The organism is Gordonia sp. DT219 (genome assembly GCF_049847065.1).
In the GTDB taxonomy this organism is placed as follows: Bacteria; Actinomycetota; Actinomycetes; order Mycobacteriales; family Mycobacteriaceae; genus Gordonia.
On sequence record NZ_JBNCNR010000009.1, the window covers coordinates 62666 to 120336 of the forward strand.

Consider the following 57671-nt stretch of genomic DNA (forward strand, 5'->3'; position numbering starts at 1 on the left):
GGCCACGACAATAATCGTCTCGACCGTCGCTATAGCCGCATCTCATATTCGTTCCCGAAGCCCGCCCGCCCCTTCGGACGGTCGCACTCCCGGGGCCCGTCCCCCGCACGCCGAGACTCACGCTGCTCTCCCCGGCCGGGGACGTATGAGTAGTCGACGGCGCCTCCGGGCGGTCGCACTCCCGAGGTGACCCGTCCCGTCCCCCGCACGCCGACATATAACGTGCGGCTATAGCGACGGCCACGACAATAATCGTCTCGACCGTCGCTATAGCCGCATCTCATATTCGTTCCCGAAGCCCGCCCGCCCCTTCGGGCGGTCCGTCGGCTGGACACGCGACTCGCTTCCGCGACCTCGCCACCGCTGCCTCATCGCGGAAGAGGGTGCCGTCGGCGAACTACAGCGCGCAGTCAGCGCAAGCGGGCGGCGACCTCGGCGGCCCAGTAAGTGAGGATGATCTTCGCGCCGGCGCGGCGAACCGACGTCAGGGATTCGAGGATCGCGGAATCGCGGTCGATCCAGCCGCGTTCGGCGGCCGCGGTGATCATCGAATACTCGCCGCTGATCTGGTAGGCGGCGACGGGGACGTCGGACATCTCCGCGACGTCGCGGACGATGTCGAGGTAGCTCATCGCGGGCTTGACCATGACGATGTCGGCGCCCTCGTCGAGGTCCAGACGCACCTCGCGCAGCGCCTCGATCCGGTTGGCCCCGTCCTGCTGATAGGTGCGGCGGTCACCCTTCAGCGACGAGCCGACGGCGTCGCGGAACGGCCCGTAGAACGCCGACGTGTACTTCGCGGCGTAGGCGAGAATGCCGGTGTCGGTGAATCCCTCGGCATCGAGGGCCGCACGGATCGCGGCGACCTGACCATCCATCATACCGCTCGGCCCGAGCAGGTGTGCACCAGAACGCGCCTGCGCCAACGACATCGACACGTAGCGCTCGAGAGTGGCGTCGTTGTCGACTCGCCCGGCGTCGTCGAGCACACCGCAATGCCCGTGGTCGGTGAACTCGTCGAGGCAGGTGTCGGCCATCAGGACCGTCTGATCCCCGAGGTCGTCGCGAAGCAACCGCAACCCGCGGTTGAGCACCCCGTCGGGGTCGTCGGCGCACGAGCCCTCGGCATCCTTGTCACCGGCAACCGGGACCCCGAAGAGCATCAGGCCGCCGACCCCCGCGCGCACGGCCTCGTCGGCGGCGCGGCGCAGGGAATCGAAGGTGTGCTGGAACACCCCGGGCATCGAGGCGATCTCGTGTGGCGAGTCGAGGCCGTCGGCGACGAACATCGGCAACACCAGATCGCTTGGCGCCAAGGTGGTCTCGGCGACGAGGCGGCGCATCGCCGCACTCGTGCGCAGCCGCCTGGGACGGATCAGCGGACCCATCGGCACACCACCTACGACCGCGACCGCCGCGACTTCTTGCGCGGCGGGGGCAGTGCCCCCTCCGCACGCAGCCGCGCGGCGTGCTCGGCGAGCGCGTCGACCAGCTCGTGGATCGACGCGTCCTCCGGCTGCACGTCGACGCGCAGCCCGAATTCCGTTGCGGTCTCGGCAGTCTTGGGGCCGATGCACGCAACGATGGTGCGCGCGTGCGGCTTTCCGGCGATACCGACGAGGTTGCGCACGGTGGAGCTCGAGGTGAAACAGACCGCGTCGAAGCCGCCGGTCTTGATCATCTCGCGGGTCTCGGCAGGCGGCGGGGCCGCGCGCACCGTGCGGTAGGCGGTCACGTCGTCGATCTCCCAGCCCCGCTCACGCAACCCCTCCGACAGGGTCTCGGTGGCGATGTCGGCGCGCGGCAACAGGATTCGGTCGACCGGATCGAATACGTCGTCGTACGGCGGGAACTCGTCGAGCAGACCGAGCGAGGACTGCTCGCCCGACGGCACGAGTTCGGGGTTGATCCCGAATTCGCGTACCCGCTCGGCGGTGCCCTCCCCGACGCAGGCGATCTTCACCCCGGAGAAGGCGCGCGCGTCGAGTCCGAATTCGGCGAACTTCTCCCAGACCGCGCGCACCGCGTTGGTCGAGGTGAACACCACCCACTGGTAGCGGCCGTCGACGAGTCCCTTGACCGCCCGCTCCATCTGGGCCGGGCTGCGCGGCGGCTCGACGGCGATGGTCGGCACCTCCTTGGGCATCGCGCCGTGGGAGACCAGCCGCTCACTCATGTCGGCGGCCTGATCCTTGGTGCGCGGCACCAGCACGGTCCAGCCGTAGAGCGCCCGCGACTCCCACCAGGAGAGCTTGCCGCGCTGGCTGACGACCTTGCCGACGGTCAGGATGAGCGGCCCGGTCAGGGCGTTGCCCTGCTCGTTGAGCGTGGCCAGCGTCGCCTCGATGGTGCGCTGGGCGCAGGTGGTGCCGTTGATCGTGATGGCGACCGGTGTCTGCGGCGCCAGCCCCTGCTCGGTCAGCGCGCTGGCGGTCTCGGCGAGATGCCCGGAGGTCGCATGCAACACCAGCGGTCCCGGCGATGCGGCGAGCGCGGCCCAGTCGACGCCCTCGGCGCGCACGTCGGCGACGGTGTGGCTCGAACCGAGCGGCATACCCGCATAACTGGGCACCACCGAGGCGGCGGGCAGGCCCGGCAACACCTCGAAGGTGATCGATGTGCGGGCGACCGCATGCACCTCGGTGAGCACGGAGTCGGTGGTCAGCGGATCGCCGGAGACCACCCGCACCACGTCGTCGCCGCCCTTGGCGGCCGCGACGAGGGTCTTGGCGACCTCGTTCGGGTCGCCGAGCGCCGGGTGGACGACCTGCTCGGCGTCCTCTGCGGACTGCTCGCCCGCGGCGTCGGTCTGGTCGGTGGATGGATCGGCGCCGGCCGGTGTGTCTGCCGCTGCCGGTTTGTCCGACACCACCTGTTTGGCGGTCGGTCGGCGTCGCTGGTCGGCGGGCTCCTCGCGGTGTGCAGCACCGATCATCGCGACAACTGTGGCCGGCACGTCAGGATCGACGTAGGCGGTCGTCGCGGCGGTGATGACGCTGCGCGCCCGCACGGTCAGCAGCTCTGGATCCCCGGGTCCGGACCCCACGAAAAAGATCCGCCCCGGATTGGCCTTCTTGGTCGTACGGCTCATGCGTTCGCACTCTCCTGCCCTCATACGCCGAGGGCTGTGTGTTCCTTGCCGGAACTACGGAGAGCCGACGATCTCGCCCGCTCCCAGTTCCAGCAGTTCGGCCGCGAGAGCCCTGCCCAGTTGGTCGGCACGATCCACCGGACCCACCACCGAAGCGCGGATCACATCGGATCCGTCCTCGGCCGCCACCGCCGCACGCAGCGACAGTTCGACGAAGATGCGCCCGTCGTCATCGATCGACTCGACCACCTCGGCGATCGCCCCGACCGGAGCGGTACACCCGGCTTCCAGTGCCGCGAGCACCGCACGTTCGGCGTCGACCGTTGCACGGGTGGACGCGTCGTCCAACTCGGCGAGAGTTCTCACCAGTTGGGCATCGTCGGAGCGGCACTCGACGGCCAACGCTCCCTGTGCCGGTGCCGGCAACAGGACGACCGGATCGAACGCCTCGGTGACCTCATCGGCCCTTCCGATTCGAACGAGTCCGGCACGCGCTACGACGACCGCATCGAGGTCACCGCTGGCGACTTTGCCCAACCGAGAATCTAGGTTGCCCCGTAGGGGGCGGATTTCCAAACCGAGACCCAATGCTCTAAGCTGCGCCACCCGTCGCGGGGCCGACGTGCCGATCGTGGACCCCGGCGCGAGCTCGCCGAGGACCTGTCCACCCCGGCTGACCAGGGCATCCCGCGGATCCTCGCGGGTCGGGACGGCCGCGATCACCAGGCCCGGATCGGGCGCGGTCGGCAGATCCTTGTACGAGTGCACGGCGACGTCGATCTGCCCGTCATGCAGCGCGTTGCGCAGCGCCGTGGTGAACACCCCGACGCCGATCTGGACCACCGGGGCCGCCGACGCGTCGCCTGCGGTCTTGATGATGACCGGCTCGGCCCGATGCCCGGCAGCGATCAGGGCGTCGACGATGGTCTGGGTCTGGGTGCGGGCCAGCAACGAGCCGCGGGTGCCGACGCGGATGACGGCCCCGTCCTGCGGTGTACTCAACGCTCTCCCTGCTCGGGGGTGACATCGGTCCAGAATCCGAGGCCCGCCTCGGTGCTGAATCCGAGGCCCGCCTCGGTGCTGAATCCGAGGCCCGCCTCGGTGCTGAATCCGAGGCCCGCCTCGGGAGCTCCCGTCTCACCGAGCTCGGTGTCGGCCACACTGACGGCCTCCGTCGACCCGGGCTTGAGCTCGAACAGTTCGCGCAGCGCCTCGGCGTAGTGATCGCCGTTCGGAGTCGACGCGAGCTGCTTGACCCGCACGGTCGGTGCGTGCAGCAGCTTGTCGACGACCCGGTGCACGGCCTTGGCGACCTCGTCACGCTGCGGATCGTCGAGCCCGGGCAGTTTGGTCTCCAACCGCAGGATCTCGGCCTCCACCACGTCGGCGGCGCGCTGGCGCAGCGCGGCGACGGTCGGGGTGACCTCGGCCTGCCGCTGGGCGGTCAGGTAGTCGGCGAGTTCGCCGGCAACGACGGAACGAGCGGCCCGGATGTCGTTCGTGGCGGCCTCGGCCTCGGCGAGGCCACGCAATCCGGCGATGTCGACGATGTGCACACCGGGCAACCGGCCCGCGGCCGGATCGACGTTGCGGGGCAGCCCGAGGTCGCAGATGACCAGCGGTGCGTCCGCATCCCGGGCGCGCGCGGCGAGCGCCGAATGCACCTCACCGACACCGATCACCGAACCGACCGACCCGGTACACGCGACGACGACGTCGGCGTCGGCCATCACCGCAGGCAGGTCGTCGAATCCGACCCCGCGGACCTCGATGCCGTGATTGGCGATGACGTTGCCTGCCAGATGTTCGGCATTGGCGACGGTGCGGTTGACCACGGCCATCTCCGTTACGCCCTCGCGCGCGAGCTGGGCGGTGGCCAGCGCGCCCATCGCGCCGGCGCCGACGACGACCGCCGAACGGAACGGCCCACTCGGCGCGAGCTGCTGCGCGCGGTGCAATGCCACCGACACCACCGATGCGCCGGCGCGGTCGATGCCGGTCTCGCTGTGCACGCGTTTACCGACCCGCAGCGCCTGCTGGCCCAGTACGTGGAGCACGCGGCCGGTGCTGCGGTTGGCGTCGGCGTCGAGGTAGGCGTTACGGATCTGACCCAGGATCTGCTGTTCGCCGACCACGAGCGAGTCGAGTCCGGCCGCGACGGTGAACAGATGCTCGACGGCGGCCTCGGAGTAGCGGACGTAGGCGTGTTGGGTGAGGTCGCTGACGTCCATGCCGGAATGCTCGCCCATCACCTTCCCGACGGCCTCGAGGGCGGGGTGGAAGGCGTCGACGACGGCATAGATCTCGACGCGGTTGCAGGTGGAGACGAGCATCGCCTCGGTGATCGCCTGCGAACCGAGAAGTTCGTCGACGAGCTTGGGACGGTCGTGGTCGGAGACCGCGATCCGCTCGAGCACCTCAACGGGTGCGCTCCGGTGCGAGACACCGAACAACAAAACACTCACGCCGTCACCGTTTTCATATCCTTTACCGGTCCGCCACTGCGCGCAGCTGATCGTCCTCACGCGGCCCGATCAGGCTGCGCGATGCCGTGAAGGCCAACACCTGCAGTTCCAAGGCTAGATCAACCTGCCGGACGACGACGTCGGACTCGACGACCAGCCCGACCGGTGTCACGTTGAGCAATTGCCGTATCCCGACCGCGGCAAACGCCTCGGCGACGCGCTGGGCGTGCTCGTCGGCGGTGGCCACGACGCCGATGTCGACGGGCCCGACCTGCGGATCTGCGCATACGTTCGCTATGTCGTCGAGCGCGGCGACCGGTGGCGTCTCGGCCGACAGCCGGACCCCGATCATCTCGGGATCGTCGTCGAAGAGCGCGGCCACCTCGAAACCGCGTCCGACGCCGGTGTGCGCGAGCAACGCCTGGCCCAGCCGGCCGGCGCCCGCGACGGCGACGGTCGCGGTGGTGTCGGTGTGCAGCGCGATCGAAACGCGCGCGGTCAGTTTGCCGACGTCGTAGCCGACGCCGCGTACCCCGTTGGCCCCGACGTAGGAGAGATCTTTGCGCAGGATTGCCGGATTGACGCCCGCAGCGGTGGCCAGCTGCCCGCTGGACGCCACGAGAACGCCGCGTCGGGAAAAGGACCGCAAGACGTACAGATAACCCGCGAGACGGGCGACGGTGGGGTCGGGGATGTCGCCGGGGGCCGAACTGACGCTCACTGCCGCACACCCACTCTCACGCATCCCGGCGGGCGGCCGTCACCGCCCGCGTCGATGGGCTCAGGGTATACCCGGGCATTCCCGCCACCCGGCACGGGTCCGCACGGCGGCGCCGCCGGGTGTGGCCGCGCACACCGGCTCAGCGGCGGGCGAGATCGGCACGCAGGCGCGCCTCGTCGACCTCCCAATACCCGTGCTCCTCGCCGTCGAGCAGGATCACCGGCAGCCGATCGCCGAACTCGGCACGCAATTCCACATCGCCGGCCCGGGCCGCCGCGTCGACGTCGACGATCTCCCATTCGGCGCCCACGTCGGCGCAGATCCGACGCAGGTCGTCGGCGGCACGTGCGCAGGCGGCGCAGCCGTCGCGGCTGAGCAAGGTGACCGACATGGTGCTCCTCCCGGGCGCCGGCACCCCGGCGCGGACTGTGGTTCGCATCGCCGACCGGGCAGGCCGACGCGACCAGTCTGCTCCCCCCGCTACTCTGTAGGCGTCGAGCCCCAACCGCCCGGATGGGCTGTCGCGGAGGTGTGAATGTGGGTGTGACCTCTGACGGTGACACGAACCCGAATTGGGACACGAACCCGAATTGGGACACGAACCCGAATCGGGACACGAACCCAAGCCCGGACGCGAACCCGAACGGGATGCCCGAGCCCGACGTGCCCGCCGGCCCGCCGGCGCCGGCCGGACCGGCCGCCGACGACTGGGAGGCGCATGCCGATCTCGTCGACGGCGGTGCCCCCGACGACGAGGACGGTCCCGACCACGCCGACGACGACACCGATGACGTCGACGAGGAGAGCCATCGGGTGACCGCCTGGCTGACCGAACGCGCGAGCGCCGCCGGTGGCCGGTTCCGCCAGACCGCACAGGAACTGCGGCAGTCGCTCGCCGGTGAGGCGAGCGCCAAGGCTGCACTCGACTCGTTGCACGCCCGCCCGCCCGTCGAGGGCGAGCCGGAGGCCCCGCGCGATCTGACCGCCGCCGCGTTCTTCGACGTCGACAACACCTTGGTGCAGGGCGCCTCGATCGTGCACTTCGCGCGCGGCCTGGCCGCGCGAAAGTACTTCTCCTACGGCGACATCCTCGACTTCGCCTGGACGCAGGCGAAGTTCCGGATCACCGGCAAGGAGAACGCCGATGACGTCGCCGAGGGGCGCGAGAAGGCGTTGAGCTTCATCGCCGGGCGGCCCACCGCCGAACTCGCCGAACTCGGTGAGGAGATCTACGACGAATACATCGCCGACAAGATCTGGCCCGGCACAAGGGCTTTGGCTCAACGCCACCTCGACTCGGGCCAGCAGGTGTGGCTGGTGACCGCGACGCCGGTCGAACTCGCGCAGACCATCGCCACCCGCCTGGGCCTGACCGGCGCCCTCGGTACCGTCGCCGAGAGCCGCAACGGCGTGTTCACCGGGCGCCTCGTCGGCGACATCCTGCACGGCCCCGGCAAGGCGCATGCGGTGCGCGCGTTGGCGATTCGCGAGGGTCTGAACCTGAAGCGATGCACCGCCTATTCGGACTCGCACAACGATGTCCCGATGCTGTCGCTGGTCGGCACCGCGGTGGCCATCAACCCCGACGCCGACCTGCGTGACGTCGCCAAGGTTCGCGGCTGGGAGATGTATGACTTCCGGACCGCCCGCAAGGCCGCCAAATACGGTGCCGGAACCGCGTTGGCGGTCGGCGCCGCCGGTGGCGGGGCGGCTGCGGCGGCCCGGTTGTTGCGGCGCCGCTGAGGTTTCGGGCGCCGGAGCATTCCGGCCGACCCGGGCTATAGGGTCGACACCTCGCCGGCGGGATCGATGAGTACCTTGGCATGGTGTTCGGCTGAGCCCAGAGCGTCGAAAGCGGCTGCGACGCCGTCGAGTCCGATGACAGCGGTGACCAGCGGGCGAACGTCGACGTCACCGTCGGCGATCATCGCGAGCGTGTCGTGGAATTCGGCCGGGTCGTAGCCGAAGACGAATCGCAGCTCGAGTTCCTTGTTGATGGCCATGGCGGGCCGGAAGGCGTCGGATTCCATGCAGACGCCGACCACGACGATCCGCGAACGCAACGGCGCGCCGGTCGTCACGTGCTCGATCATGCCGGGCACGCCGACGCATTCGAAGACGACCGGCCCCTTTGGGGTGGCGCCGAGTTTGTCGGCGAGGTGGAACACCTTTGCCCACGGCACCAACGGGATTCGACGTAGGGTTCGCATGCCGTCGAAGGCGGCGGTGAACAGGTCGGAGACCCTCGAGAGGTAGCGGCCCTGCTCCACGACCTGCTCCCACGGTGAGTCCACGGTCGGATCGAGGACGATGTCGGCACCCACCCGCCGCGCGAGGTCGCGACGACCGGCGGAGAGATCGCTGGCGATCACCGTTCGCACGCCCGTCGCCTTGAGCATCAGGATGACGGCCAATCCGATGGGGCCGCAACCGATCACGACGGCCACGTCGCGGCGGCCGGGCGCACCGCGCCGCACGGCGTGGTAGGCGACGGCCAGCGGTTCGGTCAGCGCCGCCGCGTCGAGCGACACGCCTTGCGGCACTTCCATCGTCATGTCCTCGGAGGCGATGACGAACTCGGCGTAGGCGCCGGGCGCGTGTTCGGACAGACCGGTCAGGTGTGGGCCGGAACCGTGGCGCACCATCGGCAACGAGACCACCGCGGTGCCCGGCGCCCACTTCTTGCGGCACTTCGGTCCGTAGGCGACGACCTCCCCGACGAACTCGTGGCCCAGGATCACCGACTGCTCCGACCGCATGAACGCGTCGTAGCCGACGGCGGCGGCGACGTCGGCGGTCTCGTCCCCGTGTAACCGCGCGTGCAGATCCGAACCGCAGATCCCGGCGCGCCGGACCCGCAACAGCACCTCACCCTTGCCGGGTTCGGGAACCTTCACCTCGCGGACGCCGAGCTCGCCTTGATGACAGACGACGGCGCGCATGTCAGAAGAATTTCCGGTCCGGGTTGTGGCGTCAGGTGACATGGGGTCAATCTATACCGGCCGATTCGGCGGCCGTCAGAGTGCCGCGTCAGCCGAAGTAGACGCTGCCGCGACGGGACAGCATCCGGAACAGCGTCTGCTGAATCTCCTCACGCACATGGTCGGTGAGGTCGAAGACCACCATCGGATCGTCGGCGGACGCGGCGTCGTATCCGTCGGTCACGATGGGGCGACCGAAGTGGATGTGCCACTTCGACGGCAGCGGGACCAGCCCGAGCGGACCGAGCCACGGGAACGTCGGCGTGACCGGCAGGTACGGCAGACCCAGCACCCGTGCGAGCGGCTTGAGGTCGCTGATCATCGGGTAGATCTCCTCGGACCCGACGATCGAGACCGGGATGATCGGGGCCGCGTTGCGCAGCGCGGTCGTGACGAATCCGCCGCGGCCGAATCGCTGTAGCTTGTAGCGGTCCTTGTAGAGCTTGCCGATGCCTTTGTAGCCCTCCGGCCACACGGCGGTCAGCTCGCCCTGCCGCAGCAGCCGGTCGGCGTCGGAGGTGCACGCGAGCGTCGCCCCGACCCGGCGCGCCAACTCACTGACACCCGGAGTGTCAAAAGCCATGTCGGCGGCCAGGATTCGCAGATGCCGCCGCGACGGATGATTGTCGTGGACGGCCAGCGACGTCATGATGGCATCGACCGGGATCGATCCCGCGTGGTTGGCGACGAGCAGCGCACCACCGTCGACAGGCAGATTCTCCACACCGGTGACCTCGACCCGGAACCACTTCTCGTAGACCTGGCGGACCGCCGGGAACCACACCGATTCGGTGAAGTGCGGATCGAAGCCGAAGTCGTCGACCACATAGTCGCCGGTCATCCGCTCACGGATGAAACCTGCTGTGGCGGTGAGGGAATCGGCCACCGCATTGCGGATACCACCGAGACTGAACAGCGGCGACGGCCGCGGACGATCCGGACCGAGTCCGTCGGCCACCACGACCTCGTCGCTGATCGGCGTCACCGAGGCCGGCGGGCGGGCGAATCCGTCGGTGTTGGGATGACCGAGAGACTCCGGCGGACGCACCGGACCGGGCTGCTGGCTGGGGTGGCGCCCCTTGCCTGCGTCGAGACCGGCCTGCCTGCCGAGCGTGGGCGCCGAACTCGCGTAGAGCTGGATGACCTTGGCGGTGCGTGCATCAGGGACCGATCCACCCGCCATACTCTCACCCCGCAACCTGGCCCGGACGGCCGACAAAGAAAGGACGCCGCCGAAAGGGGGATCCCCCGCTACTCGAGAACCAACTGCTCCGACGCCGATGAACTGTTGGTAATTCATGGTACGCGGAATGCAAATCTCCTGCAGCCCGGGGTGGATGGCGCCGATCACCCTCCGCCGGACACCTACTGCCACACAAGGCATTCCCCGTCACACCGATCACGTGAGTACCCGCACACGTGCTGATGGTTCAGCGCAGTTGCAGCGCCGCCGACACGACGCGCTTCTCGATGCCCCGCCACGTCTGCGACCCGAGCACCGGGGTGACTCCGCTGCGTTCGATGTAGTCGTCGAGGGTTTCGAGGGTGGTGTATCTGGGTGCGAAGCCGAGTTCGGATCGCATCCGGGTGGTGTCGAGCACCCGGCCATAGGTCAGGTACTCCGTCTGCGAGCTCCGGAACTTGGCCGACCGCAGATCCTGGAGGACGCCGGTGATCGGCGCGAGCAGGCGGCCGGGTACCGGCAACTCGAGGTGGCCGACTCGACGTATTGCCTGGGTCAAGGTGACCACTCCGTCGCCGGCGACGTTGAAGGTGCCGGCCCTACCTGCCAGGGTGGCGTGCTCCATCGCCGCGAGGGCGTCCTCCTCGTGCAGGAATTGCAATCGCGGCGAGAACCCGATCACCGTCGGGACCACCGGCAGCGAGAGATAGGAGCTGATCCGCGTGTTGATACGGGGTCCGAGCATGGCCTGCAGCCGCAAGATGGTGACCTCGATGTCCGGGCGCCGACGCCCCATGCCGCGGACATATCCCTCGACGTCGAGCAGGTCGCGGCCGTAGCCGCGGGTCGGTTCACGCTTGGCCGGCGTCTCCTCGGAGAAGTGCGACGGGTCGGCGGCACTGGCGCCGTAGACCATGGCGCTCGAGCGCAGGATCAGCCGCTTGACCGAGGGGGTGCGCTGGGCGGCGGCACAGATCTGCATGGCCCCGACGACGTTGAACTCCTTGATCGCCGTCGAGTGCGATGCGGTGTCCATGATCGACGTGGCCGCGTGCACCACGGTGTCGACGTCATAGTTCGCGAGCGCCTTGGCGATCGCGGGGCGGCGGATGTCCAGACGCAGGAATTCCGCGCGTCCCATGCGGCGCATCAGGTCTTTGCGGGGCACCCGGGAATCGACGGCGAGCACCCGGGCGATGGTGGGGTCGGCGGCCAGTCGGGCCACCAGATATCCGCCGAGGAAAGTAGAGGCGCCGGTGACCAGAACGGTCCGCGGCATCTGGTCGGTCGCGTCGGTCATGCGCTCAGGCTAGCGTGGCGATGCCGCGAGCGCGCCGGGGCCGCAACGACAAGAACCCGCACGAAGGCGGGTTCTCGTGGGGATGCGTGGCGCAGGCCACGCGGCGTCACCGGCTCACTTACCGAGCTTGCGACGCTGCACCCGGGTGCGACGCAGCAACTTGCGGTGCTTCTTCTTCGACATGCGCTTGCGGCGCTTCTTGATCACTGAGCCCATGTGGGTGCTTCCTCACTTCACGTGCAAATGTTCGTCGAGCCCGCATTGGTTGCGGAGCGGCCGCCGTGCGTCGGGATCACCCGGAAGGATCGAGCGCGGGGAATCAGGCGCGAGCGGAGGCGAGCCGGTGCGGCTTGGCCGGTCTCTCACCCTACCGGTCGTACCCCACCGAACAGAAATCCGGGTCCACCACCATCCGGCTCCGTCGACGACGAGAATCGTCGACGGACCGCCGGGGTGCGGGCGGGGTTTCACGGCGGGGTTTTCACGGTGCGGGTTCGGCGGCGCCTGACTATCCCGCGTCGAAGTAGGACGTCTCCAGGTAATCGTGCACGGCCTTGGCATGAACCCGGAACGACCGGCCCACGCGCACCGCGGGCAGCTCGCCATTGTGGACCAGACGATAAACGGTCATCTTCGAGACCCGCATCTGCGATGCGACCTCGGCAACAGTGAGAAACTGCGACCCGGAACCCGGGTTGCCGACCGCCGCCGGCCTGTCTCCTGGAGTCTCTGCAGGTGCCATGAAATTCACATACCTCTCAGAGCACGCGTCGCGGCCGCCGGCTTCCCCTCCGGCGGACACCAGACACGCACGTGCTTGAAGAAGCTTAGCGTGGCTGATGTGAAAAAAGCGACGTGAGTTGCCAGTATTTTTCCGATTTGTCGCGCTCAACCACAACATACTGGGGTTATTCGACGATCTGCCACCAATCGTAGGGCCCCGGAATCGGACGATCAGGGTTGTGAACTCTCAACGTCAGCTCGACGTCCAGCCCGATGACTCGCCGCTGCGGCCGCCTCGGTGGCCTCATAGAACGCCCCGCGCAGGCCCGAGGTCTCGAGTTGGCGGATGGCTGCCGCGGTGGTTCCCGCGGGCGAGGTGACCGCGGCGCGCAGGTCGACGGGCGACAGGCCGGAATCACTGAGCAGCACCCCCGCACCACGGATGGTCTGGACGACCAGGGTGGTCGCCTGTGCCCGGGTCAGACCGAGCGAAACACCGGAATCGATCATCGCCTCGGCCATCAGGAACACATACGCCGGGCCCGACCCCGAGATCGCGGTCACCGCATCCATCAGCTTCTCGGGCACGACGGTGACGCGGCCGACCGATTCGAGCAGGCCGACCACCGAGCGCAGTTGCTCGTCGTCGACGTGGCGCCCGGCCGACACCGCCGACATGGCCTCGTTGACCAGCATCGGCGTGTTGGGCATGACGCGGATGACCGGCGCGCCGGCCGGCAGCAGCTTCTCGTACCGGGCGAGGGGGATGCCTGCGGCCAGCGTCACCGTCACCCGCTCGGATTCCGCGTCGTCGTCGGCGGTGGCCAGCTTGCGCAGCACCGGCTCGACGTCGTCGGGTTTGACGGCAAGGAAGACGTAGGCCGCCGAACTGACCGCGTCGGTCAGGTCGTCGGCCACGAGCACCCCGTACTCGTCGGCGATCTCGGTGGCCCGGTCGGGGACGCGTTCGACGACGACGAGGTTTCTGGCCTGTTTGCCGGATGCGATCAACCCGGCGAGGAGGGCCTCGCCGATCTTGCCGCCGCCGACGATCGCGATGCGTTCGGTCACTGCGGGTACGCCTTTCTGAGATGTTCGTGAAATATGTTGCTGCCCAACATCTTTCGGGATGTCAGGCGCAGATGGTCAGCAGAGCCGGGACGCCACCGCGGGTCCGGTCACCGCGCGGGGATCAGCGCGAGCTGACGTGACTGGGCGACGACTGCACCCGTCGAGTCCACCACGAGATGATCCTCCTCGAACATCCCGGGCCCCACCTCGATGCTGGAGGCCGCGAACCGCAGCCAGCCCGGCGCGGGTTCGCGGCGGATGTAGGTGGTCAGTTGCACCGTCGGCGCCCAGCCGAACAACGCCAGATTCATCACGACCGGCGGCGAGACGTCACACACCAGCACGGTGAAGTTCGAGTCGGGTTCGGTGTCTTTGGGCCTGCACCACCCGCGCACCACCGGGTCGCCGGTCTCCCCGCGCATCACCGGGAAGGTCTGCGGGTCGAGGGCGAGATCGAGCGCGGAACCGAGATGCATGATCTGCGACACCGGCGAGCTGTCGATGTCGATGGCGTCGTCGGGCGGCGTCGGCGACACCCCGTCGAGGATGTGGGGCGCCGAGTGCCGCGACGGCCCGGTGTCCGGACGGGCCAGCGTCACCGACGACGACACCATGGTCCGGCCGTTCTGGGTGAGGTCGACATGCAGCAGGGTCACGGTGCGGCCCCGCTTGAGTACCGTCGCGGTGACCTCGACCCGGCCGGGATCGGGTGCGGCGAGATAGTCGCTGGCGATCGCGACGGGCACGACGTCGGTGGCGTGCAGGGCCTTCTCGGCGTCGGTCGCGGCCGGAGCAAGATCATCGAGGGCACTCTTGGCGGCCCGCGCGATGATCATCTGCATGCTGCCGCCGTGGACCTTCGGGCCGATCGTGAAGGCGTCGTCGATCGTGGTGGTGTAGGTGATGGCAGGCCGGCCGGCGGTGTCCGGTACCGCACCGGTCACCGGAGCGAGATCGAGGAGTTCGGTCAGCTTCGCGTTCATGTCACCTTTCGGGCAGCCACCGCGCCCGGCTCGGTTCGCGTTTGAGGTGCTGCCGGGCAAAATCTAGCGAACGCGCCAGCATCGCCTGCCGCTCGGGTTTGGTTCGCGCCGACGAGGTGGAGACCTCGAGGACCACCGTGCCGGCGAAGTCGCTCCGAGCGATGCGATGGCAGACCTGCGCACACGGCTGCGTGCCGTCGCCCGGGATCAGGTGCTCGTCGGTGGCGGCGCCGGAGCCGTCGGCGAGATGCAGGTGGGTCAGGTTCTCGCCCATCCGCTCATAGAGCGCGACGGCGTCGGTGCCCGCGGTGGCGGTGTGCGAGAGGTCGAGGGTGTAGTGGCCGTAGCCGTTGTCGGTGGGATCGATCGACTTGCCGAACGCCGAGACCGCCCGTCCCGGTGTTCCGCCGCGCCGGGTCAGACGCCGCGCGGACCGCTCGCCGGTACCGAACACGCGGTCGGCGCGCATCGGGAACATGTTCTCCACCGCGACGGCGACGTCGGATTCGGAGAGTTCGCCGACCAGGTCGTCGAATCCCTCGACGTAGAGCCGCTGCCAGCGGAACGGCGGATGTACGACGACGGTGCCCGCCCCGAGGTTCTCGGCGGCCTCGGCGGCCCGTGCCAGTTTGCGCAGCGGGTCGCGGCCCCAGACGCGCTGGGTGATGAGCAGGCACGGCGCGTGGATCGACAACACCGGCACCTGATAGCGCTCGGACAGCCGCTCGACCTGCCCGATGTCCTGGCTGACCGGATCGCCCCACACCATCAGCTCCACCCCGTCGAAGCCGAGGTCGGCGGCGTAGGCGAAGGCGGCTTCGGTGTTCTGCGGGTAGACCGACGCAGTGGACAGGCCGATCGGGATCTCCGCGGCCACCGGCATCGGGCCGAACGAGCGGGACAGGTCCGTCACGTCGACAGCAACACCAGCGGCCCGATCGTGACGATCAGCCCGACCGCGAGCGCGAGCAACGTGGTGATCAGGTCGGAGGTACGCCGCACCAGGTGGGTGAAGGTGACGATGCCGAAGACGACCAGCACGGCGAGTACCAGCGCGAAGTACGGATTCCACTTCCACAGTTCGGTGAAGCCCCAGAAGAGGCCGACGCCGATCGCCAGCCCGGCCAGCACCTCGAGGATCACCGCGGCCCAGGCCAGCACCGGTGACCGGTCGGCCCAGGACCCGCGCCCCTTGTCCTTTGCCGGCTTGTCCGTTGCCGGCTCGTCCTCCGACTTCTTGGCCTTCGACGGCTTGCCCTTCGCCGGCTTCGCGGCCTCGGCTTGGGTCTTCTTGTCGGGCCCGGAGCGCTTGTCGCGCTTGGTTTTTGCGGTCTCCGCGATCGCGGCGGTACCGGCGGCGCCCGACTGCTCGGCGTCCCCGTCATACCGCGAGTCCTCGTCATACCGCGAAGCCTCGCCGGGCGCGTCATCGTCGAGGTCGTCGTCGTCGAGTTCTTCGTCGTCGAGCATGGGGGCCGCGACGGTCTCGGCGGGCTCGTCGTATCCGTATCGGGGGCCGTGTGTGTTCGCGTAGGTATCGAGGTCGTCCGCCGGATCGAGGACGTTCGCCGCGACGGTGTCGGCCGGTTCGTCGGTGCCGGTGCCGGTGCTACGGAAGGAGCCGCTCGGGGTGGCCAGGTCGGCGCCCTCGACGTCGTCGGGATCGAGCACGTGGACGTCGTCGCCGACCTCGTCGTAGTCGACGATGGGAATGATCCCGGTGATCGCGTCGGCGGCCACGTCGTCGGGCTGATCGACCTCGGTGGCCGCGGGCGCAGTGCGGGCTCCGGTGGCACCGGTGGTGGCGGTGAATTCGCCGCGGGCATCGTCATCGGCGGTGCGGGCTCCGCGCGCCTTCGTCGCGCCCGCGGCCACAGCTCCGGCGGCTGCCGCGCCGGCAGCTGCCTTCTTGCCGCGGCCGAACCAGCGCCGTTTCTTCTTCGGCTCGTCGCCCTCGTGCTCGACGTCGGCAAAAGATCGGTAGGCGGCAAAGTCGTCGTCGACGGCCTTTCCGGACCGGTTGCTGCCCGACGGGATGGCGGTCGTCGGGGCGGGCTCTGACGCGGTGGGCTCTGACCCCTCCGCGTCGGAGTCGTCGGCGTCGTCGACGAGGGGAATGATCCCGGTCACCGCGTCGGAGGACTCGGGTTGCGTTGTGTCCGGGCCGGACTGCTCCGACAGCCGCCGGGACACGTCGCCTGCGGTGAAGTCGCGGGTCGGCGGGGGCGTGAAGCCGGGCATTCCGCTTGCGGTCCGCGAGAGCGGTGCGGCGGTACGCGGCGCCGTGTCGGCGATGGGCGCCCGGTCTGCGCCACGCGGCGCAATCGGATTCTGCGAACGCGGGAACGGGCCCGAAGCCGGTTCGGACGCCCACCGGTCGGTCTGGGGCCCCGGGGCGGTGGTGTCGTGACTCGCGGTGTCGCGGTCGGCGGTGTCGTCACTCGCGGTGCCGCGGTCGGCGGAATCGTCAGGTCCGAAGCCTTGGCCTGCGGTGTCCCGGCCTGCGGTGTCCCGGCCTGCGGCGTCCGGGCCACTCGGCCCGTCGACCCGAGGGATCTCACCGGTCAGCTCCGACACCGAGACGGCGCCGGTGCGTCCGGCCCGCCGACGGCCGTGCCCGTCACGTCGCCGGGCGGGCGCATCGTCGGCACCGCCGGCCGCCTGACTGCGGGCCAGCAGCTCCGAGACCGAGATCGGCCGGGAGTCGGTCGCCTCGTCACGCCGTGACGAGTCGTCGGACCCGGGTTCATTCGTCCCGATGTGATCCACCATCGAAGTGCGCTCTCCGTCCTTGAAGATCCATCGCCGAGGCCGCGTGGCCCTCGGCGACTCGCGTCGCTCGCGTGTCAGTGGACGTCGCGCACACCGATCCCTGATGCGGAGATATCCGACGCATCGGCCGGCTCCGCATCGAGGCGGCGAAGGATGACCCCCTCCCGCAACGCCCACGGGCAGATCTCCAGTGTATCGACACCGAGGCTGCGCATTGCCGCCTCGGCCACCAGAGCACCGGCGACGAGCTGACCTGCGCGGTCTGCGCTGACACCCTCGAGTTCGGCACGGTCGTCGCGTGTCATGCGGGAGATGAACGCGATGAGCTGGCGCAGACCGCTGGAAGTGAGGGTGCGTTTGACGCGCGGTCCGGCGCCCGAGGGCGCCGCGCCGGTCAGCCGGGCGAGGCTGCGGAAGGTCTTCGAGGTGCCGGCCGCGACGTCGGGTGTGCCCGGGGCGAGGAGCTCTTTGGCGGCCGGCCGCATCTCGGCGTCGAGCCAGTCGCGCAGTACCCCGATCCGGCGCCGGTCGGGAGGATCGTCGGGCAGCCACTCGCGGGTGACCCGGCCGGCACCCAGCGGCAGCGACAAGGCGACGTCGGGTTCCTCGTCGACGCCGTTGGACATCTCCAGCGAGCCGCCGCCGATGTCGAGCGCCAGGATTCGCCCGGCGCTCCAGCCGTACCAGCGGCGTACGGCCAGCGACGTCAGCCGGGCCTCGTCGCGCCCGGCGAGCACCTCGACCTCCACCCCGGTCCGCGCCGCGACGCGGGCGAGCACGGCGTCGGAGTTGGTGGCATCGCGCACGGCCGACGTCGCGAATGCCATCATCTGCTCGCAGCCCGAGCTCTGCGCGATGAGGGTGAATTCGGCAATGGCATCGACGAGCCGGCCGGCCGCACGGTCGGTGAGGTTTCCGTCGTTGTCGATGTGTTCGGCGAGCCGCAGTACCGCCTTCGTCGAACTCATCGGTGTCGGGTGCCCTCCCCGATGGGCGTCGACCACCAGCAGATGAACGGTGTTGCTGCCCACGTCGAGGACTCCTAAACGCACGCACACACGGTAGTGCGTGCCGTATTCGGCTGTCTGCGGCGGGTATACCTCGCGCGCGGCGTTCGGGCGGCCCGGTGCGATCGCCACCGCTGCGATGACCGATTTGCCGACCGCGGTTACCGTTGTGGAGTGCCCGAATCCAGCTCCACCGCGCCGCCCGGTTCCACCGCGCCGATGACCCCCACACCCGAGGTCGATCTCGACTTTCCGCGCGAATGGTACGAATTCGCCGATCCCGACGACCCCGAACATCTCATCAGCGCCGATCTCACGTGGTTGTGCTCGCACTGGACATGCGTTTTCGGCACCCCGGCCTGTCAGGGCATCGTCGACGGCCGCGAGTCCGACGGATGCTGCACGCACGGGGCCTATCTGTCGGACAAGGCCGACCGCAAACGGCTGGCCCGGGGGGTGTCGATGCTGACCTCCGACGACTGGCAGTTCCACAAGAAGGGCTCCGGCACCGATCCGCTGGGTCCGCGGGGCTACCTCGTCGAGGACGAGATCGACGGCGAGCCGGCACTGAAGACCCGCCGACACAAGGGGGCGTGCATCTTCTTGAACCGGCCCGGCTTCGAGCGCGGCCCGGGCTGCGCGCTGCATGCGATGGCGCTACGGCGTGGCCTGGAGCCGTTGACGGTGAAACCCGATGTGTGCTGGCAACTTCCGGTGCGCCGTGAGCAGGACTGGGTGGAGCGCCCGGACGGCACGCAGATCCTCAAGACCACCATCACCGAATACGACCGGCGCGGATGGGGCGAGGGCGGCCACGACCTGAAGTGGTACTGCTCGGGCTCCCCCGACGCACATGTCGGCGCGACCGCGGTCTGGCAGTCCTACGAGCCCGAACTCGTCGAGCTGATCGGCCGGGCCGCCTACGACGTGCTCGCCGACACGTGCCGTCGTCGAAGCATGCTGGGGCTGGTGGCAATTCATCCGGCGACCGCCGCCGCGACCTCCCGTCGCGAGACCGACATCAAATACGAGCGCCTCGACGCCGACGCCCCCGATTCACCTCACGACTCGAACTTGTAACCCAATCCACGCACCGTCACCAGGTGTTTCGGCACCGCCGGATCGGGTTCGATCTTCGAACGCAACCGCTTCACGTGTACGTCAAGGGTTTTGGTGTCGCCGACGTAGTCGGCACCCCAGACGCGGTCGATGAGCTGACCGCGCGTCAGCACCCGGCCGGAGTTGCGAAGCAGATACTCCAGAAGGTCGAACTCCTTGAGCGGCAAGGTGATCGGCGCTCCGCTCACCGACACGGTATGCCGTTCGATGTCCATCCGAACCGGCCCGGACTCGAGAACCGCCAACACGAGGTCATCGTCGCCGACGTCGCCGCCGCGCCGCAGCACCGCCCGGATCCGCGCGATCAGTTCCCGCGCCGAATACGGTTTGGTGACATAGTCATCGGCCCCGAGTTCGAGACCGACGACCTTGTCGATCTCACTGTCGCGTGCAGTCACCATGATCACCGGCACGCTCGACCGCGCGCGCAGCGACTTGCAGATCTCGGTTCCCGACACCCCGGGCAACATGAGGTCGAGCAGGACGATGTCGGGGCTGACGCGCTCGAACACCGAGAGCGCCTGGGCGCCATCGTTGACGATGCTGGCCTCGAAGCCCTCTTTGCGGAGCAGAAAGGCCAACGGATCGGCCAACGACTCCTCGTCCTCCACGATCAGTACATGCGTCACCTGCGAAACTCCTTGCTGGTCAAACGTTCTGGCCGGTTTGTGATCATGCGATCTGGGTTGCGGTCCGTCGTCGCCGCGTCGATTCGACGGAGTCGCCCGTCTGCTGCGCGTCGAGGTCCTGCGGGAGCGACAGCGTGAAGGTCGAGCCGGTGCCGGGCTGGCTCCACAGATTGATGGTGCCGTCGTGGGTGGCGGCGACGTGCTTGACGATCGCCAGGCCCAGGCCGGTGCCGCCGGTCAGCCGCGAACGCGCCTTGTCGACGCGGAAGAACCGTTCGAAGACGCGTTGCTGATCGGCGGGCTGGATCCCGATGCCACGGTCGGTGACCGCGATCGACACCATGCGCACGCCGTCGGAGGTGATCACCCGCCGACTCACCGACACGGTCGTGTTCTCCGGCGAGTAGACGATGGCGTTGACGATCAGGTTGCTCAGCGCCGTCAACAGCAGCATTCGGTCCCCGCGCACCCAGGTGTGGATGGGCCGGTCGGCACGCAGCGAGATGCCGGCCGCCTCGGCGCTGACGGCGGCACCGTCGATGGCGTTGTCGATGAGTTCGTCCACGTCGACCGCGGTGAATTCCGGCTTCTCCCCACCCTCGAGCCGCGACAGTGCGATGAGTTCGGAGACCATGTTGCCCATCCGGGTCGACTCGGCCGCCACCCGGCGACCGAAGTGCTCGACGGACTCGGCGTCGTCCGATGATTCCAGCAGCGCCTCGGCCAGCAGGCCGATCGCCCCGACCGGCGTCTTCAGTTCATGGGAGACATTGGCGACGAAGTCGCGGCGGGTGGCCTCCACCCGCAGGTTCTCGGTGTCGTCGGTGCCGTAGATCATGGCGTACCGCTCGTCGCCGTGAAAACCCAGCCGGGCCAGGCAACGCACCGATTCGGCGGTGCGTTTGGTGGTGCGTCCGGTCGAGAGGAAGCCCAGGGTCGAGGTCGGCGGCGCGAAATCGAACCGCGTCTGTTCCCCCGTCTCGAGGACCTTCAGTGAGGCCGCCCAGACCGTTTCGGCGAGCAGGTGCTCGGAGACCAGTCCGAGCTCGACGGCCCGGTGGTTGTAGAGGACGACGTCGCGGAACTCGTCGACGACGGCGACGGCCACCTCGGAGTTGCGCACGATGAGACTGAGCAGGCCGGCCTTGGTCAACTGACCGGACGGGGTGACCACGGGGTGATCGGATTCGCGCAGCGCCGCCGACTCGGGCACCTCACGGGGGCGGTCGGCGACGACGGGTGCGCCGCTGGGAACGGCGTCGGCGTCCGAGTGCTCGGCGGAGTGGGTCGCGGCGTCGGCTGAACCTGCTCGCGCATCGGTCTGGGCCGCTGCGCGGATCCGCCGACCCCAGCGCCCGAGCCCGTAGCCGAGGAACAACGCGAGCACAATCGCCACGATGGCCCCGGCAATCAATGCAGCGGTCACACTCGCAGCTTACGGTCCCGGAAACTCCACGAACATTCCCGGCGACACAATTCGGCTGCCGTTCACGCGGTGTTCCACCGGAACGTGACCTGCGGCACCGAAATCTCGTTTCCGGAGTCTCGGCCGGCCGAGACCGATGCGCGTCGGCCGACCGATGTCCCGCCGCGGGCCGGTGGGAGATCATTGCGGAACCGGCACCGCCATGTCGGCGTATTCGGGATTCTGTTCGATGAAGTGCTGCACGTACGAACAGACGGGAACAATCCGTTTGCCGGTTTCCCGGATGTCGTCGAGTACGGCCCGTACGAGCCGGCCCGCATACCCGCGGCCCGAATATGCCTCCGGGATCACGGTGTGGGTGAGTACGACCTGATACGGCTCGGACACGTAGTCGACGTAGCCGACCACGATCTCGTCGGCGTCGACGACATCGGTGCTGTCGGTGGTCAGTATTGCTTCGTACCGCTCAAGCGCAGCGGAATGAACGATGCGCAGGTGCCCCGGATCTGCCATGTACCCAATGTAGCGCCGATCACACAACCGCCGCCACGACGATTGTGTTACAGATCATGCTACCGAATCACTTCTGTCCCTGGGCCGCGACGGCCGCCGCGCCGGCGGCAGCGGCCTCCGGGTCGAGGTAGGTGCCGCCGGGGTTGCGCGGTTTGAGGTTGTCGTCGAGGTCATACCGCAGCGGGTTGCCGGTCGGGATGTTGAGTCCGGCGATGTCGGCGTCGGAGATGCCGTCGAGATATTTGACCAGCGCGCGCAGCGAGTTGCCATGCGCGGCGACCAGCACGGTCTTGCCCGCGGCGAGGTCGGCGGCGATCGTCTCGGTGAAGTAAGGGATGAGCCGCTCGACGACGTCCTTGAGGCACTCGGTCAGCGGGACCTCGGCCAGATCGGCGTACCGCGGATCGTGCGTCTGGCTGTAGGGCGCGTCGGGGTCGATCGCCGGCGGCGGGGTGTCGTAGCTACGGCGCCACAACATGAACTGCTCGTTGCCGTACTTCTCGAGGGTGTCGGCCTTGTTGAGGCCTTGCAGCGCGCCGTAATGACGCTCGTTGAGCCGCCAGTCGCGGACCACTGGAATCCACAACCGGTCCGCCTTGTCGAGGGCGATGTGCGCGGTCGAGATGGCCCGGCGCAGCACCGAGGTGTAGACCACGTCGGGCAGCACATCATGCTCGACGAGGAGCTCGCCGCCGCGACGCGCCTCGGTCTCGCCCTTGTCCGTGAGTGCGACGTCGACCCAGCCGGTGAACTGGTTGGACGCGTTCCACTCGCTCTCGCCGTGCCGCATCAGGATGAGGGTGCCGTTGCTCATGGACGATAGTTTGTCACATGCACTGCGCCCGCTCAGCGCACGCTCATTGCGTCGATCGGGCTCGCGCGGTCCGAATGTGCTCACGCGGGCCGCCGACGAACCGCGCGAGCACACTGGGCCCGCGTAAATGCTACTTGCGCAAGTCTTTTCGCAGGATCTTGCCCGACGCCGACTTCGGGATCGCGTCGATGAACTCGACGGCGCGCACCTTCTTGTGCGGGGCGACGCGGGCGGCGACGAACTCCATCACCTCGGCCTCGTCGAGGTCGGCGTCGGCCTGTTTGACGACGAACGCCTTCGGGATCTCCTCGCCGTCGGCGTCGTTGACGCCGATGACCGCGGTGTCGGCGATCTTCGGGTGCGTCAGCAGCAGTGCCTCGAGCTCGGCCGGCGGCACCTGATAGCCCTTGTACTTGATGAGTTCCTTGAGCCGGTCGACGATGTAGACACAGCCGTTCGGGTCGACCTGCGCCATGTCGCCGGTGTGCAGGTAACCGTCGGCGTCGAGGGTGTCGGCGGTGGCCTGCTCGTTGTTCAGGTAACCGAGCATCACGTTGGGGCCCTTGACCCACAGCTCGCCGGGCGCGGAGAGACCCTCCGACGGCAGCTCGATCTCTTCCCCGGTGCCCGGGTCGACGATCTTGTTCTCGGTGTTGGGGATCGCCCATCCGGTCGACGACAGCGGTGGCTCGTCGAAGCCGAGCACTGCCTTGGTGTCGAGCGGGATGAGATGGCTGACCGGGGACAGTTCGCTCATCCCGTAGCCCTGCAGCATGTGCAGGTCGAGGCGTTTGGCGACGGCCTTGCCCAGCTCGTCGTCGAGCGGCGCCGCACCCGACATCATCACCTTCAGCGACGAGAGGTCGTAGTTGTCGACGACGGGGTGCTTGGCCAGCGCCACCGCGACCGGTGGCGCGATGTAGGCGCTGGTCACCTGGTAGTTCTGGATGTTCTCCAGGAATTCGACGAGGTCGAAGCGCGGCATGATGACGAGGCGGCCGCGGTTGTAGAGCGCCGCGTTGAGCAGCACCGTCATGCCGTAGATGTGGAAAAACGGCAGCACCGCGATGACCACGTCGTCGGGCGTCATGCCCTGCAGCGGCTTGATCTGCGCGACGTTGGCGACGAGGTTGCGGTGACTCAGCGCCACGCCCTTGGGGTTGCCGGTGGTGCCCGAGCTGTACGGCAGCGCCGCCACGTGCGTCGCCGGGTCGAAGCTCACTTCGGGTGCGGGCAGACCGGCCGAGAGCAGGTCGACGGCGTTGGGATGCCCGGAACGTTCCTGCCCCTCACCGTCGAGGACGATCAGGTTCTCGTCGGCGATGCCCACCTCCTTGGCCGCCTCGGCGGCCTGGGTGAACATCGGCGAGATGGTGATGAGCATCTTGGCGCCGGCGTCCTTGAGTTGCTTGGCGATCTCGGGCGCGGTGAACAGCGCGTTGATCGTCGTCGCGGTGCCGCCGGCACGCAGGATGCCGTGGAAGACGATGGCGAAGGCGGGGATGTTCGGCGAGAGCACGCCGACCACGTCGCCGACCCCGATTCCGCGCGCCGCGAGCGATCCGGCCGCCGCGTCGATCTGCCCGATCAGCTGCCGGTAGGTGGTCTCGGCACCCGATTTCGGGTCGACGAGGGCCACCCGGTCGAGATCGGCGTCGGCGACCGAGCCGAACAGGAACTCGTAGAGGCTCACGTCGGGGATCTCGACGGCGGGGAAAGGACTGGCGAAGCTCATGGCACCTCCGTTGGCGACAGGATGGTCGGGGCAAGCGTATCAACAGCGATTGCCACGATGTGACGCAAGCCTCTGTCCGTTATGGCCGGTCTCCGGGCTCACCCGCGTCGTCGGCGACCGACGGTTCCGCGCCGGTGACCCCGGGTTCGTATCGGCCCGCCAGGGGCTCCCCCGGCTCGGGCAACGAGTCCTTGTCGATGAGGTGCTCGAAGGCCAGCAGATTGCGCAGGGACTCGCCGCGCGAGACGCGCCACGCCCATTCGCGCCGGATCGAGGTGATGAACCCGATCTCGAGCAACGTGTTGAAGTCACCGTCGGCAGCCTCGAGGACCTGGCCGAGGACGCGATCCACCTCGTCGGCGGTCAGTGCGTCGCCGGAGAGCCGGCCGACGAGGTAGATGTCGCCGATGTTGTCGATGGTGTAGGCCACCCCGTAGAGCCGGCGGTTACGTTTGAGCAGGTACCGGAAGACCTCTTCGTGGTTCTCGTCGGGATGACGGCAGACGAAGGCCTCCAGCCGCACCCCGTAGGTGCCCGCGGTCAGCAGGACCGTCGTCTTGAGTTTGCGTTCGCCGGGCAGCTCGAGCACGATGTGCTCGGCCTGCGCACCGCCGGAACTCTTGCGGCTGAACGTGATATCCCGCTCGGTGAGGACCTTTTCGAGCAGTTCGATGTGGTCGGTGTGACTCATCGTCTTCCCTTCCGATTCGCCGTCGGTGACGAACACGATCGATCAGATGGTCATGCGGGTCCGGCGCCGGCGCCACCGGCGGGTCGCCCGCACCAGCGGCGCCACCCCGACTGCCGGAATACGCTCGCGCGCAAAGGATTCCATCGCACGCGTATAGCTCGCCAGCAGGGCGTCTGTGGTGTGCTCCCAGGAGAACCGCTCGGCGTGTTCGCGGGCGGCGCGGCCCATCACGGTGAGTTGTTCGGGGCTGCTGAGCATCTTCTCCAGCGCGGTGGTCCAGTCCCCGATGTGGTGCCCGTCGACGAGCATCCCGGTTCGGCCGTCGGCGACAGCGACCCCGAGCCCACCGACATCGGCGGCCAGCACCGGCACGCCGCATGCCTGCGCCTCGATCGCGACGAGCCCGAAACTCTCCGAATAGCTCGGCACCGCAACGAGATCCGACGCCCGATATACCTGCGCCAGCCGCGGCGCGGGCTGGGGCGGCAAGAACGTGACGTCGTCGCCGATACCCAGTTCGGCGGCGAGATCGATGAGCGCGGTAGGGCGGTCGAGTCCGCTGCCGGACGGTCCGCCGACGATCAGCACATGCACCGGGCGGCGCCCGGTGGCGCGGCAGCGTTCGATCAACGGCGCCGCCGCCGCGAGCAGCACGTCGGGGGCCTTGAGGGGCTGGATGCGTCCGACGAAGGTGACGATGTTCGCGTCGTCCGGCAGTCCCAGCTCCGCGCGCGCATCCGCTTGGCGGCCCGGGGTGTAGCAGTCGAGGTCGGCGCCGGGCAGGACGACATCGACGCGGGCGGGGTCGGCGTCGTACATGGTGATCAGTTCGTGGCGTTCGGTCTCGGTGTTGGCGACGAGCCGGTCGGCCTCGGCGATCACCTGCTGCTCGCCGATCACGCGCAGCCGCGGCTCGGCGGCGTCGCCGGCGGCCAGCGCGGCGTTCTTCACCGCGGCCAGGGTGTGCGCGGTGTGCACCAGCGGCACCCCCCAGCGCTCGCGGGCGAGCCAGCCCACCTGTCCGGACAGCCAGTAATGCGAGTGGATCAGGTCGTAATAGCCGGGCCGCTGCATCGCCTCGGCACGCAACACCCCGGCGGTGAACGCGCACAGCTGGGCCGGCAGGTCGCGTTTGTCCAGTCCCTCGAACGGTCCGGCGACGATGTGCCGCACGATGATCCCGTCGGCGGCGTGTACGACGGGCGCATCGGCCGACGACGTCGCGCGGGTGAATATCTCCACCTTGATCCCGCGCCGGGCCAGCCGCCGTGCGGTCTGCCAGACGTAGACGTTCATGCCGCCGGCGTCACCGGTGCCGGGCTGCGCCAGCGGCGAGGTGTGCACCGAGATCAGTGCGATGCGCCGCGGCCGGGACGAGGTCATTGTTTCAGCTTAGAGAAGCCGCGGCAGGCGGTTCGGTTCAGCGCCCCTGGGCGGTCGTCGCCGCACGGACGCAATTGGCGCCCATTGACACTTTGACAAATGTGTCTCACTATCAGAACATGATCGATGTGGCGTCTCATAGTCCGCTTTTCCGGCTTCGTTCGGGGGCGCAGTGGCGTGACCCGTTCGGGATGTATGCCCGATTGCGCACCGAATCGCCGGTGCATCACGTCGTCGACGACGAGTCCGGCGCCGACTTCTGGGTGTTGAGTCGGCACGCGGACGTGATGGCCGCGGCGACCGATCCGGCGACCTTTTCCTCGGCGGCCGGGCTCACCGTCGTCGACGGTGAGATCGAGGCCATCGGGATGGCCGACAATCCGCCGATGGTGATGCAGGATCCGCCCGGCCACACCGCTTTTCGGGCCCTGGTGGCCCGCGGCTTCACACCGCGGCAGGTGCGTGCCGTGGAGCCGCGCGTGCGCGAGTTCGTCACCGCCCGGCTCGACGAGATCGCCCACGATGCCGCCGATGATCCGGTCGACATCGCCGAGCGGCTCCTCAAACCGCTGCCGAGCATGCTCGTCGCCCATTATCTCGGTGTGCCCGAACCAGATTGGCCGCGTTTCGACGAGTGGACCGACGCGATCGTCGGCGCGGTGGCCGGCGCCGGTGGCACGGACTCGCCACCCGCCGCAACCGCCGGCGCGGCCACCACAGAGTTGCTGGGCTACTTCGCCGATCTCATCGCCACCCGCCGCCGCGAGGGTGCGCCGGGCCCCGACACCGTCTCGGCGCTCGTCGCCGCCGGGACGGCCGACGACGACGCCGGTCTGGTCTCGATCCTCGCGTTCGTGTTCACGATGATCGCCGGCGGCAACGACACCACGACGGGTCTGCTCGGCGGGTCGCTGGCGTTGCTGGCCCAGCATCCCGAGCAGCGCGCCCGGCTCGTCGCCGACCCCGATCTCATCCCCGACGCCGTCGAGGAACTGTTGCGCCTGACCTCACCGGTACAGGGCCTGTGCCGGCGCACCACCCGCCCGGTCCGTTATGACGACACCCCGGCGGGCCCGGTCGAGATCCCGGCGGGACGCAAGGTGCTGCTCTGTTATGCCGCCGCCAACCGGGACCCGGCGGTCTTCGGCCCCGACGCCGACACGCTCGACATCTTCCGGGCGCCGCGCGGGATTCTCACCTTCAGCCACGGCGATCACCACTGCCTCGGCGCCGCGGCGGCCCGCATGGCCGCGCACGTCACCATCGCCGAACTCCTCGCCCGCTTCCCCGAGTTCGAAGTCGACGTCGACGGAATCGAATGGGCCGCAGGCAATTACGTGCGACGCCCGACGCATGTCCCGTTCCGGCCCGGACACCTTCCCGTCGACGCGGCCGGCCGATGACCGCGCCCTCGGACTGGCTGGCCGCCGACCGCACCGATCTGGCCACCGGGCGCATCCTCGACACCGCCGAGGCACTGTTCGTCGCACACGGGGTGTCCGCGGTGACCATGCGTGACGTCGCCGCCGCGGTCGGCTGCTCGCGCGCCACGCTCTACCGCTATTTCCCCGGCCGCGACCGGCTGCTCGCGGCGTATGTCGAGCGCACCGCGCGCAACATCGGGGTCGCCGTCGCCGCGACGCTCACCGACGCCGGCTCGCCCGCCGATCGGTTGGTGCGCGCCGTCGAGACGGCCCTGTCGGGGGTGCGTGGCAGTCCGGCGCTCTCGCAGTGGTTCGACGCCGACATGGCCGGCACGGCGAGCAACCTCGCCCTGCTGTCGCCGGCGATCGATGCGCTGGCCACCGACATCCTGACCCGGCTCGCACCGGCCGGGGACGCCGGGACCGACCCGGCCGGGCCGATCGCCGCGCGCGCGGGCTGGCTGGTGCGGGTGCTGGTGTCGCTGTTGGCCGCGCCGGCGCCCGACACCGCGACCGAACACGATTTGCTGCTGCGCTTCGTCGTGCCGGTGGTACTCCCCGAGCCGATCCGATAACCGGCCGAACGCAGCCGGATCGGCGGCCGCGGCGCCTGCGTCCGGGCCCGATTCGCCGCCGCGAGGAGCCTCCCCTACACTTCAGTCGGTAACGGTTGTCATTTGCGTAAGGGGTTCGAAAAGATGAAGCGTGTGCGTATGAGAAGCGCTGTGGTCGCCACCACCGGTCTGCTGAGCGCGGCGGCCCTGGTGCTGTCCGGTTGCTCGGGTGACAGTGGCCCGAACGCCGACGGCAGGCCGACCGTGGTCACCTCGACCAACGTCTGGGGATCGGTGGCGTCGGCGGTCGCAGGCGATGACGCCCAGGTCACCGCACTGTTCACCAACTCCGCGGAGGATCCACACGAATACAATCCGTCGGCCTCCGATACCGCCAAGGTCGCCGACGCCTCGGTCATCGTGATGAACGGCGGCCACTACGACGAGTACATGGAGCGGGCGGCGGGCCAGAGCGCAGGCACCGTCGTCAACGCCTTCGACACCATGACCGGCGGTCACTCCGACTCCGAGCTCAACGAGCACGTCTTCTACAACCTGGCCGTCGTGGGGCAGGTCGCCACCAAGATCGGTGACGCGCTCGCCAAAAAGGATGCCGCACACGCCGACACCTACCGGGCCAATGCGCAGCGCTTCAACACCGAACTCGCCGGCGTGCGCGAGCAGGTCGGTCAGATCAAGACCGCTCACAACGGAACCAAGGTCGCCCAGACCGAACCGCTGGCCGCCTACCTGCTCTCCGACGCCGGACTCGTCGACGTCGCTCCGGCCGGATTCACCGCCGCCGTCGAGGAGGGTCAGTCACCCTCGGCCGCCGACCGCGCCACGCTGCAGGATCTGCTCACCTCCCACACCGCGAAGACCCTGATCTACAACGTCCAGGCGGTCGACCCGGTCACCGAGGCGTTGCTCACCGTTGCCCAACGTGCGAATGTTCCGGTCGTGCGGTTCACCGAAACCCTGCCCGATGGCGTCAGCGACTACGTCGTCTGGCAGCGTGATCAGGTCGCGGCTCTCGCCAAGGCGTTGAACGCAGCCCCGGCCTGAGGCGAATATCCTGATCGTCCGAGACCCCTGACCGCCCGAGACCATGACCGCCCGAGATCACTGAACCGGTGTATCGCCCGACACCGGCACGCCCTGCTGACGAACGAGACTCATCGATGACCCCTACGCCCGTCGCGTCGTTCGACCACGCCACCCTCGCCTTCGGCGAGCGGGTGCTCTGGAATGACCTGGACCTGGCGATCGACTCCGGCGAGTTCGTCGCCGTCCTCGGTCCCAACGGTTCGGGCAAGACCTCGTTCCTGCGGACGCTGCTCGGGCAGTATCGCCTCACCGCGGGCCGGCTGACGGTCACCGACGCCGTCGGCTACATCCCGCAGCAGCACGCCGACGACGCCGACACCATGGCGCTGCGCGGACGCGATCTGGTGGGTTTCGGTGTCGACGGCGCGCGGTGGGGTATCGGACTGCGTGGATATCGCGAACGCCGTCGCAAGGTCGACGCGGCGCTGGCCGAGGTCGGTGCCCGCGCCTATGCCGACGCACCGGTCGGGGTGCTCTCCGGCGGCGAGCAACAGCGGCTGCGGGTGGCCCAAGCACTGACCACCGACCCCGAGTTGTTGCTCTGCGACGAACCGCTGGCCAGCCTCGACCCGGCCAGCCAGGAGCGCGTCGTCGAGCTCATCGATCAGCGGCGCCGCACCGCGGGCACCGCGGTCGTGCTGGTGACGCATGAGATCAACCCGGTGATGCCCTACGTCGACCGCGTGCTGTACCTGGCGGGCGGAAGGTTCCTGGCCGGTCCGCCCGATGAGGTGATGACGACGGCGACACTCTCCGAGCTGTACGGCAGCCACGTGGAGGTGGTGCACGTCAACGGCCGCATCCTGGTTGTCGGCGGCGAAGAGGGCACCGCGCACTGCGATGTGCACCCGGAGATCGAGCGCCGGTGAGCACCACATCGACCGTCCTGGCCGCCAACGTCGACTTACGCGACTTCTGGAACTTCGGCGAGACCGCGCGCCTGCTGCACTACGACTTCGTCTGGCAGGCGCTCATCGCACTAGCTCTGCTCGGCGTGCTGGGCGGAATCCTCGCCCCGCTGATCGTCTCCCGGCAGATGTCGTTCGCGGTGCACGGCGCCAGCGAGCTCTCGGTGACCGGCGCGGCGGCCGCCCTGCTCGCCGGCGTGAGCGTGAACGTGGGTGGTGTGATCGGCGCGGTCATCGCCGCCGCCGTCTTCGGGATCATGGGAAGCCGCGCGCGCGAACGTGATTCGGTCATCGGCGTGGTGATGGCGTTCGGCCTGGGGCTCGGCGTGTTGTTCCTCGCCCTCTATGGCCGGATCGGGGCCGGTTTCGCGTTGCTGACCGGGCAGGTGGTCAGCGTCGGCATCCACGGCCTGACGGCCATCGCGATCACCACCGCGGTCGTCGTGGTGGTGCTCGCCGTGATCTACCGGCCGGTGCTGTTCGCCTCACTCGATCCGCGCGTCGCCCAGGCGCGCGGGGTGCCGATGCGGACGTTGTCGGTGGTGTTCGCGATCCTGGTCGGCCTCGCAGCCGCGCAGGGCGTGCAGATCATCGGGGCGTTGCTGGTGATGTCGCTGATGATCACGCCCGGTGCGGCGGCGGCCCGCCTGAGCTCCAATCCCACTGTCGTCCTTGGACTGTCGGTGCTGTTCGCCGAGATCGCCGCGGTCGGCGGGCTGCTGCTGTCGTTGGCGCCGGAGCTGCCGGTGTCGGTGTTCGTCACCACGATCTCGTTCGTGATCTACGTGGTCTGCCGCATCGTCGGATCACGGCGCAGGCACTCGACCCGAAGCTGACGACGGCAGCAACCGAGCGACTTCGTGATGGCATAGTTCAGTTCTGACTCCGCGAAAATGGTCTTCGGAGTAGCCTGCGAAGTGTGGTGAATGCCCGCACACGCGTACGAACCACGGTGATCAGCATGGTGCTGGCCCTGGTCGTCTGCGGACTCGGCGCTTGCACCCATCTGAACTCGGTTCCCGAATCCGCGCCCGGGAACACCCATTTCGCCGCAAGAGTCGAGACCACGAGCACGGGTCTGAGTCTCAACGGAAACCCTTGGTGGCCTTCCGGATTCAACGCTTATCAGCTCGGCACCGACTGGGCGGTGAACACCGGCTGCGGGGCGGAGGTGGATCTCGACGACTATTTCGCCAAGCTGCCTCCGCGCGCACTCACCCGTTTCAACCTGTATGCGTCATTCGCGGTCAACAAGCACACCGGCGGACTGGATTTCGGGCCCCTCGATGCCGTGTTCGCCGCGGCCAAACGCCACGGCCAGATGGTACTGCCGGTCTTGACCGGCTCATCAGGCGATTGTGAGAACGGCGTGTTCAAGGATCGTTCGTGGTATGCCGGTGGCTGGCTCACCACGCGCGCGATCGGCGGGATGACCTATGCGGACTGGATGTCGATCGCGGTGCGGCGCTGGGCTGCCGAAACCTCGGTCGCCGGTTGGGAACTCGTCGGCGAACCGGAGACCAGCACGTGCAGCGCGAGCGGTTGCGACCTGTCTGGACGCACCTGCGGATCCGGTGCCGCCCAGGTATTGCGCGACTTTCTCGACTCCGCGGGTCGCCGATTGCGCGACATCGATCGGGGCCACCCTGTGTTCGCCGGTTTCACCGGTGGCGACCAATGTGGCACAGCCGGTACCGACATGGATCTCGTCGCGCAGTCCCCACAGATCGACGTGCTCGATTACCACGACTATCGCAACGACGAGGGCGTCCCACCCGCGGGCAGCGACTTGAGTGCGCGAATCGCACTGGCGCACAGACTAGGTAAGCCGATCGTCGTCAACGAACTCGGCATCAGGGCCGGAGCGTGCCGGTCGACGGCAACCCGTGCCACCGAACTCCGAATCCGGTTCTCCGACATCCGCCGAGCGGGTGTCGCGGGGGCATTGTTATGGGCCTTCGTCCCCGATCCCCGAAATGACCAATGCACCTACGACATCGGGTACGACGATCCCGCGTGGCGGGTCGTCGCCGGAGCGATCGTCTGAGCGCAGGCCCCCCGAGCTGTCGCCTCTCAGCCCGCGCTGCTGCCGGTCACCCGGTATACCCGCCAATCCGGGAGATCAGCACCTTGGTTGCGGACGTCGAGCACCCGAACTGCGACCTGTGCGCCGTTGTCATACAGCGTCGGATACCGCTGGTTGAGTGCGTCGGAGACTCCACGCCCCTCGTCGGGGACTGCCAGCATGTACTGCACTCCCGCCGATTTGGGGCTGTTGAGGATCTCGGTGAAGTCGGGATCCGATGGGATCACGAACTGTTTGGGCCGTACCGATTGCACGACGACCGCGAATCCATAGACGGTGTCGGTGAGCACGCTGCCATCGGGCAGATCGAGCGAGTCCAGGTAGTGCGCGAGGGCGGCTTCGGTGGAGAAGCTACGCACGATCCGCCGCTCGTCGAGGTATCGCTGCGACACCGAGTCCGGGCGCGGCCACACGACCGACGCCAGCGCGTACTCCTGCGGTGCGTACTTCTGCGAGCTCATACCGAAGACCGTGGTGGGCAACGACACCAGCATCACGAGGACGGCGACGGCACCGGACAACACGTATCGTCGGGTCGGCCCGCCGGTCCAGTCGGGCCGAAGGGCCGAGCGCGGCCCCAGCCGCCGAAAGGGCGCCTGCTGTCGCGCCGGGACCGCAAGCAGCGCGACCAGCGCCGCCAGCAGGATCACGGTGATGTAGAACCGCAGGAATCCGAACGTCGAACCCTGTGTGTAGGTGTAGATCTGGAACAGCAGCACGGCGCCGATCACGGCCAGCGGAACCAGCACGGCGTACAGGCGGTGATGTCTGGCACGCAGGACGAGGACGATGACGGCCAGCAGCGGAAGCAACGGTGCGAGGATCGCGAGCTCGGTCATCGAGAACCGCAGCGCCTCGGCCACACCATCGGACCCGCTGCCACCGGACTCTTCGATGATCGAGGCGTTGCCGTACTCGGAGGAGAACTGCGCGAACGCATTTCCGGTGATGAGCCACCCGGCGAATGCCCAGCCGATGAACGCCAGGGCCGACGGCGACTCGACGAGCACCACATCGAGCACGGTACGGCTGAAGCGTTTTTCTCGGTCTGCCCGGCGGAAACTGACCCAGGCCACCACGAGTGCGGCCACCGACGCCGCCGCTCCGCCGTCGTAGCGCGTGAGGTAGCCGAGAGCCAATGCGATTCCGGCAACGGCCAATTCGTGGACGTCGTCGGTGTCGACCCAGCGCATGAGCCGACGCGCCGCCCACGCCAGGAAGAACAGGTACGGTGCCTCACTCATACCGTTGGCGCCGTACAGGATGATCATGGGGTTCAGCGCATAACACGCGGTGACCAACGTGGCGACCACCGGATCGATGCCCCGGTCGCGTGCCACCCCGGACACCTGGACCACCGATCCGGCCATGAACGCCGCCGACATGATCACCGCCGACACCGCGTCGGTGGTCATCTGCGGAATCCACGGGGTCACCGCGGTCAGCGGTAGCTGTGCGATCGCCGTCAACGGCGTGAACACGAATCCGATGGCCGCCAGATGCGGACTGCGACTGAACAACACGGCCTGCGCGGACTGCACCCGCGACAGCGCATCACCGAAGTACAGGTGCACACCGACTGCCAGATACAGCCCCACACCGAGATACGTCGCGAAGACCGCGACGAAAAGCCAGACCACCCGGCTGCGCGTCACGTATCGGGATCTTTGCGCTCGGTGCCGGACCCGACCGAACCGGCGTCGCGGGCGCCACCGGTGTCCGGCGGTCCCCCACCGCCGGTGAGACCGTGCGCGGTCTTCTCCCAGTACGACGGATTGACCAAGATCTGCCACATGCCCTTGATCGCAGCAATGCTCATCAGCATCCAATACATCGGAACCAGCAGCGCGGAGACCACCAGTTCGCTGCGGTCGTCCTCGCGGATCGCCATCAGGTTCATGTACAGCGCCGCGCCGTTGCCGAAGATCAACGACAGCAACGACAGGTAGTAGATCGGCCCCCAGAACAGGTCGGCGACCACGGGCGGTTTGCCGGCGATCCACAGGACCAGGATCAGCCAGAAGACCATGTTCATACACGCGATCAGCGGGGTTCCCGCGATGAGGAACGTGAATCGGACCCACGCGACCGGACCGAGGATGCGCCACAACGCGATCGGGTGCCGCATGTGCACCAGCCACGTCTGCATGTAGCCCTTGTACCACCGTGACCTCTGCCGAACCCAGTTGATGGCATCGACATTGGCCTCTTCGAGGGTGACCGAGTCCAGGACAGCGGTACGGTATCCGCTGTCGGCGATGCGCACCCCGAGGTCGGCGTCCTCGGTGACGTTGAACGGGTCCCACGCCCCGATGTCGTCGAGTACGTCGCGCAGGAAGTGATTGGACGTGCCGCCCAACGGAATCGGGGCACGGCTGACCATCATTCCCGGCAGCAGGAACCCGAACCAGACGCCGTAGTCGGCGGTGAACCAGCGGGTCAACAGGTTGTCGGTGGCGTTGTGAAAGCTGAGTTTGCCCTGCACGCACACCACCGACTCGTCCCCGATGTTCTGGAAAACCCATACCGCCCTGCGCAATTGGAGCTTGTCAGGTTTGTCCTCGGCGTCGAAGATGGTGACGATGTCGCCGGTGGCGAAGTGCAGGCCGTAGTTGCACGCCTTGGGTTTGGTGCGCGGCTGCGCCGGCGGGGTGAGCACCACCGTGACCACCCCGCCTTCGTCCTCCATCGCGCGTGCCGCCCGGATGGTCGGTTCGTCGTCCTCCTCGAGCAACAGCAGCACCTGCAGCTTGTCGGGTGGGTACTCGATCGATTCGACCGCCTTGATCAGGTCGCCGACCACCTCCGGTTCTCCGTAGGCCGGCACCAGGACCGTATAGGGAGGGAGGTCGTCGTCGGCGAGGGCGCGGGCCATCTCGTCGGAGACGGCGATCGCACCGTTGACCAGTCCACGCCGGAAGATGATCAACCGGTCGATCAGGGTGACCACGTAGGCGATCGTCGCAATGCCGACCAGCGTCGCGACGGTGGTCACCGGAAAGAAGGCCAGCGACACGATCACGACGAGGAGCAGGGCGAGCCCACCAAATTTCTGTGGCCGCGAGAACGCGGTCGACGCCGACGCGTCGGCGTCGGCCTCGCGTAGACGTTCCACCGCGTCGTAGAGGGCCTGTTGTCGATAGTCCTCGTCGACGAGCAGGTCGGCAACAGCGCGGGTCGGCCTGGTGCACCGGCTCCGCGGGTCGCGGTCGGCGTCGTCACGCCCGGGCGTGCTGCGCGGCCCGACGTCGTCGATGCTCATCGGCCACCCTCCCGGCCGGCGAGGGCCACTTGGGCGTCGACGAGCCCACCGGCCAAGCCCACCAACAGATCTCGGTCCTTGTAGGTGTGCGTGCTGTCCTGGATCGCCGCATTGCCGCGAAAGAGAACGGTGAACATGGTGTTGAGATTCTGGGTCACCGTGAACGCCGGTTGCGGGAAGTAGGCGTCGGTCTCATGGTTGTCGACCGCCCAGAGCATCACCTGTTGGGTCTTGCTCCCGTTGTCCCACCACCACGACACCACCGTGTAGGTGAGGTAACGCGCATCGTCGACAACCGTCGTCATCCGCGCGCGCACGCCGTGCGGCATGGGGACCTCCACCGTCGTGGCGAAACGGTAACCGACCATGTTGTAGCGGAAAATATAGAAGTACGTCTGCAGCGAGAGCGGGTGCGCGGAGTCGACGGAGTCGACGGCCACTCGCCGCGGATGCGACTGCTTGTCGAATTGCGGACTGCCCTGCTTCTGCACCACCATCTGCCGGTTCATCACCGATCCGGAGCCGTACAACCGGTCCGCCCAGTCGTAGCTGCTGACCGATTCCTGCCGCCAGTCGTCGGGCAGGACGAGCGGAACCCCGACCGGCATGCCGCCGATGGTGGTACTCGGCTCGTTCGTCCCGGTCACCGGCACCGGGACGAATGCGATGCCGATCGCCGCCAGGACCAGCAACAGTCCGGGCCGACGTACCCGGGCCGATGTGGGTGGTGCCACGTTGCGGCCCAACGGGGACCACCCGAGACGATGTCTCCTGCGATAGTCGAAGTACATCGCACACGACGCCACCAGTGCGGCGGCGATGGCGGGCACGACGACGATCAGGATCTCGTGGTTGCCGCCGCCGACGGCGTCGAACGCGATCAATATCGCAAGGCCGGTGACCGCCGACAGCGTCGCACCGATGATTCCGCGACGTCGGGTGCGACCGACGGCGATCAGCGTCGCACCGGCACCGACGACGACCATCACCGCACCGGCCGCGACCGGGCTGCCCCCGGCCGCGAGGATCGCCACCTGCATCGGAACCGGCCAGATCAGCAACGCCAGCAGCCAGATCCAGCGATATCGCGCCACCGGCCGCAGGCCGAACAGGATGATCGCGCCGCCGAGTACGAACAACCAGAGCGCCAGCAGGTCCACGTGGATCGCGAGGTAGGCCCGCGCATAGCGTGGATCGACCATGGCCTGCATCGACACCGCGAGCAGAAGGATGATCGAGCCCACGATCACATCGGTCTGCCGGTCGTAGATCGGCGGTTCGGAGCTGGGCCGCCACGATTTTCCGATGGCCGCGATGAGGACCAGCACCAGCAGGACCGGGAGGTAGACGATGACCGTCAACGCCTTGATCTCCAGGATCACCGAGTCGATGGTCCGCCGGAAGGCGATCACGGTGAGCGCCGCGAGCACCAGCCACCGCAGTGTGATCACCATCGACGGTGACCGCACCATCTGCACCCAACCGCTGGGTCGTCCCGGCGGTCGGGCCCGCGCGATCGTGGCGTCTCCGGGCGCGAGTGTCATCGACCGTCCCGGTCGTTCTCACCCGGCCTGCGGCGCCGGCGGATCACGAAGATCACCCCACCGGCCACAATCGCCACGGCGGCGACCACGCCGACGATGATCCCGACCGTCGCAGCCGTTCCGGAGTCCGACGACGATGCCTCGGGCTGCGGGGCGTCCGCGGCAGCGTCGACGTAGATCGGCTGCTGGTCACGAACCTTGACCAGGGCATCACCGGTGAGCGACGTCCAGCGGTTGTCGTCGCCGAGCCACCGGAGCAGGTCGTCGAGATCAGACGCGTCGCCGGTGGAGGACGCCACCAAGACGGTGCGGCCACCGGCTTGGGTGGTCTGCAGGGAGCCGTACCGCAGCGCCGGGTTCAGCGTCACCTGAGCCGACGATCCGGATGCCGCACGAACGGTGACAGTGCCGCCCGCGGAGCCCACCGGCAACGACAGAGCCGGCAGGCCCTTTCCGTCAGCGGAGATCAACACGGCGGGCTGATCGGACGACGCAGCGTCGGCCATCGACACCACGTCGAACCCCAGCGGGATCACCGAGAGCCGCTGTAGGCCGGCCGCGATGCCGACGGCGCGAGTGACATCGCCGACATCGCCCTTGGTCCACGCCAGCTTCGTCCACGGCATCAGCGATTCGGGCACCGACCCCAGCCCGGCGGGTTGCGGCGGGTCGGCGACATCGCTGGTGATCTCTCCGGCCGAACTCAGGGACAGACTCGAGCGGTTACCGCTGCCGCAGCCCCCGCTCACCCCGCCACGCTCGAGGGTCAGCGTCAGCTCGGTGTTGCGGGTCACCGCGTCGTCGGGCAGATCGACCCAACTGTTGAAGCTGCCCGAGGAGTCGATCGGCAGGGTGGCGATCACGCGTTGGCCGATGCGCACAGATATCACCGCGTTGTCGCCCCCGGCGGGAGCATACGACCCGATGAGCTGGACCCGGATGTTCTTGGACGGGCGGCCCAGCCGGGTCTGGTCGATGCCGATCGAGATCGACGGCCAGTCGTTGGAGGTGACCTCCTGATCCCCGATCCCCAGGTCGGCGAGCGTCGTCACGTCCGGGGCGAGTTGGGGTGCGTCGTAGAGCGGGCCGGCGACCGCCGACGAGCTCAAGGCGATCGACGCGAGGTTGCTCGTCAGGAATCGCGCCTGCGCGACAAGCTGATCGGCGGGACCACCGAGAGCGAGGTACGCCGATCCCTGTGACCCGGTCCGCAGGCTGAGGCCGGGCGGCGCCGACGAATCGATCACGATCTGACGTTCGAGAGGACCGGGTGCGCTCGGTGGTGACATGTCCGAACGGGGTCGCCCCAGCGTCGTCACCCCGACCGAGGCTGAACCGTAGTGCGCGGTGACAGCAGCCGCGAGATCGACAGCCGCAGCGCCCTCGGCCTGTTGTACATCGTCCGGGATGACCAGGGTGAGTTGCCGAAGAATCGGTGGCAAGAACTGCGCGACGGTCTGCGGAATCGATTCGCGGCCGGTGAATGTCACCGTCGCATCCCCGATGGTGAATGCGTTGTCGGGATCGAATTGGCAGGTGCCCTGGACGGTCAGGTAGTCACGCAACGTGATGTCCGCGGCATTGCCGTTCGTGGTCACGCCCCGCAGCGGCAGTGCGATAGGGGCATTCGGAATGTTCGGGATCTGCGTTCGCGAAATGAGTCGCGTGCCCTGCAATACGTCGACCGTGCCGCCAGTGACGAAGGACGGCAGCGTCACCACACCGCGCAGGACATCTGGGGACAGGTTGTCGGGCACCGGAATCGACAGCGGCACCTCACCCTGCTGGCCGGGAAACGTGATCGTCGGCGACGCACCGATCTGTTTCAGGGACAACGGGGCCGGCGGATCGCCCGGCGCCGCGTCGGCGATACTCCCGGGCCCGGCCCCGAGCCCGAGGACGAGCAGGCTCACCGCAATGGTGCGGATGGTCACGGCGATACATGTACGCGCGGTCATGAATTCCTTCACGGTCGGCGTTCGTCCCGATGGGCGCGATCGCTCGTCGTTCTCACGATGGTCGATTCTTACGAGAGCCGACACTATCGGCAAATCGTCGGTTGCACGGATTGGGCCCGCGCCTATGCGCACTCACCATCTCGCTCGGTTCCCCGATTACCCTGCGCAACGTCCTGCCGCCAGCGCTTGCGCTATTTCGCCGACAGCGACAGATCTCGCCGCGAGGCGAAACGATTTACCGCCGGCGCGGCTACTCCTCCGGGCCGCCCGGATTGCAGCGCGTGGCCACCATCTCCTGCTGGGACACGACCGGCCGATCGGGCTCGATGTTCCAGCTCGGCTTGTCCGGATCGACGAGGCGTGCGTAGGTCCAATGACAGTCGAATTGCGCTCGCATGCCGGGAGTATCGGCGTTGCGCGCGAACGCCAGCACCTCCGACCATGCGACGTCGGCACCGTCGGTGGAGGTGGTCTTGCGGCCCGAGGGGGTCGGGTAGATCTGCAGACTCGGCCCCACCTGCGTCTGCACCCACTCGACGTGATCGACATACGGCGGCCGGTACACCGGATCGGTCGTGGGGCTGGCCGCACCCGATTCGTCCCCGGACGACGTCGGTGTCGTGTCCACAGATGTGGTGGCGGGGGCCGACGTCGGCGCAGGCGCCGAATCGTCCCCGCAGGCCGACAGTCCCGCGGCCAAGGTGGCCGCCACGGCGACACCGACGACAGCGACGGGCACCCTGTTCCAGGGACGACGATTCATTCTGACGAGCATAGGCGCGGATGCGCGATGCTCGTCTACCAGGAACCTCACGTTCACGCTGGCCCCGCAGCCTTGATCGCAACGATCTGATCAGCCACTTCGGCGCCATTTGCGAGAATGCGATAGTAAGAATCTCAGTCCGACAGCCACCCGCGCGCGACAAAGTTAACCAAACCTCCCGACACCAGAAGCCAGATCTCCTGCCATTCTTGCCGGCGATTGATAGCCAGGCAATCCTGGCTGGCGCCGCCAGTGGAGAGCTCGGCAGTCAGTGTCCATTCACGCTGAAGTGCCACCATCGACGGCACTTCCTCCTCGCAAGCTTTTGCGATTCGCCGACTCGACCAGGTTACGGCCAGACGACACTGATCAGACCATGCCAAGGCCAAACGCACCTGAACCGTCGACATAGCTGCCTGCTATGTTGGATGTCTTGACAGATATGGGGGATTATTTTGCTGGTAGATCCAGACGTCCTGAGGTTGTTCGCGTCTCAAACAGTCAACGCTGCCGCGACGATCAAGTCCAATAGTCCGCGCGGGTCCATCGCTGGTGCGTGCGCTGGCATGCCGGGGTCCTCAGCACTGTGGGCTGCGCGGATGGTCGACCCATTCGCGGGTGACGTGAGTGACCGAATGGCGGGGGATTACAGCACGTTAGCCGACAAAGCACGGGTTCTGCAAACTCGTATCAAGTTGCCGACGACGAGTTCGCCGACGTGCTCAGGAAGACGTTCCCCTCATGATCCCTTCCCGTCCCCGCCTCATGTCATGGAATTTCGACGCGCTCATCACCACGCCAATCGCTCTGCGGATACAGGGTGTGGCAAGTGAGCAGGCTGCGGTCGATATCTCGAAGAATTGCGATGCCCTACCGACTCTGCGGGCGTGGGAGGGCACCGCGCATACGGCCGCCGTCGAAGCATTCGGGCGAGCGAGACGTGAAGGGGCCGAGGTCTGCGACCTCGCAGACGGCCTCGCCGGCGCGTTGGAGACAGGCTATCACGCTCTCACCACCGCTAAACGGAACCTTCTCGACAAAGTCGCCGACATCGAGGCTGGCCAGTTCCACGTAACTGACGGTTGGGTCGTTCTGCTGAATCCGGTGGAGATGTCGTCGGACGAACTCCGCGAAAATATGGAGCTACGCAACGACTTCCAGATTCAACTCAACTCTGACGTCATTACCATGGGCGCGGCGGACCACAGTTTAGCCACCGGCTTGCAGACTGCAGCGAAGAAGGCCGGGTATGTTCAACATGATCCGAACTTGATGGAGCTTGTAACCGGTTCAGCAACACCAGAACCCCAGTCCGACGTCCCGAATCCATTGAGTCTTCCAGGCCAGATGTATCAACAGCATATTCGTGATGAAGATGCGGCAATAACAATCACTGGCACCGAAACGGGCACCAATGCCGAGGGTGAACCTACCAAGACGTTGCACATGCAGGACGGCAGCAAAAAGGTATTCACAGAAACCATAACATATGCCGGCTCAAGCACTAAACGACCGATGTACGTCGAGGAAGATTTCGACCCAAGTGGCAAACTTGTTGCCACAACCAGGGTATACAAAACCGACTTCAATGCCGACGTCACTTCGATTACATACGCGGACGGAACCCTGGTTCAAACAATGAAGTATCCAGATGGAACCCAGTCGGGCATGGTATTCCCTGTCGGAAAGGATCCCAAACCCATTCCGGCGGACAGCAATTTCTTCTCGCACCCTGCGTTGACAACTGCGGGCGGAGTAATATCTGGCGTCGAAACAGGAACCGGCGATGCTCTGAAAAAGGGCTTACCTACGCTGACGAAGGCGACCGTCGAAGACCTCCACTATGGCGCGAAGTTCGGTGGTCCCGCTCTTGCGGTCGGGACAGCCCTGTACGACGTGACTGTTGCCGAAACACCCGAAGCAAAATGCCAGGCAGGCATATCCGGGGCCGCTAGCGTCGCGGGCGGCTGGGGGCTCGGCGCACTGGGGGCGATGGTTCCGGTCCCCTATTTGGATGTCGCCACCGCGGCCGGCGGTGCAGCGGTCGGTTCATGGGGCTTCGGCTGGCTAGGATCCGAACTCGGAAAGGCGGTCTGTTACTGATGCAAGAACTCGAACCGATCCCTGAGGGCTGGAATGCGCTCCGGGGTCAGTCGAGAGCCATCGCGGCCTTGGTCGCAGTTTTTGGGACCATTGCTCTGTATTGGACTTATCACGGAATTCGGGCGGTAACAGAAGGGCGATTCCTATACTGTACGTTCTACCTTTGCGCCGCAGCAGCATTCGCATCAGTATCCGCGCTGTCGTTGCTGGTCGTTTTGCAACGTCATCGCACCGATATTCGCGCCGGATCGTTGACTCAGGGACCCACCGGAGCACTCACGATCGGCACGTCGACGAGTTTTCGATCGGGATACATGGCGATAGTCGTTTTCGGTGCATCCAGCTGCGGGGTGTTCGCCTATGGTGTTCCATCGCATGCGCTGTCTTTTCCCATGACCAAGGGTCAAGGTTTGGTGTTCCCCTTTGTGGTCGGCGCGATCGGCCTCTTTCTCCTAGTACTAGGTGCCCTATTTGCGAACCGCAGATTACAATTCCCCCGTATTATCTGCACCCCCAAGCAAATCGGCGTCGTCAGTTTCAAGAACTCTGCTATCGCCTCCTGGGACGACATCGCCTCAATCGAGGCGGTAGCCGGACAGAAGAACGCGGATCTCTCGATCACGTCAACTGGCGCCGCGGAACCACTCCGTGTGAATGCGGACCTGCTGGCTGTCGGCGCTGTTCCCCTGTACTCCATCCTCAGGCACTACCTGCGACATCCGGAAGAGCGGGGTGAACTCGGCGATGGCCGTGCACGGGATCGATTCACCGGCGCGTCCGCCATAGCGGAGTAGTGCGAGAGTCCGGCCTCACGCATCCACGGTCTTCTTGAGAGGCTCCATATCGTTCGGCAACTCGCGCGCCGGACAGTGGTCGGGGGGACGACGCCGGCGAGCGCCATCGGCGCCCATCCGGGCACCGATGCCGTTTTGAATCCCGAACGTTCTCCCTCGGCCGTGGCGATTCTGGAAGCATGGGGCCCATGTCCCCCACGTCCCACCCGCACCACGCCGCGGCATGCCGTCTCCGACCGGTCCGATGACCGCCGCGACGATCCACGCCGGAGATCAGGTCGGGGCCGGGACGTACGTCGACATCGGCGGCGACCTGATCTGGCATTTCGTGGGTGGGGACCCGGCAGGCACACCGACGGTGCTGCTGCACGGCGCATTCGCGTCGGCATCGACGTGGGGTCCGCAGATCGCCGGGTTCATCGACGCCGGGCTGCACGTGTTCGTCCCCGAACGCAGCGGTCACGGCCACAGCCCGGATGTGGCGGGCCCCTGGGCCATCGACGCGATGGCCGCGCAGATCGTCGGCTACCTCGAGACCGTGGTGGGCCAACCCGCCAATCTCGTCGGCTGGGCCGACGGTTCGGTGCTGGCGCTGCTCATCGCGCGCGATCGCCCCGATCTGGTGTCCCGAGTGGTCATGACCTGCAACTACCTCAACGCGGAGGGTCGCGACGCGCCGGAGTTCTTCGCCGCGCTGACCGGACGGGAGGCGGGCCTCGTCGAGTTCCTGCGCGGGGCCTACGACACGGAGAGTCCGGACGGTCCCGAACATTTCGACGCGATCTACGCCAAGACCGAACAGTTCCTGCTGAACGGCCCGGATTTCGCGGTCGCCGAGTTCGCATCGGTGCAGGCGCCGGTTCTCGTCGTCGCCGCCGACCGCGGCGTCGTCCGCCTGGAACAGAGCCTGGCCCTTGCGCGCACCCTGCCGCGGGGCCGGCTGGCGGTGCTGCCGGGCACGCACATCCTGCCGGTCGAGTCGCCGGAGTTGTTCAATCCGCTCGTGTTGTCGTTCCTGATGTCGGACCCGCCGACCCAGTGGGTGCTGTGAGGGGTTGCGAGGCCACTACCCCGCACTGGTGACGAGGATCTGACGGCCGCGGTCCCACGCCTGCCGCCGGTGAGTGTCCGGGTCTTCCTCGACATGGCTGACGCGGTCGAGGACGAGCACCGGGCGGCGATCACCGTCGTAGCGCGGCCAATCGGCCCCGGGTGGCCGACCGCGGGCGAAATCGCCCCAGCGCGACTGCATTTCGTCGACCATCGCGCTCGCGGCACGCCAGTCACCGGCGGCCAGCGCGGCGAACAGCGGCATCCGGTAGGCACCGAACACCGCGAACAGTTCGGTGGCGTGGGTGGCGCCGAGGCCGACGCCGGCCAGTAGCCGGGTGTGGAAGTCGTAGCGGTAGACGTAGGTGGGTGCGACAGCGCGGTGCGCGTCGGCGAAGCCGGTGACCGGTGCCCAGAAGACCCCGTCGGCGGCCAGGCGAACCGTGTCGGCGGCGCCCCCGCTGTACTGGTTCACGATCTCGTCGCGGGCGGCCTCGTCCTCCACGCGCAGCAGCGTGCGTTGCGGGTCGGGTAGGACGTTCCAGAACTTGCGGAAGAGTTCGCCCTCGTCGCGGTTGGTGCCGATGATCAGCGGCACCGGCACCGTGTTGCCGTCGCGGGCCGCGTCCTGCGGGGCCTGCGGCAACAGCTCGCCGCCGTAGACGGGACCGAACGGGATGGGATCAGGGGTGTCGGCGTGGCGGGCGAAGCCCATCAGCCGTTGTCCGGCCCGGTGGATGTCGTCGGGTGAGGCGGCGTCGAGCAGACGGGCCGCCTCGTGCGGGTCGATCGGTTCGCGCGGGCTCGTCGCGTCGGTGTTGCGGCGGGTCGGGTCGGCGAGGATGCGCAGGAACTCGTCGGCGAACAGGGCCGCGCTCTGTTTGCCGACCACGAGGTCGGCGGCCGGGCTCTCGGCGATGGCCCGCACGAACAGATCGCGTGCGGCGGGCGCGGCGAGCAGCAACAGCACCGACGAGCCGCCGGCACTCTCCCCGAAGATCGTGACGTTGGCCGGGTCGCCACCGAAGGCCGCGATGTTGCGCTGCACCCATTGCAGCGCCGCGATGTGGTCCTTGGCGCCCGGGTTCTCGTCGAAGCGCCGCTCGGGGGTGGAGTACGCGCTGAAGTCGAGCATCCCGAACGGCCCGAACCGGTACTGGATGGTGACGACGACGACGTCCTGCGAACGCGCCAGGTGCGCGGCGTCGTAGAGCGGGGTGGCGGCGGTACCGAGGATGTAGGCACCGCCATGGATGAAGACCATGACCGGGCGGGGTGCAGTCGATTCGGTGTCGGGGGCGAAGACGTTGAGGGTGAGGCAGTCCTCGCTCATCGTCTGGAACCGGCCGAGGCCGACGGCGGTGAGCAACTTGTCCTGGACCGCGGCGTGCCCGTAGGCCTCGCAGCGCCGCACCCCCGGCCACGGATGCACCGGTTGCGGGGCGTCGAAGCGTCCGCCGCCGACCGGGGGCGCGGCATAGGGGATACCGAGCCAGCTGACGGTGCCGCGGCGGGCGCGCCGCCCCCGGACTCCCGACACGATCCCCTCGGCGGTCCTCACCCTGGTGTCCATGCGTGTACCCCGTGATCCCATGACTGACGAATCTACCGCGCGGTCGCGACGTCGCCACCTCCGCGGGATCGGTCAGACTTCACTCACGGTTTCCGGGGAAGATGTCTACCGATCCGGGAAGCGTCGCCGGTCTGCGACTACCCGACGCGGCGCTGGCGGGAGAACTCGGCGAGCACGACGCCCGCCGCCACCGAGGCGTTGAGACTCTCGACGTCGCCGGCCATCGGGATGGACAGGATCGAGTCGCAGTTCTCGCGGACCAGCCGCGAGAGTCCCTTGCCCTCGGAGCCGACGACGATGACGGTGGGCCCGCTGCCGTCATAGTCGTCGAGGGTGACGTCGCCCTCGGCGTCCAGTCCGACCAGCTGCGCGCCGGTGGCGGCCCAATCCTTGAGGGTGCGAGTGAGATTCGGGGCCTGCGCGACCGGCAGCCGGGCCGCCGCACCGGCCGAGGTGCGCCACGCGACGGCGGTGACCGATGCGCTGCGGCGCGCCGGGATGAGCACCCCGTGGCCACCGAAGGCCGCCACCGAGCGGATGACCGCACCGAGGTTGCGCGGGTCGGTGATGTTGTCGAGGGCGACGAGCAACGGTGGGGTGCCGCTGTCGAGGGCATCGCGCATCAGGTCGTCGGGGTGCGCATACCGGTATTCGGGCACCTGCAACGCGATTCCCTGGTGCATGCCGTTCGATGACAACCGGTCCAGCTCGCCCTTGCCCACCTCGAGGATCGAGATGCCGTGGTCGCCGGCCAGCTTGACCGCCTCGGCGACCCGTTCGTCGGGGTCGCTGCCGGTGACGACGTACAACGCGGTCGCCGGGACGTCGGCGCGCAGGCATTCGACGACCGGGTTGCGGCCCAGCACATATTCGGGTCCGTCGTCCTTGGCCCGCGACTTGCCGCGTCCGGTCGACGTCGTCGCGGCCTTGGCCCGCTTGTGGGCGGGATGATACGAACGGTCGACGGCCTTGGGGGTGGCGCCGCGCGCTTCGAGTCCGCGGCGACGCTGCCCACCCGAACCTACGGTCTGCCCCTTCTTGCTGCCGGACTTACGTACGGCGCCTTTGCGTTTCGAGTTTCCGGCCATTATTCCCGACCTTTCAAGCTCCATTGTGCCCCGTCCGGGGTGTCGGTGACCTCGACGCCTGCCTCGGCCAGCCGGTCGCGCACGGCATCGGCGGTCGCCCAGTCCTTCTCGGTGCGGGCCCGGGCCCGGCGGGCCAGTTCGGCACGCACCAGTACATCGAGTGCCGAGGTCACGGCCGAGTCGTCCACCGCATCGGAACGCCAATGCGGGTCAAGGGGATCGACGCCGAGGATCGCAAGCATCGCCCGCACCGACGACGCCGCTTTCAGCGCAGCCGGCCCGTCGCCACCCTCGAGTGCGGTATTGCCGTGACGCACCGTGTTGTGCACGACCGCAAGCGCCGCGGGCACCCCCAGGTCGTCGTCGAGTGCGGCGGCGAATTCCGCAGGCAGCTCCCCGACACCGACCTCGGCGACTCGCGAATGCACCCGCTCCACAAAGGATTCGACGCGGCGATAGCCGGCAGCGGCCTCGGTCAGGGCGCCCTCGGAGTACTCCAGCATCGACCGGTAGTGGGCGCTGCCGAGGTAGTAGCGCAGCTCCACCGGCCGCATCCGGGCGAGCATCGCGGGAATGGACACCACGTTACCCAGCGACTTGCTCATCTTCTCCCCACCCATGGTCACCCAGCCGTTGTGCAGCCAGTACCGGGCGAACCGGTCGCCGGCGCCATGGGCCTGCGCGATCTCGTTCTCATGGTGCGGGAAGATGAGATCCATACCGCCGCAATGGATGTCGAACTCGGCACCGAGTAGCGACGTCGCCATCGCCGAGCATTCCAGGTGCCAGCCGGGGCGGCCGGCGCCCCACGGCGTCGGCCACGACGGTTCGCCGGGTTTGGCCGCCTTCCACAGGGTGAAGTCGCGCGGATCGCGTTTACCGGTGCCCGCACTCTCACCCTGGTGGACGTCGTCGAGCTTGTGCCCGGAGAGCGCACCGTAGTCGGGCTGACTGGCCACGTCGAAGTAGACGTTCCCGTCGGAAGCGTAGGCGTGTCCGCGCTCGACGAGGCGCTCCATGTAGGTGACCATCTGGGTGATGAAGCCGGTGGCGCGCGGCTCCCCCGACGGCGCAAGCACCCCGAGTGCGTCGTAGGCCGCGGAGAACTCACGCTCGTGCGTCGCCGCCCACTCCCACCAGGGCCGGCCGGCCTCGGCGGCCTTGCGCAGGATCTTGTCCTCGATGTCGGTGATGTTGCGGACGAACAGGACGTCGTTGCCGCGGTGGAGCAGCCACCGGCGCAGGATGTCGAAGGCGATGCCGCTGCGCACGTGACCGATGTGCGGAACCCCCTGCACGGTGGCGCCGCAGAGGTAGATCGACACATGCCCATCACGAAGGGGCACGAAGTCGCGCACCTCCCGGGCGGCGGTGTCATATAGGCGCAGGGTCACGACGTGCGATTCTACCCGGCGCCACCGGGGGAATCGTCGCCGACCAACGCCGTCGCCACCGCCGCGATCCCCTCGCCCCGCCCGGTCATGCCCAGCCCGTCGGTCGTTGTCGCCGATACCGACACCGGCGCCCGCAGTGCCGCTGAGAGCACCCGTTGCGCTTCGTCACGCCGCGGCCCGATCTTGGGACGGTTACCGATCACCTGCACCGAGCCGTTGAGGACGCGCAGTCCGGCGTGGCCGACCAGATCGGCGACGTGCGCGAGCATCTGCACGCCGGACACACCCGCCCACTCGGGACGGCCGGTGCCGAACACCGACCCGACGTCGCCGAGCCCGGCCGCCGAGAGCACCGCGTCGCACAGCGCGTGCGCGCCGACGTCGCCGTCGGAATGACCTTCGCAGCCTGCGTCATCGGGAAAGTGCAGGCCGACCATCCAGCACGGCGCGCCGGGCGCGATGCGATGGGCGTCGGAGCCGATACCGACCCTCATGAACCGACCTCTCCGGAGTGCAGGACGCGGCGCAGGACCGAGAGGTCCCACGGGGTGGTGATCTTCATGGCCATCGGATGTCCGGACACCACGTGGACGGGGATACCGACCCGCTCGGCGAGTCCGGCGTCGTCGGTGGCCAGTCCGGCGTCGTCGGCGTGTGCGGCGACGAACGCCTCGCGCGTGAAGCCCTGAGGTGTCTGGATGGCACGGAGTGGTTCGCGGTCGACGGTGCGGGTCACGAGCGCGAGATCGTCACCGATCGGCTCGACGGCCTTGAGCGTGTCGGCCACGGGCAGACCGGGAACGACCGCCCGGTGGCCCGCTCTGATGGCGTCGATGACGCGGTGGAAGACGCTCGCCGGGGTGAGTGGCCGGGCGGCGTCGTGGACGAGGATGATCTGCGCGTCGCCGGCCGCGGCGAGTCCGGCGCGCACCGATTCGGAGCGATGGGCACCGCCGGCCACGACGCGGATCTGCGGTGGCAGCAGCGAGCGTGCCTCGCCGACGAGATCGGCGGGTGCGACGACGACGACGGCCGCGTCGAGTCCGGAGATCTGATCGACGCAGCGTTCGAGAATGGTTCGTCCGTGGAGTTCGACGAACGCCTTGGGCGACTGCTCACCGAGCCGTACTCCCGAGCCTGCGGCCGGAATGATGACACAGACATCCGGTCGCGGCCCGGGAGCAGCGGATTCAGGTGGTTCCGTCACAGGGTGGCGGTGACGTCTCAGGACGCCGCGGCGAGCACCTCGTCGAGAATGATGGAAGCCTTCTCGTCGTCGGTGTTCTGCGCGAGCGAGAGCTCGTCGACGAGGACGCGACGGGCGCGGGTCAGCATGCGCTTCTCACCCGCCGACAGGCCACGGTCCTGCTCGCGACGCCAGAGGTCGCGAACGATTTCGGCGACCTTGATGATGTCGCCGGAGATCAGCTTTTCCTGGTTGGCCTTGAACCGGCGGGCCCAGTTCGTGGGCTCCTCGGTGTGTGGGGCGCGGAGAACCTGGAAAACCTGGTCGAGACCCTCTTGACCCACGACGTCACGAACCCCGACGTACTCGAGCTTGGATGAGGGAATCTGGACGGTCATGTCACCGTCGGCGACTTTGAGAACCAGGTATTCGATCTGTTCGCCCTTGATGGTACGAATCACGATGTCTTCGACCAGAGCAGCACCGTGATGGGGATAGACAACGGTGTCGCCAACTTTGAAATTCAATGTTCCGTGCCCCTTTCGAGTATGGCCAGTCTAACACGGACGCCTCGGACCCCCCAGACAACGGCGCAGGTCAAGGCCATGATGGGCATCGGGGCATGCCGTTTGGGCAGGTGAGAGCGCACCGCCGTGCGGGGGTTAGGAGTCTGCGCAGCAGCGGCATTCGTGTGATGTCCGGGCGCGGCGGGAGGCCGTCACGACAGCCTCGCCGGCCACCCGTCGAGGCGGCCTGCGGGTGTGCGCGCCGACCGGCCGCGACCGGCCCGTGCGACCAATCCGGCACCCCGGCGGGATTTTGTGACCCGCGCCCACTACGCTGCGTAGTGCAGGGCTTGTCCAGTGCGTTCATGGTCCACCGGGTTCATGGTCGGCTGTGTTCATGGTCCGCTGTGTTCATGCGTTCGACTACCTGGGAGGAACGGGTGTCCGTGCCAACTCGACTTCGGCGACGACCTTCGACTGCACGACGGTTGGCGTCGGTGACCGCCATCGCGGCTGCGGGTGTCGCTATCGCCCTGGGCACCACCGGTTGTGGTGCGGGCCAGATCTCGCAGACAGCCAATCAGCTCCCGGCCGTCAACGGCGGCAGCGCGACCGCGACGTGGGACAACGTCGAGGTCCGTGATGTGCAGATCATCTACCCGGCCGATAAGGCCGCCGACGTGTTCAACAACGGCGGACCGTTCGACGTCTCCTTCACGGTCGTCAACAGCAGCGCCACGAAGACCTACAAGCTGACGAAGATCGCCGTCACCCAGCAGGGCGCACCGGCGTCGGCCGCGGTGACGATCGGCCGTCAACCGGTCCTCGCGCCCGGAACCGCGGTGCGCACCGCCAACATCCCCGCGGGCGCGAGCGGCACGAGTGAGACGACGTCGGCCGGTTCCGCCCAGAACGGTTCCACCCAGAACGGTTCCACCCAGAACGGTTCCACCCAGAACGGTTCCACCCAGAGCAGCACTGCCGAGGCGAGTGCCGGCGAGACGACGGCCGAGTCGAGCGCCTCGCCGACGACCACCACCGGCGCGACGACGCCGGGCGCCCCGGTGGTCGACGAGTCGGTGATCACCGCCTCGGTCAGCGGTGCCGGCAAGTCGGTGGCCGCCGGACTGACGACCGAGCTCACGTTCTACTTCCAGGTTCAGGACGACAACGGGACGTGGGCCGACGCCGGCACGATCAAGACCGATGCCGCAGTGGCGGCGGGCATGCTCGACCGTCCCGTCGGCGGGGGCCAGGAGGCCGAGGGCCAGGGCGGACACTGAGTCCGTAACCCGAAGAACCACAACAACAGCCGCGGGGCCGTGTCCGATATGGACGCGGCCCCGCGGGCGTTGTGCGGTCGACGGTTCCGGAAGGGTGCGGCCGAGTTTCAGCCGCGCAGGACGCGGCAGTCGTCGTGGACCGGTCGGGGGACGCCTTGACGCTGCCGATGGGCTCGAAGGCCATGTCGGGGAGGTGTTGCTGCACAGCTCAGACGATAGTGCGATGGCCGCCCGTCCGCGGGTGCGAGCGGCTAGACTCGGCCTCGTGCCCTTGCGCCCATTGGAGTGGCCGGTGTTCCGGCAGTTGCGCTCCGGCGACAGATTCGGCCGGGGTCCGGCCGTCGCGTCGCCGCGCACCCGCGGCATCGAAGCCCGGACCACAAGCGCCGACAAAGTGGTGCAGAGCGTGTGCCCGTTCTGTGCGGTCGGGTGCGGGCAGCAGGTCTACGTCAAGGACGATCGGGTCATCGCGATCGAGGGCGATCCCGACTCCCCGATCTCCCGAGGCCGGTTGTGCCCGAAGGGCGCCTCGAGCGCTCAGCTGGTCAACAATCCGGCACGGCAGACCGCCATTCGCTACCGGGCGCCCTACGCCACCGAGTGGACCGATCTCGATCTGGACACCGCGATCGACATGATCGCCGACCGCTTCCTCGAGTCGCGCCGACGCACCTGGCAAGACGTCGACTCGCAGGGCCGGACGTTGCGGCGCACGATGGGCATCGCGTCGCTGGGCGGGGCGACCCTGGACAACGAAGAGAACTATCTGATCAAGAAGCTCTTCACCGCCGCCGGCGCGATCCAGATCGAGAACCAAGCGCGTATATGACACTCCTCCACGGTTCCCAGTCTGGGAACCTCGTTCGGACGCGGCGGCGCGACGCAATCACTTCAGGACATGGCCAACGCCGATTGCATTGTGCTCATGGGCGGCAATATGGCCGAAGCACACCCGGTGGGCTTCCAATGGGTCCTCGAGGCGCGCGCCCGTGGTGCGCGGGTCATCCACGTCGATCCGCGTTTCACCCGGACCTCGGCGAATGCGGACAGGCACATCGCGATCCGCGCCGGCTCCGACGTCGTCCTGCTCGGTGCGCTGATCAATTACGTGCTCACCCATGAGCGGTACTTCCGTGAGTACGTCGTCGCCTACACCAACGCCGCGACGCTGGTCAACGACGACTACCGCGACACCGAGGATCTCGGCGGGCTGTTCTCCGGATTCGATCCGGAGTCCGGGCAGTACGACCCGGCGACGTGGGCCTATGACGACACGACCGGCGGCACGATCGCCGCACCGGCCGGCCACGAACACGGTGCGTCGGCCTCGGCGCGCGCCGCCGGAGACGAACTCGGTTCGGGCGGACCACCACTGGAGCACGCGAAGGTCGTGCGCGACGAGACACTGACCCATCCGCGGTCGGTGTTCCAGATCCTCAAACGCCATTTCGCCCGCTACACACCGGAGATGGTGCGCGACATGTGCGGTATCACCGTCGAGGACTTCACGTATCTGGCCGAGGCGATCGCCGAGAACTCCGGGCGCGAACGCACCACCTGTTTCGGGTATGCGACCGGGTGGACCCAGCACACCCTCGGGGTGCAGTTCATCCGCACCGCGGCGATCCTGCAGCTGTTGACCGGCAACGTCGGCCGGCCCGGCAGCGGAATCATGGCGTTGCGCGGGCACGCCAGCATCCAGGGCTCCACCGACATCCCGACCTTGTTCAACCTGCTGCCCGGTTATCTGCCGATGCCGTCGGTCGGTCGGCATGACACGCTCGCCGATTACCTTGCGGCAGTGGGTTCCCCGAAGCAGAAGGGTTTCTGGGCCTACTCCGACGCGTACACGGTCAGTTTACTCAAGGCGTGGTTCGGCGACGCCGCGACCGCCGAGAACGACTGGGCCTACGACTATCTGCCGCGACTGTCCGGGCCGGCGGGCACCTATCAGACGACCGTCGACATGCTCGCCGACAAGGTCGAGGGCTACTTCGTGCTCGGCCAGAATCCAGCGGTCGGCTCGGCCAACGGCCGTCAGCAGCGGATGGCGATGTCGCACCTGAAGTGGATGGTGGTCCGCGACCTCAACATGATCGAGTCGGCGACGTGGTGGAAGGACGGGCCCGAGATCACCTCGGGTGAACTGCGCACCACCGACATCGCCACCGAGGTGTTCTTCATGCCGGCGGCCACCCATGTCGAGAAGGCCGGATCGTTCACGCAGACACAGCGAATGGTGCAGTGGCGCCATCAGGCGGTACAGCCGCCGGGGCAGGCGCAGAGCGAACTGGACTTCTTCTACGAACTCGGCCGACGCATCCGTGAGCGCCTCGCCGACTCCACCGACGAACGCGACCGGCCGCTGCTCGACCTGACGTGGGACTACCCGCTCGACGAGCACGGCAACCCCGAACCGGAGTCGGTGCTCTCGGAGATCAACGGGTACTTCACCTCCGGTCCCGACGCTGGCACCAACCTGACGTCGTACACGCAGATGAAGGCCGATGGGTCGACCGCAAGCGGATGCTGGATCTACACCGGGGTGTACGCGCACGCGACCAATCAGGCCGCCCGGCGCGTCCCGCAGGGCGGCGACTCGGTGAGTCAGCACGAGTGGGGTTGGGTATGGCCGGCCGACCGGCGCATCCTCTACAACCGGGCCTCCGCCGACCCCGACGGCAAACCGTGGAGCGAGCGCAAACGCTACATCTGGTGGGATGCACAGGCGCGCAAGTGGATCGGCGACGACGTACCCGACTTCCCCGTCGACAAAGCGCCCGACGCACGGCCTGATCCCGATCGCGGCGGTGCCGAGGGATTGGCCGGTGACGACCCGTTCATCATGCAATCCGACGGCAAGGGCTGGCTCTTCGCACCCACGGGACTCGTCGACGGTCCACTGCCCGCGCATTACGAGCCGCATGAGTCGCCGGTGGCCAACGCGCTGTACCCACAGCAGCAGGCGCCGGCGCGGATAACCTTCCCGCGCACCGACAATCTGGGCGCACCGAGCGCCGGCGCCCACGGCGCCGACGTATATCCGTACGTGTTCACCACCTATCGGCTGACCGAACACCACACGGCCGGCGGCATGAGCCGATGGTCATCGGTCCTTGCGGAATTGCAGCCGGAGCTGTTCTGCGAGGTGTCACCGGAATTGGCCACCGCCCGCGGCCTCGTCAACGAGGGCTGGGCGACGATCATCTCGCCGCGCGCCGCGATCGAGACGCGAGTACTGGTGACCGAGCGGATGACTCCGCTGCGCATCAACGGCCGCGAGGTACACCAGGTCGGGCTGCCCTACCACTGGGGCCAGGGCAACGATGCCATCGTCACCGGTGACGCGGTGAACGACCTGCTCGGCGTCGCACTCGATCCCAATGTGCAGATCCAGGAATCCAAGGTGGCCTCCTGTGACGTGGTCGCCGGCCGCCGGCCGCACGGTCAGGAACTGCTCGATCTGGTGGAGCGGTATCGGCAACGCGCCGGAATCACCGTCGAGACCGACAACCGCCACCTCACCGACACCGAGCGCGAGACCATCTATCCCGCACCTGCACAAGAGGATTCCGACGGCGGCCACCACCGTCAGGAAGACCACCACATGGGCGACGACAACCGGGGCGAACAGACAAGGAGATCCGAATAATGGGACAACTGTCCGGCCCGACCGACCCGAGGGCCGACGCGCATTGGGGCCGGCACGAACGGCCACGCAAGGGATTCTTCACCGACACGTCGATCTGCATCGGCTGCAAGGCATGTGAGGTCGCCTGCAAGGAGTGGAACGACAACCCGCGCGACGGCGACCTCGAGCTCACCGGCATGTCCTACGACAACACCGTCGCGCTCGGCGCGAGCACCTGGCGCCACGTCGCCTTCATCGAGCAGAACCGCGAACAGATCGCGGCCGCACGCGAATCCGGGCGCGCGCTGACCGATCTGGGCATGCCGTCGTTGCCGTCGGCGGATGTGGCGGCGGGGCCGGTCGACGTCACGCCGCCCGACACCCCGGAGTTCCGCTGGCTGATGTCCTCGGACGTCTGCAAACACTGCACGCATGCCGGATGTCTGGACGTATGCCCGACGGGGGCCTTGTTCCGCACCGAGTTCGGCACCGTGGTGGTGCAGCACGACGTGTGCAACGGTTGCGGAACATGTGTTGCCGGTTGCCCGTTCGGCGTCGTCGAGCGCCGCTCCGACGGCACCGTCGAACCCACCACCAGGCAGGGCCAGCGCAAGGGTGAACAACCTCCGGTGCCCAAACGCGGTGTGGCACAGAAGTGCACGCTGTGTTATGACCGCCTTCTCGACGACGAGACCCCCGCCTGCGCCAAGACCTGCCCGACGACGTCGATCAAGTTCGGCGACCACGACGACCTCGTCGAGACCGCGCACGAGCGGATCGCGCAACTGCATGCGCAGGGCATGACCGAGGCGCGGCTCTACGGCGCCAACACCGAGGACGGGGTCGGCGGAACCGGGTCGATGTTCCTGCTGCTCGACGAGCCCGAGGTCTACGGACTGCCACCCGACCCGCGGGTGTGTACCGCCGACCTGCCGAGCATGTATCGCCGCGCCGGCGTGGCCGCAGTGGGAATGCTTGCCGCCGCTGCCGTTTCGTTTCTCTCCGGCCGCGGGCGGTGAGCACGCGATGACCTCGGAATACGATTCGCTGCGGCCACCGGAGCCGCGACGGCGTGGCCGTCTCCGCGAACGGGTGGCCCGACGCCGCCACGGGGCCGGCGCCACCGACGGCGACCGCGAAATGTCGATGGTGCCCGACGTCGAGTTCGAAAAGCTCACCGGCGACGGCTATTACGGGCATCCGGTGGTCAAGCCGCCACCGTGGGGTGACGAGATCGCGCTGTATCTGTTTCTCGGCGGCGTCGGCGGCGGGTCGGGCGTACTGGCCGCCGGAGCTCAGCTCACCGGCCGGGAGACATTGCGCCGCAACGCCCGCCTCGGCGGACTGGCCGCGGTCGGGGCGGGCGCGGTGGCACTGGTCGCCGACCTGGGCCGGCCGGACCGGTTCTACAACATGCTGCGCACGTTCAAGGTGACCTCGCCGATGAGTGTCGGGTCGTGGATTCTCACCGTCTTCTCCGGTGGGATCGGCGTGGCCGCGGCCGCCGAGGTGGACCGGATGACGCGGCACCGGCTGCCGCTGGGTCCGCTCCGGCTGGTGCTTCGGTACGGCGAAGCACCCGCCGGACTGGTCGGCGGTGTCTTCGGTCCCCTGCTGGCCGTGTACACCGCGGCCCTGCTCGGCGACACCGCCACCCCGACCTGGAATGCGATGCACCGCGACCTGCCGTTCGTCTTCGTCAGCTCGGCGAGCCTGGCCGCGAGCGGGCTGGCGATGGTGACGACACCGGTGGATCAGGCCGGCCCCGCCCGGGTATTCGCTGCCGTCGGCGTCGTCGGCGATGTCGCGGCGACCCGCATCATGGAGCGCGGGATGGATTCGGTTGTCGCCGAACCGCTTCACCAGGGTGCGCCCGGGAAGGCGATGCGCTGGGCCGAGCGGCTCGCAGTTGCCGGCGGCATCGGCACACTGCTCTCCGGACGGTCACGTGCGGTGTCGGTGGCGTCCGGACTGACGCTGCTCGCGGCGTCGGCGTGCACCCGCTACGGGATCTTGCATGCCGGGATCGAGTCGGCGAAGGACCCGCGCTACACGATCGTCCCGCAGAAGCGCCGCCTCGCCGCCCGTCGCGCGGCGGGGATCACCGACGACTCGATCACCACCGGATACTGATCGGCGCCAACCTGCGCGCACCGGGTCAGCGGATGTGAATGCCTGCACCGCTGACGGTTTCGCCGATCACCGGATAGCCGGGCACCTCCCCGATCAGCAGTAGTCCGCCCGAGGTCTGCGCGTCGGCGAGGAACAACAGGTCGTCGTCGGTGATGGTGGCGGCGGTGTCGAGATGCGGGCGCACCCAGTCGAGGTTGCGGCGGGTGCCCCCGGAGACGTACCCGGCATGCAGCGCGTCGAGTGCGCCGTCGACCGCGGGTACCGCCGACCGGTCGATCACTGCGCCCACCCCGGAGGCGCGGACGAGTTTGTGCAGGTGCCCGAGCAGCCCGAATCCGGTGACGTCGGTGCCGGAGCGGATGCCGGCGGCCAGCGCTGCCTGCGCCGCCTCGCGATTGAGGGTCGTCATCACCTCGACGGCGGCGTCGAAGACCTCGCCGGTCTGCTTGTGCCGGTTGTTGAGGAGACCGACACCGATGGGTTTGGTGAGGGTGATCGGCAGTCCGGCCACGGCGGCATCGTTGCGGATCAGCCGTGCGGGGTCGGCGATCCCGGTGACCGCCATGCCATATTTGGGTTCCGGGTCGTCGATGCTGTGGCCGCCGATGACCGGACAGCCGGCGCGGGCCGCGACGTCGAGCCCACCCCGCAGCACCTCGGTCATCAATTCCATCGGCAGTCTCTCCCGCGGCCAACCGACGAGATTGATCGCGACCA

General features: G+C 67.9%; 51 protein-coding genes (1 of these 51 cut by a window edge). 15 read left to right on the top strand and 36 right to left on the bottom strand.

The features are described from left to right. Positions 1–410 precede the first annotated feature (410 nt). From hemB to ACPXB3_RS12855, 6 genes are all read right to left on the bottom strand, one after another. Complete coding sequence (gene hemB / locus ACPXB3_RS12830; RefSeq protein ID WP_425705255.1) at positions 411–1388, bottom strand: porphobilinogen synthase; 978 nt, start codon at positions 1386–1388, stop codon at positions 411–413. Between the two features lie 11 nt (positions 1389–1399). After that, on the bottom strand, positions 1400–3091 hold the full coding sequence (locus ACPXB3_RS12835; RefSeq protein ID WP_425727816.1) for a uroporphyrinogen-III synthase: 1692 nt from the start codon (positions 3089–3091) through the stop codon (positions 1400–1402). 54 nt (positions 3092–3145) lie between these two features. Then, on the bottom strand, positions 3146–4093 hold the full coding sequence (gene hemC, locus ACPXB3_RS12840; protein ID WP_425727817.1) for a hydroxymethylbilane synthase: 948 nt from the start codon (positions 4091–4093) through the stop codon (positions 3146–3148). Then, positions 4090–5556, bottom strand: coding sequence for a glutamyl-tRNA reductase (locus ACPXB3_RS12845; RefSeq protein WP_425727818.1), 1467 nt, complete (start codon positions 5554–5556; stop codon positions 4090–4092). The genes hemC and ACPXB3_RS12845 overlap by 4 nt, the downstream gene beginning before the upstream one ends. A gap of 22 nt (positions 5557–5578) precedes the next feature. Further along, a complete protein-coding gene (locus ACPXB3_RS12850; protein WP_425705251.1) occupies positions 5579–6301 on the bottom strand; it encodes a redox-sensing transcriptional repressor Rex in 723 nt (240 codons plus the stop codon). A gap of 115 nt (positions 6302–6416) precedes the next feature. Beyond that, positions 6417–6668 carry a glutaredoxin family protein gene (locus ACPXB3_RS12855; RefSeq protein WP_425705250.1) on the bottom strand — a complete coding sequence of 84 codons (252 nt, stop codon included), beginning with the start codon at positions 6666–6668 and terminating at the stop codon, positions 6417–6419. Positions 6669–6925: 257 nt separating this feature from the next. Between ACPXB3_RS12855 and ACPXB3_RS12860 the strand changes: the two genes are divergently transcribed. Beyond that, positions 6926–8020: an HAD family hydrolase gene (locus tag ACPXB3_RS12860; protein ID WP_425705249.1), complete on the top strand. Its 1095-nt coding sequence runs from the start codon at positions 6926–6928 to the stop codon at positions 8018–8020. 35 nt (positions 8021–8055) lie between these two features. Here the strand turns inward: ACPXB3_RS12860 and ACPXB3_RS12865 are convergent, their stop codons facing one another. The 10 genes from ACPXB3_RS12865 to ACPXB3_RS12910 all read right to left on the bottom strand — a co-directional run bounded on the left by ACPXB3_RS12865 (position 8056) and on the right by ACPXB3_RS12910 (position 18342). After that, on the bottom strand, positions 8056–9219 hold the full coding sequence (locus tag ACPXB3_RS12865; protein ID WP_425727819.1) for a zinc-binding dehydrogenase: 1164 nt from the start codon (positions 9217–9219) through the stop codon (positions 8056–8058). Between the two features lie 88 nt (positions 9220–9307). Then, entirely contained in the window at positions 9308–10441 is a 1134-nt protein-coding gene (locus tag ACPXB3_RS12870) for a lysophospholipid acyltransferase family protein (protein ID WP_425705247.1), read from the bottom strand. A gap of 247 nt (positions 10442–10688) precedes the next feature. Continuing rightward, positions 10689–11741, bottom strand: coding sequence for an NAD-dependent epimerase/dehydratase family protein (locus ACPXB3_RS12875; RefSeq protein WP_425705246.1), 1053 nt, complete (start codon positions 11739–11741; stop codon positions 10689–10691). A gap of 114 nt (positions 11742–11855) precedes the next feature. Then, positions 11856–11957 (bottom strand): 30S ribosomal protein bS22, encoded by a 102-nt coding sequence (locus ACPXB3_RS12880; protein WP_003402602.1) that lies wholly within the window; start codon positions 11955–11957, stop codon positions 11856–11858. Between the two features lie 292 nt (positions 11958–12249). Continuing rightward, a complete protein-coding gene (locus ACPXB3_RS12885; protein WP_425705245.1) occupies positions 12250–12483 on the bottom strand; it encodes a helix-turn-helix domain-containing protein in 234 nt (77 codons plus the stop codon). Between the two features lie 212 nt (positions 12484–12695). Beyond that, positions 12696–13535: a pyrroline-5-carboxylate reductase gene (gene proC / locus ACPXB3_RS12890; protein ID WP_425705244.1), complete on the bottom strand. Its 840-nt coding sequence runs from the start codon at positions 13533–13535 to the stop codon at positions 12696–12698. Positions 13536–13642: 107 nt separating this feature from the next. After that, positions 13643–14518, bottom strand: a complete 876-nt coding sequence (locus tag ACPXB3_RS12895; RefSeq protein ID WP_425705243.1) for a thioesterase family protein — start codon at positions 14516–14518, stop codon at positions 13643–13645. Between the two features lies 1 nt (position 14519). Then, positions 14520–15401 (bottom strand): sugar phosphate isomerase/epimerase family protein, encoded by an 882-nt coding sequence (locus tag ACPXB3_RS12900; RefSeq protein WP_425727867.1) that lies wholly within the window; start codon positions 15399–15401, stop codon positions 14520–14522. Positions 15402–15427: 26 nt separating this feature from the next. Continuing rightward, the gene (locus ACPXB3_RS12905; protein ID WP_425727820.1) at positions 15428–17290 is read right to left on the bottom strand and encodes a DoxX family protein; all 1863 of its coding nucleotides are present in this window, start codon (positions 17288–17290) and stop codon (positions 15428–15430) included. Positions 17291–17364: 74 nt separating this feature from the next. After that, complete coding sequence (locus ACPXB3_RS12910) at positions 17365–18342, bottom strand: hypothetical protein (protein WP_425705241.1); 978 nt, start codon at positions 18340–18342, stop codon at positions 17365–17367. Between the two features lie 174 nt (positions 18343–18516). Here ACPXB3_RS12910 and ACPXB3_RS12915 point away from each other — a divergent pair, with 174 nt between their 5' ends. Further along, the gene (locus ACPXB3_RS12915) at positions 18517–19377 is read left to right on the top strand and encodes a hypothetical protein (protein WP_425727869.1); all 861 of its coding nucleotides are present in this window, start codon (positions 18517–18519) and stop codon (positions 19375–19377) included. Here ACPXB3_RS12915 and ACPXB3_RS12920 read toward each other — a convergent pair. From ACPXB3_RS12920 to mshA, 7 genes are all read right to left on the bottom strand, one after another. Beyond that, the gene (locus tag ACPXB3_RS12920; protein WP_425705240.1) at positions 19359–20045 is read right to left on the bottom strand and encodes a winged helix-turn-helix domain-containing protein; all 687 of its coding nucleotides are present in this window, start codon (positions 20043–20045) and stop codon (positions 19359–19361) included. The genes ACPXB3_RS12915 and ACPXB3_RS12920 overlap by 19 nt on opposite strands. A 43-nt stretch (positions 20046–20088) precedes the next feature. Further along, positions 20089–21471 (bottom strand): sensor histidine kinase, encoded by a 1383-nt coding sequence (locus ACPXB3_RS12925; protein WP_425727821.1) that lies wholly within the window; start codon positions 21469–21471, stop codon positions 20089–20091. Positions 21472–21651: 180 nt separating this feature from the next. After that, positions 21652–21984, bottom strand: coding sequence for a GNAT family N-acetyltransferase (locus ACPXB3_RS12930; RefSeq protein WP_425727822.1), 333 nt, complete (start codon positions 21982–21984; stop codon positions 21652–21654). Between the two features lie 67 nt (positions 21985–22051). After that, positions 22052–22798 (bottom strand): phosphoglyceromutase, encoded by a 747-nt coding sequence (locus tag ACPXB3_RS12935; protein WP_425705237.1) that lies wholly within the window; start codon positions 22796–22798, stop codon positions 22052–22054. A 130-nt stretch (positions 22799–22928) separates the two neighbouring features. After that, complete coding sequence (locus ACPXB3_RS12940; RefSeq protein ID WP_425727823.1) at positions 22929–24533, bottom strand: AMP-binding protein; 1605 nt, start codon at positions 24531–24533, stop codon at positions 22929–22931. 79 nt (positions 24534–24612) lie between these two features. Then, a complete protein-coding gene (locus tag ACPXB3_RS12945; RefSeq protein WP_425705235.1) occupies positions 24613–25224 on the bottom strand; it encodes a YbjN domain-containing protein in 612 nt (203 codons plus the stop codon). A gap of 42 nt (positions 25225–25266) precedes the next feature. Beyond that, complete coding sequence (gene mshA / locus ACPXB3_RS12950; RefSeq protein ID WP_425705234.1) at positions 25267–26607, bottom strand: D-inositol-3-phosphate glycosyltransferase; 1341 nt, start codon at positions 26605–26607, stop codon at positions 25267–25269. A 119-nt stretch (positions 26608–26726) separates the two neighbouring features. On the opposite strand from mshA, the gene ACPXB3_RS12955 reads away from it, so the two are divergent. The 6 genes from ACPXB3_RS12955 to ACPXB3_RS12980 all read left to right on the top strand — a co-directional run bounded on the left by ACPXB3_RS12955 (position 26727) and on the right by ACPXB3_RS12980 (position 32647). Then, complete coding sequence (locus tag ACPXB3_RS12955; protein WP_425727824.1) at positions 26727–28010, top strand: cytochrome P450; 1284 nt, start codon at positions 26727–26729, stop codon at positions 28008–28010. Then, positions 28007–28606, top strand: coding sequence for a TetR/AcrR family transcriptional regulator (locus ACPXB3_RS12960; protein WP_425705232.1), 600 nt, complete (start codon positions 28007–28009; stop codon positions 28604–28606). Before ACPXB3_RS12955 ends, ACPXB3_RS12960 begins: the two co-directional genes overlap by 4 nt. A gap of 138 nt (positions 28607–28744) precedes the next feature. Continuing rightward, complete coding sequence (locus ACPXB3_RS12965; protein ID WP_425727825.1) at positions 28745–29650, top strand: metal ABC transporter solute-binding protein, Zn/Mn family; 906 nt, start codon at positions 28745–28747, stop codon at positions 29648–29650. A 116-nt stretch (positions 29651–29766) separates the two neighbouring features. After that, positions 29767–30561, top strand: a complete 795-nt coding sequence (locus ACPXB3_RS12970; RefSeq protein WP_425705230.1) for a metal ABC transporter ATP-binding protein — start codon at positions 29767–29769, stop codon at positions 30559–30561. Next, on the top strand, positions 30558–31436 hold the full coding sequence (locus ACPXB3_RS12975; protein ID WP_425705229.1) for a metal ABC transporter permease: 879 nt from the start codon (positions 30558–30560) through the stop codon (positions 31434–31436). Before ACPXB3_RS12970 ends, ACPXB3_RS12975 begins: the two co-directional genes overlap by 4 nt. Before the next feature lie 125 nt (positions 31437–31561). Next, the gene (locus ACPXB3_RS12980) at positions 31562–32647 is read left to right on the top strand and encodes a beta-mannosidase (protein ID WP_425727871.1); all 1086 of its coding nucleotides are present in this window, start codon (positions 31562–31564) and stop codon (positions 32645–32647) included. Between the two features lie 26 nt (positions 32648–32673). Here ACPXB3_RS12980 and ACPXB3_RS12985 read toward each other — a convergent pair whose 3' ends face one another. The 6 genes from ACPXB3_RS12985 to ACPXB3_RS13010 form a co-directional block, all read right to left on the bottom strand. After that, positions 32674–34341: an ArnT family glycosyltransferase gene (locus ACPXB3_RS12985; RefSeq protein ID WP_425705228.1), complete on the bottom strand. Its 1668-nt coding sequence runs from the start codon at positions 34339–34341 to the stop codon at positions 32674–32676. Continuing rightward, positions 34338–35948 (bottom strand): glycosyltransferase, encoded by a 1611-nt coding sequence (locus ACPXB3_RS12990; RefSeq protein ID WP_425705227.1) that lies wholly within the window; start codon positions 35946–35948, stop codon positions 34338–34340. The genes ACPXB3_RS12985 and ACPXB3_RS12990 overlap by 4 nt, the downstream gene beginning before the upstream one ends. After that, entirely contained in the window at positions 35945–37420 is a 1476-nt protein-coding gene (locus tag ACPXB3_RS12995; protein WP_425727873.1) for a hypothetical protein, read from the bottom strand. The genes ACPXB3_RS12990 and ACPXB3_RS12995 overlap by 4 nt, the downstream gene beginning before the upstream one ends. A 68-nt stretch (positions 37421–37488) precedes the next feature. Next, on the bottom strand, positions 37489–39450 hold the full coding sequence (locus tag ACPXB3_RS13000; RefSeq protein ID WP_425727826.1) for a hypothetical protein: 1962 nt from the start codon (positions 39448–39450) through the stop codon (positions 37489–37491). A 250-nt stretch (positions 39451–39700) separates the two neighbouring features. Next, complete coding sequence (locus tag ACPXB3_RS13005; RefSeq protein ID WP_425705224.1) at positions 39701–40213, bottom strand: DUF2599 domain-containing protein; 513 nt, start codon at positions 40211–40213, stop codon at positions 39701–39703. A gap of 134 nt (positions 40214–40347) precedes the next feature. Then, a complete protein-coding gene (locus ACPXB3_RS13010; protein WP_425727827.1) occupies positions 40348–40623 on the bottom strand; it encodes a hypothetical protein in 276 nt (91 codons plus the stop codon). A 331-nt stretch (positions 40624–40954) separates the two neighbouring features. Between ACPXB3_RS13010 and ACPXB3_RS13015 the strand changes: the two genes are divergently transcribed. The 3 genes from ACPXB3_RS13015 (at position 40955) to ACPXB3_RS13025 (ending at position 44161) form a co-directional block, all read left to right on the top strand. Continuing rightward, entirely contained in the window at positions 40955–42316 is a 1362-nt protein-coding gene (locus ACPXB3_RS13015) for a hypothetical protein (RefSeq protein ID WP_425727828.1), read from the top strand. Next, positions 42316–43110 carry a hypothetical protein gene (locus ACPXB3_RS13020; RefSeq protein WP_425705221.1) on the top strand — a complete coding sequence of 265 codons (795 nt, stop codon included), beginning with the start codon at positions 42316–42318 and terminating at the stop codon, positions 43108–43110. The genes ACPXB3_RS13015 and ACPXB3_RS13020 overlap by 1 nt, the downstream gene beginning before the upstream one ends. Positions 43111–43333: 223 nt before the next feature. After that, positions 43334–44161, top strand: coding sequence for an alpha/beta fold hydrolase (locus tag ACPXB3_RS13025; protein WP_425705220.1), 828 nt, complete (start codon positions 43334–43336; stop codon positions 44159–44161). Between the two features lie 15 nt (positions 44162–44176). On the opposite strand, the gene ACPXB3_RS13030 is transcribed toward ACPXB3_RS13025, so the two are convergent. The 6 genes from ACPXB3_RS13030 to ACPXB3_RS13055 form a co-directional block, all read right to left on the bottom strand. Continuing rightward, the gene (locus ACPXB3_RS13030; RefSeq protein ID WP_425727829.1) at positions 44177–45754 is read right to left on the bottom strand and encodes a carboxylesterase/lipase family protein; all 1578 of its coding nucleotides are present in this window, start codon (positions 45752–45754) and stop codon (positions 44177–44179) included. A gap of 116 nt (positions 45755–45870) precedes the next feature. Next, on the bottom strand, positions 45871–46821 hold the full coding sequence (gene rlmB, locus ACPXB3_RS13035; RefSeq protein WP_425705218.1) for a 23S rRNA (guanosine(2251)-2'-O)-methyltransferase RlmB: 951 nt from the start codon (positions 46819–46821) through the stop codon (positions 45871–45873). Continuing rightward, positions 46821–48215, bottom strand: coding sequence for a cysteine--tRNA ligase (gene cysS, locus ACPXB3_RS13040; protein ID WP_425705217.1), 1395 nt, complete (start codon positions 48213–48215; stop codon positions 46821–46823). The genes rlmB and cysS overlap by 1 nt, the downstream gene beginning before the upstream one ends. An 11-nt stretch (positions 48216–48226) precedes the next feature. Then, the gene (gene ispF / locus ACPXB3_RS13045; protein ID WP_425705216.1) at positions 48227–48709 is read right to left on the bottom strand and encodes a 2-C-methyl-D-erythritol 2,4-cyclodiphosphate synthase; all 483 of its coding nucleotides are present in this window, start codon (positions 48707–48709) and stop codon (positions 48227–48229) included. Next, complete coding sequence (gene ispD, locus ACPXB3_RS13050) at positions 48706–49422, bottom strand: 2-C-methyl-D-erythritol 4-phosphate cytidylyltransferase (RefSeq protein ID WP_425727830.1); 717 nt, start codon at positions 49420–49422, stop codon at positions 48706–48708. Before ispD ends, ispF begins: the two co-directional genes overlap by 4 nt. 17 nt (positions 49423–49439) lie before the next feature. Continuing rightward, the gene (locus ACPXB3_RS13055; protein ID WP_425705214.1) at positions 49440–49928 is read right to left on the bottom strand and encodes a CarD family transcriptional regulator; all 489 of its coding nucleotides are present in this window, start codon (positions 49926–49928) and stop codon (positions 49440–49442) included. 476 nt (positions 49929–50404) lie between these two features. On the opposite strand from ACPXB3_RS13055, the gene ACPXB3_RS13060 reads away from it, so the two are divergent. The 4 genes from ACPXB3_RS13060 to nrfD all read left to right on the top strand — a co-directional run bounded on the left by ACPXB3_RS13060 (position 50405) and on the right by nrfD (position 56954). Continuing rightward, positions 50405–51190, top strand: a complete 786-nt coding sequence (locus ACPXB3_RS13060; RefSeq protein WP_425727831.1) for a hypothetical protein — start codon at positions 50405–50407, stop codon at positions 51188–51190. 223 nt (positions 51191–51413) lie between these two features. After that, positions 51414–54842, top strand: a complete 3429-nt coding sequence (fdh, locus tag ACPXB3_RS13065; RefSeq protein WP_425705212.1) for a formate dehydrogenase — start codon at positions 51414–51416, stop codon at positions 54840–54842. Further along, the gene (locus ACPXB3_RS13070; RefSeq protein WP_425727832.1) at positions 54842–55840 is read left to right on the top strand and encodes a 4Fe-4S dicluster domain-containing protein; all 999 of its coding nucleotides are present in this window, start codon (positions 54842–54844) and stop codon (positions 55838–55840) included. The genes fdh and ACPXB3_RS13070 overlap by 1 nt, the downstream gene beginning before the upstream one ends. 7 nt (positions 55841–55847) lie before the next feature. Next, entirely contained in the window at positions 55848–56954 is a 1107-nt protein-coding gene (gene nrfD, locus ACPXB3_RS13075; protein ID WP_425705210.1) for an NrfD/PsrC family molybdoenzyme membrane anchor subunit, read from the top strand. Between the two features lie 25 nt (positions 56955–56979). On the opposite strand, the gene selD is transcribed toward nrfD, so the two are convergent. Next, positions 56980–57671 carry the 3' portion of a selenide, water dikinase SelD gene (selD, locus tag ACPXB3_RS13080; protein ID WP_425705209.1) on the bottom strand. The gene runs 307 nt beyond the window's last position, so the window shows 692 of its 999 coding nt (coding positions 308–999); the start codon falls outside the window, past its right edge; its stop codon occupies positions 56980–56982.

Bases quoted from the DNA above. Each gene is read 5' to 3' on its own strand.
- hemB (WP_425705255.1), bottom strand. From the start codon at position 1,388: ATGGGTCCGCTGATCCGTCCCAGGCGGCTGCGCACGAGTGCGGCGATG.
- ACPXB3_RS12835 (WP_425727816.1), bottom strand. From the start codon at position 3,091: ATGAGCCGTACGACCAAGAAGGCCAATCCGGGGCGGATCTTTTTCGTG.
- ACPXB3_RS12850 (WP_425705251.1), bottom strand. From the start codon at position 6,301: ATGCGTGAGAGTGGGTGTGCGGCAGTGAGCGTCAGTTCGGCCCCCGGC.
- ACPXB3_RS12855 (WP_425705250.1), bottom strand. From the start codon at position 6,668: ATGTCGGTCACCTTGCTCAGCCGCGACGGCTGCGCCGCCTGCGCACGT.
- ACPXB3_RS12860 (WP_425705249.1), top strand. From the start codon at position 6,926: ATGCCCGAGCCCGACGTGCCCGCCGGCCCGCCGGCGCCGGCCGGACCG.
- ACPXB3_RS12865 (WP_425727819.1), bottom strand. From the start codon at position 9,219: ATGCGCGCCGTCGTCTGTCATCAAGGCGAGCTCGGCGTCCGCGAGGTG.
- ACPXB3_RS12870 (WP_425705247.1), bottom strand. From the start codon at position 10,441: ATGGCGGGTGGATCGGTCCCTGATGCACGCACCGCCAAGGTCATCCAG.
- ACPXB3_RS12875 (WP_425705246.1), bottom strand. From the start codon at position 11,741: ATGACCGACGCGACCGACCAGATGCCGCGGACCGTTCTGGTCACCGGC.
- ACPXB3_RS12880 (WP_003402602.1), bottom strand. From the start codon at position 11,957: ATGGGCTCAGTGATCAAGAAGCGCCGCAAGCGCATGTCGAAGAAGAAG.
- ACPXB3_RS12885 (WP_425705245.1), bottom strand. From the start codon at position 12,483: ATGGCACCTGCAGAGACTCCAGGAGACAGGCCGGCGGCGGTCGGCAAC.
- ACPXB3_RS12895 (WP_425705243.1), bottom strand. From the start codon at position 14,518: ATGAACGCGAAGCTGACCGAACTCCTCGATCTCGCTCCGGTGACCGGT.
- ACPXB3_RS12900 (WP_425727867.1), bottom strand. From the start codon at position 15,401: ATGCCGGTGGCCGCGGAGATCCCGATCGGCCTGTCCACTGCGTCGGTC.
- ACPXB3_RS12905 (WP_425727820.1), bottom strand. From the start codon at position 17,290: ATGGTGGATCACATCGGGACGAATGAACCCGGGTCCGACGACTCGTCA.
- ACPXB3_RS12915 (WP_425727869.1), top strand. From the start codon at position 18,517: ATGACCCCCACACCCGAGGTCGATCTCGACTTTCCGCGCGAATGGTAC.
- ACPXB3_RS12930 (WP_425727822.1), bottom strand. From the start codon at position 21,984: ATGGCAGATCCGGGGCACCTGCGCATCGTTCATTCCGCTGCGCTTGAG.
- ACPXB3_RS12935 (WP_425705237.1), bottom strand. From the start codon at position 22,798: ATGAGCAACGGCACCCTCATCCTGATGCGGCACGGCGAGAGCGAGTGG.
- ACPXB3_RS12940 (WP_425727823.1), bottom strand. From the start codon at position 24,533: ATGAGCTTCGCCAGTCCTTTCCCCGCCGTCGAGATCCCCGACGTGAGC.
- ACPXB3_RS12945 (WP_425705235.1), bottom strand. From the start codon at position 25,224: ATGAGTCACACCGACCACATCGAACTGCTCGAAAAGGTCCTCACCGAG.
- mshA (WP_425705234.1), bottom strand. From the start codon at position 26,607: ATGACCTCGTCCCGGCCGCGGCGCATCGCACTGATCTCGGTGCACACC.
- ACPXB3_RS12955 (WP_425727824.1), top strand. From the start codon at position 26,727: ATGATCGATGTGGCGTCTCATAGTCCGCTTTTCCGGCTTCGTTCGGGG.
- ACPXB3_RS12960 (WP_425705232.1), top strand. From the start codon at position 28,007: ATGACCGCGCCCTCGGACTGGCTGGCCGCCGACCGCACCGATCTGGCC.
- ACPXB3_RS12965 (WP_425727825.1), top strand. From the start codon at position 28,745: ATGAGAAGCGCTGTGGTCGCCACCACCGGTCTGCTGAGCGCGGCGGCC.
- ACPXB3_RS12970 (WP_425705230.1), top strand. From the start codon at position 29,767: ATGACCCCTACGCCCGTCGCGTCGTTCGACCACGCCACCCTCGCCTTC.
- ACPXB3_RS12980 (WP_425727871.1), top strand. From the start codon at position 31,562: ATGGTGCTGGCCCTGGTCGTCTGCGGACTCGGCGCTTGCACCCATCTG.
- ACPXB3_RS12990 (WP_425705227.1), bottom strand. From the start codon at position 35,948: ATGAGCATCGACGACGTCGGGCCGCGCAGCACGCCCGGGCGTGACGAC.
- ACPXB3_RS12995 (WP_425727873.1), bottom strand. From the start codon at position 37,420: ATGGTGCGGTCACCGTCGATGGTGATCACACTGCGGTGGCTGGTGCTC.
- ACPXB3_RS13000 (WP_425727826.1), bottom strand. From the start codon at position 39,450: ATGACCGCGCGTACATGTATCGCCGTGACCATCCGCACCATTGCGGTG.
- ACPXB3_RS13005 (WP_425705224.1), bottom strand. From the start codon at position 40,213: ATGAATCGTCGTCCCTGGAACAGGGTGCCCGTCGCTGTCGTCGGTGTC.
- ACPXB3_RS13010 (WP_425727827.1), bottom strand. From the start codon at position 40,623: ATGTCGACGGTTCAGGTGCGTTTGGCCTTGGCATGGTCTGATCAGTGT.
- ACPXB3_RS13015 (WP_425727828.1), top strand. From the start codon at position 40,955: ATGATCCCTTCCCGTCCCCGCCTCATGTCATGGAATTTCGACGCGCTC.
- ACPXB3_RS13020 (WP_425705221.1), top strand. From the start codon at position 42,316: ATGCAAGAACTCGAACCGATCCCTGAGGGCTGGAATGCGCTCCGGGGT.
- ACPXB3_RS13025 (WP_425705220.1), top strand. From the start codon at position 43,334: ATGCCGTCTCCGACCGGTCCGATGACCGCCGCGACGATCCACGCCGGA.
- ACPXB3_RS13030 (WP_425727829.1), bottom strand. From the start codon at position 45,754: ATGGGATCACGGGGTACACGCATGGACACCAGGGTGAGGACCGCCGAG.
- rlmB (WP_425705218.1), bottom strand. From the start codon at position 46,821: ATGGCCGGAAACTCGAAACGCAAAGGCGCCGTACGTAAGTCCGGCAGC.
- ispF (WP_425705216.1), bottom strand. From the start codon at position 48,709: ATGAGGGTCGGTATCGGCTCCGACGCCCATCGCATCGCGCCCGGCGCG.
- ACPXB3_RS13070 (WP_425727832.1), top strand. From the start codon at position 54,842: ATGGGACAACTGTCCGGCCCGACCGACCCGAGGGCCGACGCGCATTGG.
- nrfD (WP_425705210.1), top strand. From the start codon at position 55,848: ATGACCTCGGAATACGATTCGCTGCGGCCACCGGAGCCGCGACGGCGT.